The organism is Comamonas sp. BIGb0124 (assembly GCF_003752175.1).
Classification (GTDB): Bacteria; Pseudomonadota; Gammaproteobacteria; order Burkholderiales; family Burkholderiaceae_C; genus Comamonas_F.
Genome location: NZ_RJVF01000008.1, coordinates 624,748 through 680,338, shown reverse-complemented (window position 1 = coordinate 680,338; position 55,591 = coordinate 624,748). Strand labels below are relative to the sequence as shown.

Genomic DNA, 55,591 nt, shown 5'->3' with positions numbered 1-55,591 from the left:
CAATCAGCGGCGTCCCGGCTGTTGTCGAGCGCGGCTCTCTCCGAGCCGATCCTCAGGTTCATGCATCGTCCCAACCTCTACCTGCCAGAAGGAACAAACATGAGATTCAAGCTGAACACCCTGATTGGCGCCTCCGCGCTGGCGCTGCTGGTCAGCGGCTGCGCGGCGCCGACTGCCCAGAGCACGGCATCCGCGCCGGCGCCAGCCGTCGCCGTGGCGGCTGCACCCGCCGTGGCTCCGGCGTCTGTGCAACCGGCTGCCACCTTGCCGCATGTCGTCGTGTTGGCGACCGGCGGGACGATCGCTGGCGCGGGTGCATCGGCGGCCAACAGTGCCACCTATGCGGCAGCCAAGGTGCCGGTCGACAAGTTGCTCGCCGGTCTGCCCGAACTCGGCAGCGTGGCGCGAGTGAGCGGCGAGCAGGTGTTCCAGATCGCCTCGGAAAGCTTCACCAACGACAACCTGCTGACCCTGGCGCGCCGCGTCTCCGAGCTCGCCAAACAGCCCGGCGTCGACGGCATCGTCGTCACCCATGGCACCGATACGCTCGAGGAAACCGGCTTTTTCCTGAATCTCGTGGTCCACACCAACAAACCCATCGTGATGGTGGGCTCGATGCGGCCCGGCACCGCGCTGTCGGCCGACGGCGCGCTCAACCTGTTCGATGCCGTCAGCGTGGCTGCCAGCAAGGATGCGATGAGCAAGGGCGTACTCGTCACCATGAACGACGAGATCCAGACGGCACGGGACGTCAGCAAACTGGTCAACATCAAGACCGAGGCCTTCAAGAGCCAGTGGGGCCCCCTCGGCATGGTGGTCGAAGGCAAGAACTACTGGTTCCGTGCCCCCGTCAAACGCCACACGGCCTGGTCCGAGTTCAACATCGACAACATCAGCACCCTGCCTCCTGTCGAGATCGTCTACAGCTATGGCAACGTGCCGCCCACCGCCATCCAGGCACTGGGCCAGAGCGGCGTGAAAGCCATCGTCCACGCAGGCACAGGCAACGGTTCGGTGCCCAACCGCATCGTGCCCGAGCTGCAGAAGCTGCGCGCCCAAGGGGTGCAGATCATCCGTTCCTCGCGTGTACCGGCCGGCTTCGTGCTGCGCAATGCCGAGCAGCCCGATGACAAGTACGACTGGGTCGTGGCACACGATCTGAACCCGCAGAAGGCACGCCTGCTGGCAGCCGTGGCTCTGGCCACGACCAACGACAGCCGCGAACTGCAGCGTATCTTCTGGGACTATTGAGCCCAGTCGAGCGGCCGCCCGCGAGAGGGCGGCCAGCGAGCGCTCTCAGGGGGCCGCTCCCTCACACGGGGTGGGCCACCGGCGGCACTGCTTTCCGCGCCGGCCGGCGCTGCATGCCGAGCCATCCGCGCAGCGCAGCGACGCCCATCGGGCCCGCTTTCCTACAGGCTGCGGCGTGCCGCCGTGAGAGCATCACTGGACACGCATAACAACGTCCAGGAGATCACGATGGCACCCACCTCACCGACAGGCCAGAAGACCACGGCGCACAGCGCGCGCGACCGTGGCATGACCCGTTCTGCGCCGAACGATCAAGCCGAAAAACCGGACGGGGAACGCGACATGTCGCGGCACCGCTCGGCCAGCGGCACGGACGAGGAACTTCGCCTGCCGCACGAAAAAGACCAGTCCGCGGATCAGCTCTCCAGCGAGAACGAGCAGGCCACCCGCAAGGTCAAGCAAGCCCATACCGATCTGTCGCGAGGCTTGGTCGATACCGACGAGGGTTATGTGGCCGAATCGGCCAAGCGCGAGCGCGATGCCTCGCAAGCCCGCCAGCCGGCCCCGCCCAAGCCGGGATCGGCCCACAAGACGCCGCCGCGCTGAGCGCGTTTCAGGGTCACGAATGAAAACGGGACGTCGAACGTCCCGTTTTCAATGCACGGCCAGAGCCCCTTGCTCAGGAGCCGTACTTCTTCTCCAGCCCGTCCCAGAACGGCTTGTTGACCAGCCGCTGGCGTTCCTTGAAAGGCGTCACCAGTTGGGGGTCTTCCTGCACTTCCTTCTCGTCGCGCAGCACCGTGAGCGTTTTCTGCATGCCGGCCACAGCGCCTTGCAACGCAGCGTTGGCGTACAGCACAAAACCGAAACCCAGCGCACCCAATTCCTGCGCATTGAAGATCGGTGTCTTGCCGCCGATCACCAGGTTCATCAGCTGCGGCTTGTCGACCAATTGCGGCAGGCGACGCACTTCTTCCTGAGACTCCAGCGCTTCGACGAACAGGATGTCGGCACCGGCTTCGCTGTAGCGCTGTGCCCGCTCGATGGTCGCCTCGAAGCTTTGCGTGCTGCGGGCGTCCGTGCGCGCCATCACCAGGAAATCGGCATCGCGCCGGGCATCGACTGCGGCCTTGATCTTGTCGACCATCTCCGCTGCATCGATCACTTCCTTGCCCGAGAAATGGCCGCATCGCTTGGGACTGACCTGATCCTCGATCTGGATGCAGTCGGCGCCGGCCCGTTCGAGCGTGCGCACCGTCTGGTAGGTGTTGAGCGCGTTGCCGAAACCCGTGTCGGCATCGACGAGCAGCGGAACTTCGACCGCATCGCGGATGCGCGACGTGTGTTCGGCGATATCGGACAAACCCATGAACGCCTGGTCGGGCAGGCCGAACGACATGTTCGTCACACCCGCGCCCGTCACATAGATGGCCTCGAAACCCAGGTCGGCGATGACACGGGCCGACAGCGCATTGAATGCACCCGGCAGCAGCACGCCGCGGCGCGCCGCCGCCAGCGCGCGCAGTTTTTGTTTGGGAGAGAGTTCTGCAGTCATCGGCAGCTTCCTCAGATCACGTAGAGGTCGACGTAAGTGTGGACGGGCATGCTTTCCAGCGCCTTCTGGTCCAGACTGACGGCGAGGATGGCTTCCTGCTGCTTGGGCGGGAACTGGCGCGCCAGATTGGTCCGGAACTTGGCTTCGAGCAGCGGAATGCCGTCCTTGCGGCGGCGCTTGTGGCCGATGGGGTACTCCACCACCACTTCCTTGAGCTTCTTGCCATCCTTGAACTGCACGGTCAGCGCGTTGGCGATGCTGCGCTTGTCCGGGTCGTGGTAATCGGCCGTGAACTGGGTGTCCTCGACGCAGACGATCCGGGCGCGCAGCTTGTCGATGCGCGGATCGGCCGCGAACGAATCCTCGTAATTGGCCGCCGTCAGGTTGCCGAAGATCAGCGGCACGGCCACCATGTACTGGATGCAATGGTCGCGATCGGCCTCGTTGTTGAGCGGGCCTTGCTTGTCGATGATGCGGATGCAGGCCTCGTGGGTGCGGATGGTGATCTTCTCGATGTCGTCGACCGTCTTGCCCGCCTTCTTGAGCTGGGCATGCAGCGTCACGGCGGCTTCCACCGCCGTCTGGCTGTGGAACTCGGCCGGGAAGCTGATCTTGAAGAGCACGTTCTCCATCACGTACGAACCGTAGGGCCGCTGGAACTTGAAGGGCTGGCCCTTGAACAGCACGTCGTAGAAGCCCCAGGTCTTGGCCGTCAGCACGCTGGGATAACCCATCTCGCCGGTCTTGGCGATCAGGGCCAGCCGCACCGCACGGCTGGTCGCGTCGCCGGCTGCCCAGCTCTTGCGGCTGCCCGCATTGGGCGCGTGGCGGTAGGTGCGCAGGCTCTGGCCATCGACCCACGCCAGCGAGACCGCATTGACGATCTCGTCGCGGGAGAGACCCAGCATTTCTGCGACCACGGCGGTCGAGGCCACCTTGACCAGCACCACATGGTCGAGCCCGACCTTGTTGAACGAGTTCTCGAGCGCGATCACGCCCTGGATCTCGTGGGCCTTGATCATGGCGGTCAGCACGTCCTTCATGAGCAGGGGCTTGGCGCCCTTGGCCACGTTGTTGCGGCTGAGCCAGTCGGCCGTCGCCAGAATGCCGCCCAGGTTGTCGCTGGGGTGGCCCCACTCGGCGGCCAGCCACGTGTCGTTGAAGTCCAGCCAGCGGATCATCGTGCCGATGTTGAAGGCGGCCTGGATCGGATCGAGCTGGTGCTGCGTGCCCGGCACCTTGGCGCCGTTCGGCACCACCGTGCCCGGCACCACCGGGCCCAGCAGCTTCTTGCACGCCGGGTACTCCAGCGCCTCGAGCCCGCAGCCCAGCGTGTCGATCAGGCAGTTGCGAGCCGTGTCATAGGCCAGCGACGACTTGATCTTGTACTTGGTCACGTAGTCGACGATGTCGACCAGGACTTGATCGGGTTTGGGACGGACGTTGGAGATGGATGCGGACATGCGGGTCTCTGGCGGAGGTTGAAGAACGGCTACGACGCCTTTTTCTTGGCAGTCGTCGCCGCGGGTTTGGCCGGCGCCTTGCGGGTCGCGGCGGCTTTGCGGGCGGCCGGCTGGTCGGCCACGGGGCCGGCAGTCGGACGGTTGTCGATGTTGCACTCGTCGGCCAGGCGCTGGCCTTCCTTGGCGTTGAGCAGAATCGTCTTGGTCGGGATCTGGATGAGCGTCATGCCCGAGCTCTTGTCCTCGTAGCGGTAGGCGCCGGTGGTGGTTGCCACCTTCTGCAGCACGTAACGCTTCTTGAGCCACTGGATCTCGACTTCCCGTTCCATGTCGAGCCGGTCGACGGCAATATTGGCGCCCAGGTCGCAGTACAGCGTGCCCACGCGCAGGCGTTCCCACCAGCGGTTCTGGGCGTCCACCACCACGGCGGTGACGGGGGCCACCGTTCCGGGCGTCACCGGCGGCGTGACGGCCGGTGCGGGTGCCGAGGCCACGGGCGCGGTCGGCGTCGCTGTCGCGGCTGCCGTCGGCGTGGCCGTCGAATCCTTGGGCTTGAGGAAGTCCGGCAGATGCTGACAGGCCGAGAGAACCACGGCGCTGGTGGCGACCAGCGTCATACGGAAGGGGAAAGTCGTCATGGATAAGCCACGCAGGGTTGGAAAACAGGCATTATCTGACGTACTTCCCTGCACGAAGGTTCCGAGGGGCTCGCAAGTGTTTCAGCGTGTAGGCGGCAGGGCAGGGTCTCGCACCCTCATCCGCGCTGGGCCAGAGGCACAAACACCTGGTCCTCGGGACCGGTGTAGTTGGCACTGGGGCGGATGATCTTGCCGTCCTGGCGTTGCTCGATGATGTGGGCGCTCCAGCCCGCCGTGCGCGCGATCACGAACAGCGGCGTGAAATGGGCCGTCGGCACCCCCATCAGGTGATAACTCACGGCACTGAACCAGTCGAGGTTGGGGAACATCTTCTTGGCATCCCACATCACCGTTTCCAGACGCTCGGCGATGTCGTAGAGCTGCGTGCTGCCGGCTTGCTGCGACAGCTCGCGCGCGACTTCCTTGATGACCTTGTTGCGCGGGTCGCTGACCGTGTACACCGGATGGCCGAAGCCGATCACGACTTCCTTGCGATCCACGCGGGCGCGGATGTCGGCCTCGGCTTCGTCGGCATCGGCATAACGGCTCTGCACCTCGAAGGCGACTTCATTGGCGCCGCCGTGCTTGGGCCCGCGCAAGGCGCCGATGCCGCCCGCAATGGCCGAATACACATCCGAACCGGTGCCGGTGATCACGCGGCTGGCGAAGGTCGACGCATTGAACTCGTGTTCCGCGTACAGGATCAAGCTGACATGCATGGCACGCACCCATTCCGCAGAGGGTGCGCTGCCGTGCAGCAAATGCAGGTAGTGGCCGCCGATGGATTCGTCGTCGGTCTCGACCTCGATGCGCCTGCCGTTGTTGGCATAGTGATACCAGTAGAGCAGGGCGGAGCCCAGCGAGGCCATCAGCTTGTCGGCGATGCCGCGGGCACCGGGCGTGTTGTGGTCGTCCTTCTCGGGCTGGATGGTGCCCAGTGCCGATACGTACGTGCGCATCACGTCCATGGGGTGCGCGGCGGCGGGCAAGGCTTCCAGCACGGCCCTGGCCTGGGCCGGCAAGCCACGCAGGGCCTTGAGTTGGGTCTTGTAGGCGGCCAGTTCGGCTTGTTTGGGCAAGCTGCCGTGCACGAGCAGGTAGGCGATTTCCTCGAACTCGCTGGTCGTCGCCAGGTCCAGGATGTCGTAGCCGCGGTAATGCAGGTCGTTGCCCGTGCGGCCAACGGTGCACAGGGCGGTGTTGCCGGCCGTGACGCCCGAAAGGGCTACCGACTTCTTGGGCTTGAAGCCCGGGGTCGCGTTGTCGCTCATGCGCTTGTCTCCTGTGTTGTGACTCGGCTTCGATGCCCCGTACCGAGTGCTTCTTTGCAGTCTACGCAAGGCAATGCCCCATGTCAGCAATTAATCGGCGAATCCATGGCACGTTTTTGGGGTGAATTTGCGAAGTTTGCGAATATCATGGGGTCATCCCTTTCCACCCGTCTGCCTGGTCCAGGAGTCGCCGTCATGCGCAAGATCTTCATGGGGGTACGCCTGCGTCGTCTGCGCGAGGAGCACGGTCTGACGCAGGCCGCGCTGGCCCGCCAGTTGGGCCTGTCGGCCAGCTATTTCAATCAGATCGAGCAGAACCAGCGCCCCATGACCCTGGCCTTGCTGCTCCGCCTGGGGGCCGCTCTGGACATCGACGTCCAGTCCTTCTCCGAGGACGAGGAAACGCGCATGGTCTCCGCCCTGGGCGAGGTATTTGCCAACCTGCCGGCCAGCGCCGTCGGGCGGGGTACCGACGATGCCCATGTCTCGCAGGCCGAGATCCGCGAGATCGCGGCCAGCATGCCGGCCGTGGGCCGTGCCTTCATCCAGCTGCATCGCCGCCATCGGGAGGCGGTCGAGCGGCTCGAAGCCCTGTCCGAAACCCTGGGCGCACAGGGCCAGGACGGCACCGGCCAGGCCGGCATGCAGCCGCTGCCCTACGAAGAGGTGCGGGACTTCTTCTTCACGCACCACAACCATTTCGCCGAGCTCGACATGGACGCCGAGCGCTGTTTTTCCGACTGGGGTCTGCACGGTCTGCCGCCCTTGCGCCTGGCCGATCGGCTGGCCGAACGCCTGCAGACGCGTCATGGCATCGCGGTGCGCTACACCGAAGGCATCGACCAGGGCCTGGGCATCGCCGGCCTGCATCCCGAGGACGGCCTGCACGAGTCCGCCCAGGCGTGGCCCGGGTCCGAGCCCCTCCCGCCGACAGGGCAACTCGCCCTGGCCCAGCATCTCGACCCGGGCCAGCATGCTTTCCAGATGGCCCAGCGCCTGGCGCTGCTCGAGCGCGGCGGGGTACTCGAACGCATGGCCGACGACCCCCGGTTCTCGGGCGAGCAGGGGCGCCGTCTGGTGCGGTCGGGCCTGGCCAGCTACTTTGCCGCGGCGCTGCTGCTGCCCTACGGCCGTTTCCTGGAGGCCGCCGAAGCCCTGCACTACGACATCGATCTGCTGGGCCAGCGCTTCGGCGTGAGCTTCGAGACCGTCTGCCATCGGCTGAGCACCATGCAGCGGCCGCATGCCACCGGCGTACCGTTCTTTTTCATTCGCGTCGACCGGGCGGGCAATATCTCCAAGCGGCAGTCCGCCACCCATTTCCATTTTTCACGCGTGGGGGGGACCTGTCCGCTCTGGAATGTCTACGAAGCGTTTTCCCATCCGGGACGCATCCTGAGGCAGCTCGCTCGCATGCCCGATGGTCGCACCTACCTCCTGATCGCACGCACCGTCATCCGCCGGACACCGGGCTTCGGTGAACCGGACAAGGTCTTCGCTGTCGCGCTGGGCTGCGATGTCGCCCACGCGCATCGGCTGGTGTACGCCAAGGGACTGGACTTGCTCGACCCCGCCGCCGCCACGCCGATCGGCATGGGGTGCAAGGTGTGCGAGCGGCCGGCCTGCCCGCAGCGCGCCTTTCCCTACATCGGCCGCATGCGCCAGGATGCGGTGCCGCCGTGATTCAGACGTAGTGCGCCAGAATCAGCGCGGATTGCCTGAAGAACTCGAATTCCTTGTCGGCGATGTGGCGTTCGACCACATCGTAGTGGCACAGTGTTCCGTACAGACCGCCGCCCGGGATGGCGACCGGCACGCCGACATAGCTGTGCACGACGCCCTGATAGGGGCTGCCCTCGAGCCGCGCGTCGGCGGCCGAGTCCGTCGTGATGAGCTTGCCGTCGCGCAGCACCACCTGGCAGAAACTCTCGTTCAACTGCACGGTCTGCAGATCCAGCGCACGGATCTCGTTGCGCTCGTCGAAGACCTCCATGTTCCGCAGCAGATCGCCCTCGAGGGCGTAGATCGCGGTGAAACGATGGGGGACCCATTTGTTGAGGTAGCCCAAGGCGGCTTGCAGGCCGAAGCGCCGCAGGCCTGCCTCGAAATCGTCCAGCGAGGGATCCCCCACCGTTTCGTCATGGGGAGTGCCGTGTCCGCCTTGGGGCTCTGATGATTGGAGAGGATGTTCCATATACGGGCGGAAGGTCGTCAAAGCAGATAGGTGAAGCGCTCGGCGGCCGCGCGCAGAAAGGCCGTCTGGCTATCGTCGACAGGACGGGTGTCGAAATCGAAATGGCACAGCGTGCCGTAGACGCCGAGAGCCTTGTCGAGGACAGGCATGCCCAGATAGCTTCTGACGAGCTGCTGGTACTTGTGGCCGTCGAGCAGCGGCTCGTGCAGGGCATCGCAAGTCACGTAGCGCCCATCGCGCAGCACGAACTGGCAATAACTGTCGGCCAGCGGCACTTCCTGCAGGTCGACGCCGCTGATCTCCTGGTTCGCATCGAAGGCCGAGGTGCAATACAGCGTGTTCTGGTGCAGGCGGTACAGCACGGTGAAACGGTGCGGCACCAGGGAGTTGAGATACATCAGGCCCGCACGCACGCCTTCGTTGCGCACCCAGCGCTCGAACTCGTCGAGCGAACCTTGGCGCGACGGGTCCTTGGCGCGTACGCGCTCAAGCAGTGGGTTGATGCTCAATTTATCTCCTCCGTGTGCCGGAAGTGTATCGCGTGACGCTCCGTCCTGCCCACGGACAAAAAAGCCCGCCCCGCAAGGAGCGGGCGGGCTTCGGTATTTGGACGGCGACTCTTACGCGGTCACCGTATTACGGCAGGTCGGCCCTGCAGCTGCCACCAATTATTTTTCTCGTCGTGGTGGCCGACGCGCCGACGTGAGATACGACTGTGTCTGCGCAGACAACGGCTGAATTATAACTGGATCTTATGAAATATGCAAGCCATCATGTGGGATTGTGTCTTTGGATGGTGTCCATCCTTCCTTGCCGAGTCGGGCCGCTTCGGCAGCCGCTCGAATTCAGCCAGAAAAAAGCCCGCACGAAGGCGGGCAAAGACTTGAGGCATCAGCTAACACCAAAGGAACATCTCTCTCTCAAGCGCTTTCATGATCGCCGGTCGGTGTGACACTGGCATGACGCCGTGGAATCTGCAGAGGGCCACGCCGGCCTGGCCGGCGCTCCGTTCCGTTGCATCAGGCCGTCTTGCTGCGCAGACCCAGCAAACCGATGCCCAGCGCCACGAACGTGCCGCCGAAGATGCGGTTGACGAGCCGGATGCGGCTGGCGTGGGTGAGCTGGGTGCGCAGTCCGCGTGCCAGCAGGGCATAGAACGCGTGCGACATCAAGGCGCAGGCGGCAAAGGTCGGGATGAGCACCAGCAACTGGGGCAGCACCGGCTGGCCGGTGTGCACGAATTGCGGGAAGAGGGCGCTGAAGAAAAGAATCGTCTTGGGGTTGGTCAGTGCCACCCACACCCCATGGGCGAAAAGACGCCAGGCCTGCATGGTGGCATGGCCACCCGGCGCTGGCGCGTGGCCCAGGCTGGGCGCCCGGCTGCGCCATTGCCTGATCCCCAGATGGATGAGGTAGGCCGCACCCAACAGCTTGACCGCCAGAAAGGCCGTGGCCGAGGCCGCCAACACCACGCCGAGGCCCGCCGTGGCGGCCGCCGCGACCGCGATCAGGCCCAAGGCATTGCCCAGCGAGCCGATCATGGCACGCCCCGGGCCGTGGCTGACGGCATTCGAGATGACCATCACCACCGCCGGGCCAGGTGAAAACGTCACCAGCAGGGCGACTGCGACAAACGCCAGCCAGCTCGAGAAGTCCATGGTCACCCCTTGTTTTCGACGACGAGGCGATGCCCCGGATGCGGAAGTGTAGCGGCCGAATCCCGATCAGTCCGCGTCGATCGGCCGGCCGGCGCCGGTTGGCTCGGCAACCTGCCGGGTCGCATGCGACTCGCGCAGCACGGCGTCGCCCTGCGGGCACGCGACGCAGGGCAGCACGTAACCCTCTTCTTTTTCGTCCAGGCTCAGGCCCGGCCACGCCAGCGTGTACCGGACCTGCGCGCCGGGTGCATGCACGATGCAGGCGCGGCAGGTGCCGTTGCGGCACGCGCTGCGCAGCTCGATCCCGGCGGCCAGCGCGCCCTGGAGCAAGGTCTGCTCGGGCGTGCATTCATAGGTCCATCCGGATGGTTCAAGGGTGATTCGGTAAGGCATCATGCGTTCTGGCTTGCACGGCCTTGTATTCTCCACGCATCATTGTTGTCCTTTTCGCGAGTTCCCAGTCATGAGCACCATGCCCCGTCTGCCCATCGAGATCGAAACCGGCCCCGAGCCCACTGCGGCCATCATCATCATGCACGGCCTGGGTGCCGACGGTTCCGATTTCGTGCCCGTCGCCCAGGAGCTCGATCTCGGGGCCGTGGGCAATGTGCGTTATGTATTTCCCTACGCGCCCGTGATCCCGGTGACCATCAACGGGGGCTACCAGATGCCCGCGTGGTACGACATCCTGGGCGCCGACCTGGTGCGCCGGGAAGACGAGGGCGGCCTGCGCAGCTCGCGCACCCTGATCGACGGGCTGGTCGACGAGCAGATCGCACGGGGCATTCCCGCCGAGCGCATCGTGGTGGCCGGTTTCTCTCAGGGCTGTGCCATGGCCTTGATGACCGGCCTGCGGTCGCCGCATCGCCTGGCCGGCATCGTCGGCCTTTCGGGTTACCTGCCGCTGGCCGATACCACCGCCGCCGAACGCCATGCCGCCAATCAAGACACGCCCATCTTCCTGGCCGCCGGCGAGTACGACGGCATCGTGCGAATGGAGCGTGCCAGCGCCAGCCGCGACGCGCTGACGGCGCTCGGCTACACCGTCGACTGGCACACCTATCCTATGGAACACTCGGTTTGCCGCGAGGAACTGGCCGATCTCCAGGCCTGGCTGCTGAAGATTCTGGGCTGAGCGCCACGAGGCCAATGTAGACCCCTCGCCTGCAACAGAACTCGATCCGTGATAACTTGCGCCCCCCGCCAGTGTTTTACACGATGTGAAGATCCAGAAAGCAGCCTCATGAGCCGTTTGCAACAACGCCTGTCCTCGCTCACCTCCGCGCGTCTGCAGGACATGCGCCGAGGCATTGAAAAGGAAAGCCTGCGCGCGCTGCCCGATGGAGCGCTTGCGCTGACCCCTCACCCCCAGGCCCTGGGTGCGGCCCTGACACACCCGGCCATCACCACCGATTTCAGCGAATCCCAGATCGAGATCGTGACGGGCGTGCATGGCGACGTCGCCGGCGCGCTGGGCGAGCTCGACGAACTGCATCGTCACGTCTACCGTGTGCTGGCCGAGAACGGCGAGGAAATGCTCTGGGCCTCCAGCATGCCGTGCAGGCTGCCCTCGGATGAGACCATCCCCATCGGCCGCTACGGAACCTCCAATGTGGGCCGCGCCAAGAGCGTCTACCGCATGGGCCTGAGCCATCGCTATGGCCGCCGCATGCAGACGATCTCGGGCATCCACTACAACTGGTCGCTGCCGGACGTCAGCAACGAGGAGTACTTCGGCCTCATCCGCAACTTCCGGCGCAACGCCCCGGTGCTGCTCTATCTGTTCGGCGCTTCGCCCGTGGTGTGTTCGTCTTTCCTCGAAGCCCGGGCCCATGCGCTGCAGCCTCTGGGCGAGTCCAGCCTGTACCTGCCCTATGCCACTTCGCTGCGCATGGGGCGGCTGGGTTACCAGAGCGATGCGCAGTCCACGCTGGCCGTGAGCTACAACGACCTGGACGGCTACGGCGCCTCGCTGCAAGAGGCCCTGACCCAACCCTATCCGGCCTACGAGACCGTCGGCGTGCGCAATCCGGGCGGCGACTACAACCAGTTGTCGACCACGCTGCTGCAGATCGAAAACGAGTTCTACGGCACCATCCGCCCCAAGCGCACGGTGTTTTCCGGCGAACGTCCGCTGCATGCGCTGCGCGAGCGCGGCGTTCAGTATGTCGAGGTCCGCTGCATGGATCTCGATCCCTTCGAGCCTCTGGGCATCAGTGCGGCCACGGCGCGTTTTCTCGATGTCTTCCTGCTTCATTGCCTGCTCACCGACAGCCCGCCCGACAGCCCGGAGGAAATCGAGGTGCTCAAGCGCAACCAGAACCTGGCTGCCGAACGCGGGCGCGAACCGGGCCTGCTCCTGCGCCGCGGCGAGCGCGAAACCACGCTGGCGCAATGGAGCGCCGAGCTGATCGCCGAGTGCGCCGTGATCGCACAGCGCCTCGATGCCGAGACCGGCACCCCGTTGCACACCGAGTCGCTCGAGAACGCGGCCGCCCTGGCCCAGGATCCGTCACGCCTGCCGTCGACACGTGTGCTCGCTGCCATCCGCAACGAGCACGATGGCAGTTTCATGGACTTCGTGCGTGCGCAGTCGCTGTCCCTCCGCGAGGCCGCACTGGCTCACCCGCCCACGGCCGAGCAGGTCGCGCGCTTCGCCGAAGCCAGCACCCTGTCGTTCGAGGTTCAGCGCGAGGTCGAGGCTCGCGACACCATGCCTTTCGAGATCTACCGCCAGCAGTATCTGCTGCCCAGCCGGCTCGGCCTGCGTCCCCGGTCGGCCGAGCCCGAGTTCACGCAGGTGGCCGGCGCAGCCGCGCTGTAACCGGCGAGGCCCGCCGGCGCCTTTCGTGCCCGGCCCTGGCGGGCTGCTTGCATTGGTTGCAACGTTCTGATTTTTCCGACCTTGGACGGTCGTTGCTTGCCGCCTATCCTGCTGAAACCCTTTTCAGCAACACCAGGTGGACTCATGAGCAACAGCGACACGCAATCCGGTTGGAAGTTCGAGACCCTGTCCGTACACGCCGGCTATTCACCCGATCCCACGACCCGAGCCGTGGCCGTGCCGATCTACCAGACCGCGGCCTATGCCTTCGACAGTGCGCAGCATGGCGCAGACCTGTTCGATCTGAAGGTCGAGGGCAACATCTACACCCGCATCGGCAACCCCACGCAGACGGTGCTGGAGCAGCGCCTTGCCGCTCTCGAGGGCGGGGTCGGTGCATTGGCGCTGGCCTCGGGGCAGGCTGCGGTGACCTATTCGATCCTGACCATCGCCGAGGCCGGCGACAACATCGTGTCGTCGACGGCACTGTACGGCGGAACCTACAACCTCTTTGCCCACACCTTGCCGCAATTCGGCATCACCACCCGCTTTGCCGACCATCGCGATCCGGCCAGCTTCGAGCCGCTCATCGACGACCAGACCAAGGCCATCTTCGTCGAGTCCCTGGGCAACCCGTCCGGCACCGTCACCGATATCGCGCGCATTGCCGAGATCGCCCATCGTCACGGCGTGCCGTTGATCGTCGACAACACGGTGCCTTCGCCTTACCTCAGCCGTCCCATCGAGCACGGCGCCGACATCGTGGTGCACTCGCTCACCAAGTACCTGGGGGGCCATGGCACCAGCATCGGCGGCGCCATCGTCGACTCCGGAAAATTCCCCTGGGCCGTGCACAAGACACGGTTCAAGCGCCTCAACGAGCCCGACGTCAGTTATCACGGCGTGGTCTACACCGAGGCACTGGGGCCGGCGGCCTATATCGGTCGGGCCCGGGTCGTGCCCCTGCGCAACACCGGCGCGGCCATCTCGCCCTTCAATGCATTCCTGATCCTGCAGGGGATCGAGACGCTGGCCCTGCGTGTCGACCGCATCAGCGACAACGCGTTGGCAGTGGCGCAGCATCTGCGCCGCCATGCCGCAGTCAAGTGGGTGAACTATGCCGCGCTCGAAGACCACGCCGAGTATCCCCTGGTCCAGCGTTATCTGTCCGGCAAGGCGTCGGGCATCCTCACCTTCGGCGTGCCTGGCGGGCGCGAGGGCGGTGCGCGTTTCCTCGATGCCCTGAAACTCTTCACGCGTCTGGTCAACATCGGCGATGTGCGTTCGCTGGCCACCCATCCGGCGTCCACCACCCATCGCCAGTTGTCCCCGGAGGAGTTGGCTCGCACCGGCGTGGCAGAAGACACGGTGCGCCTGTCGGTCGGCATCGAGCACATCGACGATCTGCTGGCCGATCTCGACCAGGCCCTGGCGCAGGTCACGCGCTGAGGGCGTTTTCGGCCCGAGCCGTCGAGGCCTCGGGCAGCTTCGCGATCACCTTGATCTCGAACTGGAAGCCATACAGCCAGGTGACACCGATGCCGGTCAGCGTGGGATGGGGGGCTTCGCCCCAGTAGTCTGCGGCGACCCTCCAGATCGACTCGAATCTGGATTCGGGATCGACCATGAACACCGTGACGTCGATCACGTCGTCGAATGTGCAGCCGGCCGTTTTCAGGATGGCGTTCAGGTTGTCGAATGCCAGCCTGACCTGCGCTTCCAGGTCGGGCTCGGGTGAACCGTCCTCGCGGCTGCCGACCTGGCCGGAGACGAACAGGAATCCGTTGGAGCGGATGGCCGGAGAGTAGCGGTTGCGCTCGTAGAGGGCCTGGCGCCCCGGTGGGAAGACGACGTCTCGAGTGGCCATGAATGATCTCCTTGAACCGGGGCAACAAACCCCTGTGTGTTGTCGATGGAACGACTTTAGGCCGTCGCGGCTGAGCGAAAAAGCGGCAGTTCCACCCATCACTGTTTGTAGAATCCAAACAATCGTCGGCAACTCCGGAGCAAACATGGACCGTTTCGATGCCATGCTGGCATTCGCGCGCGTGGTGGAAACCGGCAGCTTCACCAAAGCCGCAGAGACCCTGCACATGAGCCGGACCAGCGTGACGCAGCTCGTGCAACAGTTGGAGGCGCGGCTGCGTGTCAGGCTGCTCAATCGCACGACACGCCGAGTCAATGTCACCGCGGACGGCACCGCTTATTACGAGCGGGTGGTCCGCCTGCTGGCCGACATGGACGACGCCGAAACCAGTTTGTCCAGCGCCTCGGCCTCGCCCAGGGGCAGGCTGCGGGTGGACGTGCCCAGTCCGCTGGCCCGCATGATTCTGGTGCCGGCCCTGCCGGACTTCCATGCCAGATATCCCGACATCCAGCTCGACATGGGGGTGAGCGACCGCACGGTGGACCTGATCGGCGAGAACGTCGACTGTGTCGTGCGGGGCGGCGAGCTCACCGACCAGTCCCTCATGGCTCGACGATTACCCGATCTGCAACTGGGTGTGTACGCCGCGCCGGGCTACCTCGATCGCCTGGGCACGCCTGTGCATCCCCGGGAGCTCGAGGACACGAACCACCGTATCGTCGGTTTTCTGTGGGCACGGACCGGCAAGGCGTTTCCGTACGCCATGCATGGCGACGGCGAGAGTGCGACCGTGCATGGCCGGTACGTCCTGGCGGTGGACGACGGCAACGCCTATCTCGCGGCCGGACTGGCGGGCCTGGGCATCCTCTGGTTGCCGGACTACATGGCCGAGGCTCACCGCGCCCGGGGCGAACTGGTCCCGCTGTTCGAGTCGTGGCGTCTCGATCCGATGCCGATGTATGTGGCCTTCCCGCCGAACCGCCATGTCAGTGCCAAGCTGCGGGTCTTCATCGATTGGGTCGTGGCGTTGATGGCGCAGCACGCCACGAAGCCTGCGAGGCGCGCCGGGTGAGTCGGTTGCACCCTCGGAGGGCATGATTCGACGCGCCGATATCGCTCGGAATCCGGCAGACAGGCTCGGCGAGTGCGATCAGAGACCGGGGCCGCTGTCCGATGCAACCAGGCGGAGACCCAGCGCCGCAATGGCACCTGCCGCCAGGCGATCGATCCATTTTTTTGCACGCAGATACAGGCGGCGCGGCAGCGGGCTTGAAAAGCACAGCGCGACCACCGAGTACCAGCCGGCCTCGACCAGGAAAATCAGCGCCGGCAGCACGACGTAGCACCAGACCGGTGGATGCTGCGGCAGCAGCGCGGCAAAGATGCTGCCGTAGACGATCGCTGTCTTGGGATTGCTCAGTTGCGTCGAGAGGCCCGTCCAGAACGACTGTTTCAGGCTTTGCGCGGGCAGCTCTCCATCCGTCGAGGCTTGCACGCTGTGGGGGGCGTCACGCCAGATCTTGAAGGCGAGGTAGATCAGATAGGCACCGCCGGCGATCTTCAGCGCCAGATACAGCCACTCGACGCTGGCCAGCAGCGTGTAGAGACCTGCGAGCGCCACGACGCTGAAGAACAGCCCGCCGACGCCCATGCCCGCTGCGGTCGCCAGGCCCGCCCTGCGAGACAGCCCGATCGAACTGCGCAGAACGACCGCCAGGCTTGGACCGGGACTCATCGCGCCGAGCAGGATCGCAAGAAGAATGCCGATGAGGGTTGCAGAAATGCTCATGCTGAAATCCCGATGAGTGAGAGCGGGAACATACCAGATGATAGGACTCCCGTGGGCGACAGTCGGCTCTTTAGTGGCGGCCAAGGCGTCGATGCTGAGTTCTGCCTGACGTCGGAATGGCAATCGCCAACGAAATGGGCCAGCATCAGCCGGCCCATCGATCGACGGGATATCGACAGGGTGTATTACTTGCTGCAGGTTCCGGGTGTTGCCAAGTCCAGTTTAGATACAGCCAACTTGCCTTGGTCTTCAGGTATCACTTCAAGACCGGCGCCCCCGACAAATGCGCCAATCTTGATGTACTGGCGGATGAAATAGTTCTTGCCTGCCTCCATCAGCAGCGACAGGGTGTTCGGAGAAAACTCCGATTCCGTTGCAATGGCGTGAGTCTGGTTGCCCTTGACCTCGGTGTAGAAGAAAACATCCGGTGCGGTTTCCCCGAGGCACTTGTTGTCGACCCAGACATCCTTTTTCAGCGCCTTGCCCACAAAGCTGTCCCTGTAGACATAGAGGCCCGCGTTTCCAGTGGCTGGCTGGCTGAACTCCTTTGCCTTTTGCGATGCTTCCTTGCTCTCCATTTTGACGGATGCACATCCTGTGAAAAGAATGGATGCCATCGCAATAATTGCTATTTTCTTGAACATATCCCTCCAGATTTTTTAAGAATGAAAGCTATTTTCGAATCTCCCGCAGGCATCGACGTGGTGTAGGAATCCAACGTGGCATCGGCGTTCGCCTGCCGCCCTTGGGCCATGCCCCGAGCGAGTTCGGTATATCGGCCCAGTGGTCTGGGTCGACCCCGAAATTATATTTCTCCTCACCAAGCGAAATCGTATTTCAACTCTCCAGAAAGCGAGCCCGGTCTTGATGAATCCTCTTCTTTCTTGTAATTATTTGACAAATTTATTCCTATAGGACGACAAGGTGTGAAGGCCTGTGGGAACCTGTTTTGTCTCGGGAATCAGGACATGGACAGCCGCCTGCCGGCCTCACCGATCCGTGGCAGCCTTGCCGCACGGCTTGCCGGTTACGCCATCGGCCTCGCCGGCCAGCAGCGCCTGCTTGCGCGCCACGCCCCAGCGGTAGCCCGAGACATCGCCGTTCTGCCGCACCACCCGATGGCAGGGAATGGCGACGGCCAGCGTGTTGGCGGCGCAGGCCAGGGCCACTGCACGCGCGCCGCGCGGCGTGCCGACACGCGCGGCCACTTCGCTGTAGCTCAGCGTCTGTCCGGGCGGAATGTCGCGCAGCGCGCGCCACACGCGTTCCTGGAAAGCCGTGCCGCGGATGTCCAGCGGCAGGTTCAGGCCCAGGGCCGGCTGTTCCACGAAGCCCACGACCTCGGCCACCAGGCGCTCGAAGCCGGGCTCGCCGCCCCGCAATTCCGCGCGCGGGAACGTGTCCTGAAGTTCGCGCACCAGCGCGTCGGCGTCGTCGCCCAGCCAGATGGCGCACAGGCCGCGTGCGCTCTGGGCCACCAGGATGGCACCGAGGCGGCATTGACCGACGGCAAAACGGATGCTCGCCTGGGCGCCGCCTTCGCGGAACTGCTTGGGCGGCATGCCCAGCAGGCCGGGCGCAGCGTCGTAGAAGCGGCTGCTGGTGCCGAAGCCGGCGTCGTAGATCGCGTCGGTCACCCGATCGGCCTGCGGCAGATCCCGGCGCAGGCGGCTTGCACGGCAGGCCTGGGCATAGGCCTTGGGCGTGAGGCCGGTCTGGCTCTTGAACAGACGGTGGAAGTGGAAGGTGCTCATGCCGGCTCCGGCCGCCAGTTCGGCCAGCGGTATGGCGCGATCGGCCTGTTCCAGCGTCATGCAGGCGTTCCGCACCGCCTCGAGATGCCGTTGCGCCAGCGCTTCGCGACCGGCCAGCGCGTGGGCACTGGCACGGTAGCCGGCCGCTTCGGCCTGTTCTGCGGTGGCAAAGAACTCGACGTTCGCCCGGCGCGGCAGACGCGCGGCCCGGCTCGGGCGTGCATAGGTGCCCGTCGTTCTGACGGCAAAAACGAAGTGCTCGTCGGCCCGTGCGTCGCGCGTGCGCAAGGCTTCCCAGCGGGCATCGTCGGTCGGGTAAGGCGGCTCTGCGGCGAGCAGGCCGGAGTCCGGGAGAGGAACAGGAGTGTTGGCGTGCATGGTGGCGGTGTGTCGTCTCTAGGCGCCACTCTACGCCGACCATTCGATGGATTCGCCCCGTTTCTTGCGCATGAATTCCGGGTATGACCCCTGCAGCACGACACGGGCTCGCCGGTCGCCGGCGATTCACCTCGGCGAGGTCGGAGCCCGCCGGCTCAGTGCTCCACGGTCCGCAGCACGAGCCACATCACCACCGGCCGTATCAGCAGCACGCTGCAGAACGCCACTGGCATGGCCAGAAGGTAGACCGCCAGGACGTGGGGCACGTAGCCCGGTCCGATGCCCTCGTTGACGGCCGTGATGACGGCGCTCATCACCATGGCCATGATGGCGGACATGTAGAAAGCGAAGGCGACGGCGGCAAAACGCCGTGGCAGCCGGGGTGCCGAGGCACGGCGGGGCGGGGGAGGAGAGATCATCGGCAGACGGATTCGGAAGGAGGGAGGAGGGCATGCAGTCCCGGATGGCCGGATGGCGGCCGGATGCTGCGGCAATGGACGAACTTTAAGAAAACCCGGTTTGCTGCGGAAGACCAGCCAGCCTTCATTTATTCATTAGTTTTTGTATCGAATGACGTCGATGGGTCGTAAGTCATAATGATGCAAGCCGCCTGTTCTTCCCTTCACACGACATGCCCAATCTTCGCGCCATCGAAACGTTCATCCGGGCACAGCAGGGGGGCAGCATCGCCTCTGCCGCGCGGCAGATGGGCATCACGCCGGCCGCCGCCAGCCAGAACATCGCCCGGCTGGAACAGGAGATCGGAACCCGGCTGCTCATCCGTTCGACCCGTTCGCTGGCGCTCACCGATGCCGGCATGCTTTACCTGGAGCGTGTGGCGCCTGTGCTCGACCAGCTCGAGCAGGCCAAGGCCGAAGTCATGCATCGCCAGGCCGAGCCTCAGGGCCGCCTGCTGCTGGCCTGTACGGCGGCGTTCGGGCGGCATCTGGTCGCACCGCTGCTGGCCGGATTCATCGACCGCTATCCGCAAGTGCAGCTCGAGGTGCTCATGGTCGATCGCCATGTCGACCTGGTGCGCGAAAACGTCGACGTCGTCATCCGCTATCGCGGGCCGATGGAGCCCTCGATGGTGACCCGCAGACTGGCCATGGCCCCCCGCATGTTCTGCGCGTCCAGGGAATACCTCGATCACCACGGCAGGCCGCGACTCGTGCGCGATCTGCTCGCGCACCGATGCCTGCTCTACCGGCGTGAATCGGATGGCCGTTTCATGAACTGGCCGTTTCTTCGCCACGGCCAGCGCACCACGCCGCCCTTGCGTGTAGCGGCCATCGCCAACGACATCGAAACCCTGCACTGCATGGCGCAGCGGGGTGCCGGCATCGCATGGGTCGGGCGTTTCATCGCGCAGCCGCTGGTGCAGGCGGGTCTGCTCGAAGAGGTCTGCCTGTTGCCCGACGACGAATGGTCCTTTCTCGACGAGCCCCTCGAATTCATCGCCTGCTTTCGCGACGGACAGCAGATGGCGGCCAAGGTCAGGGCGCTGGTCGACTACCTGGCCGCTGCGCTCGCCGGCCACGAGGCGCTGGGCCGCTAGCGAGCTGGCGCAGTGCCGAGCGGCCGGTCTCAGCCCCGTGGCGCCGGCGGAGTCTCGCTGGCCGGTACGCCTCGCACGGCATCGCTGGGCAGATCGGCCCGCACGGTCGGCAGGCCCGAGATCTGGCCCTCCACGCGCTGCCGCGAGAGATGGTGCGGAAACTCACGCTGCATGAAATCGATCATCCCCTCTCGCACCTTGCAGCGCAGATCGAACGCCAGGCTCGAGGATTGCGCGGTGACCAGGACCCGCAACTGCATGGTGTTCTCGGAGGTATCGGTCACCTGCATCAGGATCAGCCGCCCGTCCCACTCGGGAAACGTCGGCACGATGCGTTCGAGCTCCGCGCGCAAGGGGGCCAGCGGCATCGTAAAGTCGACATAGAAAAACACCGTGCCCAGCAGGTCGGCGCTGTTGCGGGTCCAGTTCTGAAACGGGTTTTCGATGAACCACTGCAAGGGAATGATGAGACGGCGATCGTCCCAGATGCGCAGCACCACGTAAGTGCTCGTGATTTCTTCGACACGTCCCCATTCGCCTTGCACGATCAGCACGTCGTCGATGCGGATGGGCTGCGCCAGAGCGATCTGCAAGCCGGCAATGATGTTGCTGAACACCGACTTGGCCGCAATACCGGCCACCAGACCGATCACGCCTGCCGAAGCCAGCAGGCTGGTGCCGACCTGGCGCGCGCCGGGGAAGGTCATCAGCATCAGGGAGACCCCCACGAGCCCGGCGCCGAACATGCCCACACGGGCGAGTACCAGGGTCTGCGTCTGGATGCGGCGGGCGGCCAGGTTGTCCTGGGTGTTGACCGGATGCCGTGCCATCACGCCTTTGGCCAACCCGTCGATGGCCGCGATCAGCAGCCAGGTGATGACGGCCAGCAGGATCAGGCCGTTGTAGTGGCGAACACCGTCGATGTAGGCCAGATTGTCCGGCGCACCGTGCCAGACGAACTGCAGGGCCAGCAACGGCAGTCCCCAGGCCAGCGGCTTGCGGCTGGCCTGCACGATGGCGTGGGGCAGGGCGTTGCGGCGGGTTGCGCGGCGTGCCAGAGAACTCGCGATCACGTGCAGCCCGAAGGCCAGCACGGCCGTCAGCAATGCCACACCCAGCAGGGCGACCCACGGATGGAGGTTTTGGATGGCGGACAAGATGGACAAAAACGACTCCCTGTCGAACAAGCCGGAACGACGACACCCGGTGCCCCTTGCATCGGCCGCGTTTCACGTTGGCACACACGCAAGACCCGGACCGGACCGCGCCCGGTTCTTCCAATGCGTGTGCATCGGGATGGATGCGAGATGAGGACAGGGGTTCCCGCGCCGGACCGGCGGCGGGTTCGGGCGCTGGGCAGAGTCTCGCAGACGCGGCGTGCGAAATCTGTCAGCAGGCGTGCCGCATGCCGCCGGGCGTCTGCATCGGCAGGGGAAGCGAGGAGGGGTGTGGTGCCGCTTTGGGTCCGGCCGGGGGCAGGGGCCCTGGCGCGGCGCATCGGTCAGGCGAGATGCGCGGACCAGAAGGAACGTCGCCGGAACGCGGTCCGGTCCGGCGATCCTGGCCGAGGCCGCGCAAGCAGCCCGGCCAACGGTCGTTCAGCGGCGTTCGGTATCGCCGCCGGCAACGTCGGACTTGCGCACGCGCAGCAGCTTTTTCTTGGGTGCCTCGGCGGCTGCAGGGGCGTCCGTGTTGCCGTCGGCAGACTCCGCCGCGCCGGCCTCGAGGGCGTCCTCGTTGCCTTCTTCTGCCACTTCGCTGCCGTCGGCGGCGCCGTCTTCGAGCGGCGCGCGGCGCTTGCTGCGTTCGGCCAGGTCGGCAAACTTGGAGTGCTTGGTCAGCAGCGACACCAGTTGGCCATAGACACGCGGCGTGGCCGCAAGGCATTCACCCTGGTCGAGGAAGTCGGCTTCGCCGGTGAAGTTGCCGACCAGGCCACCGGCCTCGGTCACCAGCAGCGAGCTGGCAGCGATGTCCCAGCTCTTCACGCCGGTGGCGATGAACCCGTCCGAGAACCCGGCGGCCACATAAGCCAGTTCGAGCGCGGCCGAGCCGGCGCTGCGCACACCCGTCACATGGGGATAGAGCTCGCCGGTGATCTGCTGCAGGCGCGCCACGCTGTTGCCCGGGCGCAGCGGGTAGACGTTGGAGACCAGGCTCTCCTGCAGACGCGTGCGGCGGCTGACGCGGATACGGCGCTCGTTGAGGTAGGCGCCGCGGCCCTTGGTCGCGGTGTACAGATCGTTGCGGGTCGGATCGTAGACCACGGCCTGCTCGATCACGCCGTGGACCGACAGGGCGATGCTCACGCAGTAGACCGGGAAACCATGGATGAAGTTGTTGGTGCCGTCCAGCGGATCGATGATCCAGACGAACTGGCTGTCCTTGGCGCCATGCTCGCGTCCCGACTCCTCGGCCAGGATGCCGTGGCCGGGGTAGGCCGTGAGCAGGGTTTCGATGATGGCTTGTTCGCTGGCCTGGTCGACTTCGGTGACGAAGTCGTTGACCTGCTTTTGAGAGATACGGACGGATTCGATGTCGAGCGCGGCTCGGTTGATGATGGCGCCGGCGGCGCGGGTGGCCTTGATGGCCACATTGAGCATGGGATGCAGATTGGTCGACATACGAATTGTGAGAAGAACGGGTGGACGCGCCCTCGGCGATGCGAGCGGCGACAATGGGAGGATGTGTTGTGGCCCGTCATGCGGACCCACACCGGCTTGGCGCCATTTTACCCGTCTGCGCCGCCGCCCTCCTAGCCGAACTCCTGTCCCATGCCTGCCGCTGCCGATTTCTCTACCCGTTTCATCCTCATCCAGACCAGCCATGCCGGCAATGTGGGCGCCGTCGCGCGGGCCATGCGCGTCATGGGTTTCGACGATCTCGTGCTCGTGGCCCCGCGCTGGCCCGACGTGCTCCAGCGCCCCGAAGCGGTGGACCGTGCCAGCGGGGCGATCGATGTCCTGGCTCGTGCGCGTGTGGTCGATACGCTCGACGAGGCCCTCGACGGCGTGACCCATCTCTGCGCCACCGCGATGACGCCACGCGACTTCGGCCCGCCCACGCGCGCGCCGCGCGAACATTTCGCTCAACTGGCCGCCCAGCCTGCGACCGGCGGCCAGCGCCTGGGCATCCTGTTCGGCTCCGAGCGCTACGGCATGCGCAACGAGGACGTCTACCGCTGTCATGCCTGCCTGAGCATCCCCACCGCAGCGGATTACGGCTCGCTCAACATCGCCGCGGCCGTGCAGTTGATCGCCTACGAGTGGCGGCTGGCCCTGGGCGGTTTTGCGGTGGCGGGCGCCAATGCCGCGGCTCCTCCCGCACGAGCGGGCGATCCGCAGGCCGATGCGCAGCAGCTCACCGGCCTGCTGGCGCACTGGGAGCAATCGCTGGCCGCCATCGGTTTCCTCGATCCGGCCGCACCCAAGAAGCTCATGCCGCGTCTCAACCAGCTCTTCAACCGGGCCGGCCTCAGCCAGTCCGAAATCCACATCCTGCGCGGCATCGCCAAAGCCATGGCCGATGCGGCCTCTCGATCGAACGACTAGACTTGTATTTCCCTGCGGACTCGGTCCGCACGTGCTTCAACACCGCCATGTTCAACAGTCTCAAAGCCGACATCCGGATCATCCTCGAACGCGACCCCGCCGCGCGCAACACCTGGGAGGTGCTGACCTGCTACCCGGGCCTGCATGCGCTGGCCGTCCATCGGCGTGCCCACTGGTGCTGGTCGCATGGACTGCCCTGGCTGGGCCGCTTCACGTCTCACCTGGGCCGTTGGCTGACCGGCATCGAGATCCATCCGGGCGCGCGCATCGCGCCGGGTGTCTTCATCGACCACGGCATGGGCGTGGTCATCGGCGAGACCGCCGAAGTCGGCGAAGGCTGCACCATCTACCAGGGCGTCACCCTGGGCGGCACCCGCCTCACCAAGGGGGCAAAGCGCCACCCGACGCTGGGCCGCAATGTCGTCGTCGGTGCCAATGCCCAGGTGCTGGGCGGTTTTGTGGTCGGCGACGACGCCCGGATCGGCAGCAACGCCGTCGTGACCAAGCCGGTGCCCCAGGGCGCCACGGTCGTCGGCAATCCGGGGCGCATCGTGGGCGATGTGCCGCCGGCGCCCGCGGTGGCGGTCCTGGACGCCGCATTGCGCACCGCCCAGGGCATGGCAGAGCGCCAGGCACAGGCGGCGCCCCGCCCGGCATCGACCCAGGCCGCCGAACCGGCTTTCCTGGCCTATGGCGTCACGGCCGGCGACGATCCCTTGAACGTCGCCCTGCGCGATCTCATCGACAGCGCAGACAACCAGGAGCACCAGATCGCCTTGCTGTGGCAGGCCATCGGCAAATTGTCGCAAGGGCAGGCACGGCAGGATTGCGTGCCGGGCGATGCCGCGCGCGAGGAGCATTTTCAGGCCGATCACCTCAAGGATCTGATCGGGCGATAGATGAATGTCGCATGAATTGGCTACATCCGAAGTTTGGCGGGGTGCGCCGAAAATCGCCTAAACTCTTTGCAATGGGCGCCGACAGGGGGTCGGTCGCCGTGCGCGCAGACGACGCACAAGAGGCAGCCATGAGTTCTTTGCATCGACTTTTTTACATCAGCCGGGCCGATGAGCAACTGGGCCATCGCGGCCTGGCCGAAATCCTGCCGGGCGCGCGGCGCTACAACGAGGCCCACGGCATCACCGGCATCCTCAACTACGACGGTGCCCACTACGCGCAGATCCTCGAAGGCCCTGCCGACGAATTGCTCAAGCTGATGGTCCGCATCTATGCCGACCCGCGCCATCAAGAGACCAACCTGCTGTTCTTCGAGCCTCTGGCGCAGCGGCAGTACCGCGCATGGGCGCTGGGTTATGTCTACGAGCCTCAGTTGATCGAAGATGTCGCTCGCTGCATTTCGCAAAAGGTGGTCGGTCATGCAGAGGCCAAGGCACTGGCCAGCGCACTGCTTGCCGTTTCCGACCAGATGGCTTGATTCGGCTCCGAGCATGGTATTGCACCGGACTTTCTACCTCAGCGTCGCCCACGAGACGGATGCTCCCGTGCACCTGCGCAGCATCGTGCCTCGAGCCCGCGAGTTCAATGCCCGTTGCGGCATCAGCGGCCTGCTGGTGTACGACGGCGTGCACTTTGCGCAGATTCTCGAAGGGTCGTTGGCGGCCTTGCTGCCTTTGCTGAGTCGCATTGCCGCCGATAGGCGCCATACCCGATTCACCTCGTTGTTCACCGAGCCGATCGCATCGCGGGGCTTCGAAGGCTGGGCACTCGGCTACACCCATCGTCCACAAGCCCGGCAAGACATCGTGCGGGTGCTCGACTCCCCCTTGACGAACTACGGCGAAGCCGTGAAGCTCGCCCGCCATCTTGCCGACGGCATCCAGATCCGCACGCTGCATGGACGAGGGGGCGTTGCAGGTGAGCAACAACCCTGAAGAACGGCATCTCCGCTGACTTTTGGCTGTCTTGATCGGCGGCGGATACTCACGTGCATCACGACTCCACGACGTTCGAGGTGCCCATGCAAACGGTCATGCCTGCTGTCATCTATCCCCAGCCCATCGTCGTCAATGGCTATCGTTTTCGGGTCCACGCCCACTATGCGTTGACCGAGCGCGAAGCCCAGACCATCGCCCTGCGGGCCTATCGCTGCCGCAAATGGACCAAGAAGGACCTCGAGAAGGTTCATGTCCAGTATTGGATTGGTCAACGCCAGGATCTGGCCCGCCTGGAGTCGCTCGCGCGCCATTGAGCGGTGCGGCCGGCAGGACTCCGGCCCATGGCTGGCTCGCCGGGTCTGTCTCGGCCTTGCTTCAGAGGCGCCCGGTCGCCCTCCGGGCAGCCGGTGGCCGGAAGGCATCGCAGACCTCCGCCCGTGTTTCGAGGTAGGGGCCGCCAATGAGGTCGATGCAATAGGGAACCGCCGCAAAGATGCCCGGCACGCCAGGCCGGCCGTCTTGTGCAGGCAGGCCCTGCAGCGTTTGCCGGATCGATTTGGGTTGCCCCGGCAGATTGACGATCAGGCTGCGCCCCCGGATCACCGCAACCTGCCGCGACAGGATGGCGGTCGGCACGAAGTTCAGGCTGATCTGCCGCATCTGTTCGCCGAAACCCGGCATCACCTTGTCGGCCACCGCCAGCGTCGCCTCGGGTGTCACGTCGCGTGGCGAGGGCCCGGTTCCACCCGTCGTCAGGATCAGCGAACAGCCCGCTTCGGCGAGCGCCGTCAGCGTCTCGCTGATGAGGGGCGCCTCGTCGGCGATCAGGCGCGACTCGAAGGTGATCGGGTTGTGCAAGGCCGATCCCAGCCATTGCTCGAGTGCAGGCAGACCCTCGTCCACATAGACGCCGGCCGAAGCCCGGTCGCTGATCGATACCAGCCCGATGCGGACGGCTTCCGGCGCGGTATCGCCGGATACCGCCTGGGGCAGGGTGTTGGAAGTGGCAGACATCAGGGTGTTCGTTCGGTTTCGAAGTGGTCGAGGGCGCGGGTCATCGCGCCTGATCGTCCGGCACGTCGTCGTGCGAGTCGTCTGCTTCGTCCTCATCGCCGTCGGCGCCGCGCAGAGCGGTCTGGACGACCTGGAAGATCTCGCGATAGGCCCGGCCGTGGCGCACCGTTTCGCCTTTGTCGAGCTGCCGTTCGGCCGTGGCGTTCGCAGCGGCATCCTTGCGGGCTTGCCGGATCAACGCACGCAGGGACTGGATATCGGTATCGGGCTGTTCGCCCAGCCAGCGCTCGAGCGCAGCGTCCTCGGCGATGAGCTGGTCGCGCCATTGCTCGGCCAGGTGAAGGCGCAGATTGTCCTTGGCGGAACCGGTGCGCTGTTCCTCGAGGGCGGTGCGGATGGCGGCCACCTGATCGTCCTCCAGCTTGCGCATGAGCTTGCCGACGAACTGCATCTGGCGGCGCTTGCCCTCGAAATTGGTGATGCGCTTGGCTTCGGCCAACGCGTCCACCAGCTTGTCCGGCAGGGGCAGCTTGTTGAACAGGGAGGCCCGCAGCGTCAGCAGGTCGGCGCCCAGCTTCTGCAGCTCGTCGCTCTCGCGCTTGAGGTCGGTACGGCTGACATCGGTGTCGCCTTTGAGTTGGCGTTTGAGCTCGAGATCCAGCTCGCTGCCTTCGGCAACGAATTGACCTCGAACGAAGTAGCCTTTTTTGGGTTTACGTGACATGGGTTCAGGCGGTTCTTGAAAAACCGCGGGGGATGCTCTGAAAGTAAGGCCTGTGGCGGACGCAGCCGTTGGCGCAGGCAAGTATCATAGTGGCCGATATGAAGAAACCATCTCGCAAGACGGCTGCCCACGCTGTGGCGGCATCCTCCTCGTCGTCCACTCAGGCGGCTGCAGGTTTTGCCTACAGCCGTGATTTTTTTGCCGATCTCGTCGATCAGGCCTTGCGCCACGCCCACAAGCTGGGCGCGACACAGGCCGGCGCCGAAGTCTCCGAGGGCGCAGGCCTGAGTGTATCGGTGCGCAAGGGCGATCTTGAAACCGTGGAGCGCAATCGCGACAAATCGTTGGGTGTGACCGTCTACATCGGCAAGCGCCGCGGTAACGCCAGCACCTCCGATTTCTCGCGCAGCGCGATCGAGCAAGTCGTGCAGGCCGCCTACGACATCGCCCGCTTCACCGCCGAGGACGAGGCCGCAGGCCTGCCCGATCCGGAAGACGTCAGCACCGACCACCCCGAAGTGCCTCTGTTTTTCCCGTGGGACGTCGATGCCGAACGCGCCGCCGCGCTGGCGCTCGAGTGCGAAGCCGCCGCCCTGAGCGTCGACAAACGCATCACCAACAGCGAAGGTGCCGGCGTTTCGGCGCAGCAGAGCCATTTCTACGCCGGCCACTGGCGTGATGGCGCCACCGTGTTTGCCGGCGGTTATGCCAGTTCGCGCCACAGCCTGTCGGTGGCTCCCATTGCCGGCCGCGGTGCCAAGATGCAGCGCGATGCCTGGTACAGCTCCATGCGCGATCCGGCCGAACTCGCCAGCCCGCAGGCCGTGGGGCGTTATGCCGCCGAGCGTGCACTCAGCCGCCTCAACGCCCGCAAGATCGCCACCACGCAATGCCCCGTGCTGTTCGAATCGCCCCTGGCCGCCGGCTTGCTGGGCGCCTTCGTGCAGGGCGTCAGCGGTGGTTCGCTCTACCGCAAGAGCACCTTCCTGCTGGATTCGCTGGGCAAACAGGTCTTCGCCGATCACATCGACGTGTTCGAGGACCCCTTCGTGCCCAAGGGCAAGGGCAGTTCCCCGTTCGACGAGGAAGGTGTCATCACCCGGGCCCGCCAGGTGGTCGACGCCGGCGTCGTCCAGGGTTATTTCCTGTCGAGCTACTCGGCCCGCAAGCTGGGCATGCGCACCACCGGCAATGCCGGCGGCAGTCACAACCTGACGCTGACCAGCCGCCTGACCCGCCCCGGCGACGACCTCGCCGAGATGCTGCGCAAACTCGGCACCGGCCTCTTCGTGACCGAGCTGATGGGACAGGGCGTGAACTACGTCACCGGCGATTACTCGCGGGGTGCCAGCGGCTTCTGGGTCGTCAACGGCGTGATCCAGCACCCCGTCGAGGAAATCACCATCGCGGGCAACATGAAAGACATGCTGCGCGAGATCGTGGCCGTGGGGGCCGATGCCTACAACTACGGCGCCAAGACCGTGGGTTCGATTCTCGTCGAACGCTTGAAGGTCGCCGGCAGCTGATGCGGGCGATCGGTTTCGGCGATGTGTCCGAAACAGTGACAATGGGGTCTCCATAATGCCGGGCGACGAATAACGGCCGATCACGGCACAAGGGGGACCCATGCGTTTGTTCGATTCTTCCGCACTCAATCCGGGTGTGGCACGCCGCGAGGTGCTGGGGTGGGCGATGTACGACTTCGCCAACTCGGGTTACACCACCGTGGTGTTGACGGCCGTGTTCTCTGCCTATTTCGTGGGTGGCTTGGCCGATGGAGCCCCATGGGCCACGTTGGCCTGGACGGCCGCGCTGAGCCTGTCCTACCTGATCGTGATGCTGACCATTCCCGTGATCGGTGCGCATGCCGATGCCAAGGGAGCCAAGAAGCGGGCGCTGGCGTGGAGCACGCTCGCCTGCGTGGTAGCGACCGCGGCATTGGCGGCCACGCCCGCCCTCACGGGCTCTTCGGCCATCTGGGCGGCACTGGGCCTGGTCGTGCTTTCCAACGTGTTTTATTCTTACGGCGAATCGCTGTGCGCCGCCTTCCTCCCTGAACTGGCCCGGCCCCAGGCGATGGGACGGGTCAGCGGCTGGGGGTGGGCCTGGGGCTACATCGGCGGCATGCTCACGCTGGGTCTGTGCCTGGCTTATGTGCTGTGGGCCCAAGGGCAGAAGTTGCCTGCCAGCCATTTCGTACCGGTGACCATGCTGGTCACGGCCTGCGTCTACGGCCTGGCGGCCTGTGCCACGTTTGCGCTGCTCAAGGAGCGTGCGCATGCCCGCTCTGCCGGCGAGCAGAACGGTGTCGCCGGCGGTTGGCGCGCATCGTGGTCGCGTCTCCAGGCCACCTGGTCCCATGCCCGTCAATACACCGATTTCTGCTGGCTGCTGGCCTGTACCGTCGCCTACCAGGGCGGAGTCGCCGTGGCCATCACGCTGGCGGCGATCTACGCCGAGCAGGTCATCGGTTTCCAGCAGCAGGAAACCATGGTGCTGATCTTTGCACTGAACCTCGCGGCTGCGGCAGGCGCCTTCGGTTTTGGCTACGGGCAGGACAGGCTCGGGCACAAGCTGGCCCTCGGCCTGACGCTCGTGGGCTGGATCGCCACCTGCCTGATCGCGGCCTGGGCCACCACCAAAGGCCAGTTCTGGTGGGCAGCGACGCTTGCCGGTCTGTGCATGGGCAGCAGTCAGTCGGCCGGGCGCGCCATGGTCGGGCTGCTGTCGCCACCGGCGCGGCTGGGCGAGTTCTTTGGCCTATGGACTTTGGCAACCCGGCTGGCCAGCATCATCGGCCCGCTGAGTTATGGCCTCATCACTTGGCTGGCCGATGGCAACCAGCGTGTCGCCATCGTGTCGACCAGCCTGCTGTTCGTGATCGGCATCGTGCTGCTGCTGCGCATCGACATGCAGCGAGGACAGGCCGCCATCGCGTCGCCGGCACCGGCACCGGCAGGCTGAGGAAACCCGGCGCTCGCGGCCCGATGGGCTGCGGGGCGTGCCCGTGCCCTCAGGCCGTCGCGAGATCGAGCGATGTCGCCGGCACCGAAGACGGAATCTGGAGCCACCGCATCGCGGCCAACTGCAGAGCCGTGGCGCTGCCCGTGGTGAAGAGCGTCAAATGACCTGCCTGGGCCCGCGCCAGATGCAAGGCCGTCCGGGCCTGCAGCAGGCGGCGTGTCTGGCGGGCCACGGGCACACCGGTCTCGAGCAATTGCACGCCTGAACCCGCCTGCGCCTGGAACTCGCGCATCGCAAAGGGGTAATGCGTGCAGCCCAGCACCAGGGTGTCGATCTGGCCAGGCGCCGAACCGAATGCCCCCATCGCCGACAGATGGCGTTCGATGAGGGCACTGATTTCAAGCCGGTTCTTGGCCAGTTGGCCGGTGTTGCCCGCATCGATCGCAACGGCGTTTTCGAGTGCCAGAGCGAGACCGGGGCAGGGCTGGACCACGAACTCGGCCAGCGTCTGCTGCGACAGCAGCAGGCGCTGAAACTTTGCGCTGCCCAGGGTGCCGCGGGTGGCCACGACACCGATGCGGCGCGTGCGGCTGACTGCCACGGCCGGCTTGAGGGCCGGTTCGACGCCGATGATCGGCAGGTGGGGCAAGGCCAGGCGCAAGGACTGGATCGCCGCGGCCGTTGCGGTGTTGCAGGCCACGACCAGCGCCTTGATGGCATGGGTGGCCAGCAGGTAGTGCGCGATGGCCAGGCTGCGCGCGACGACAAAGCTGTCCTCGCGTTCGCCGTAGGGCGCATGGCCGCTGTCCGCGAAATAGACGAAATCCTCGTGCGGCAGCTCTGTACGCAGGGCCTGCAGAATGCTGAGTCCGCCCACGCCGCTGTCGAAGACCCCGATGGGGCCTTGCTGTACAGCGGTCAGGTCGTGAGCGAGAACGTCCGAAGAGGGGTCGGGGAACGCGGTGGGCGATAAGGGCATGATGGCGGCGTGAAACGACTGCGCGCGGGACGCCTGTCTGAGCGCCGCAGCGGTATTGTGCCCCTTTTATCGCCGGGCGTTCAATCGCTGCCGCACCAGCCGCCGCCGAGCTTGCGGGCGATGGCCAGTTCCAGCTGGTCCCGGCCGCAGCGGGTCATCTCCTGTGGCGGTCTCAACTCCACGCCGTGCGCCAGCAAACCGGTGAAACAGCGCCGCGCCAGCTCGTCGCAATGGGCCCCCAGTATCAGCGGTGCAGGCGTCAGCATCGCCAGCAGCGTTTCTTCGCGCCAGGTCAGCAGGGGCATGCCCAGCAGCGGTTGTTCCATGGCGGGATCGCGGCCGTAGGCCTTGAACAGGCGCAGCAGGTCGTCGAGCAGTACATGCAGACGATCGTGACGCAGCATGCCCGAGAGCCGATGCTCGGTGATGTAGGGCGTCGGTTCGTTGTGCTGCCAGCAGCGGTACAGCCAGACCACGAATGCCTCGTCGTCGCGCAGGTCCTGAAAGCCGAGATCGCTCCAGCGCGAACGGGGACGGCCGCAGGCGGTGTACTGTTCGTCCACGTCCAGGCGCATGCCATGAGCCGTCTGGGCGGCGCGTGGGCGGCAGGACGGCTCTCGGTCCTCGTTGTTCGGATGCACGGTGCAGGGTCCTTGTCGAAGGGAAACCTGGGCATCATGCCATCAATTGAGAATGAGGTGCAATACGGCAACGATGACGGTGGGGTTACCGCATGGCGGACGAAAAAAAACCGGCGCGGCTGCCGGTTCTTTTTCGGTTTGGCGTGTCCGGCCCCGTCGTGCGGGGCCGGGCCGGCTTCAGGCCGGGGTCAGGTCCAGCACCTTGTATTGGCCCGACGCGATCTTCTGTTGCCACAGGGCCGGGCCCGCGATGTGGGCACTGGTCCCGCCCGCGTCCACGGCCACCGTCACCGGCATGTCGACGACGTCGAACTCGTAGATGGCTTCCATGCCCAGGTCGGCGAATCCCACGACCTTCGCGGTCTTGATGGCCTTGCTGACCAGGTAGGCCGCGCCACCGACCGCCATGAGATAGGCGCTGCGGTGCTTCTTGATCGATTCGATGGCCACCGGGCCGCGCTCGGCCTTGCCGATCATGGCGATCAGGCCGGTCTGTTCGAGCATCATGTCGGTGAACTTGTCCATGCGCGTGGCCGTGGTCGGGCCGGCCGGACCGACGGCTTCGTCCCTGACCGGGTCCACCGGGCCCACGTAGTAGATGACGCGGTTGGTGAAATCGACCGGCAGGGACTCGCCCTTGGCCAGCATGTCCTGGATGCGCTTGTGTGCGGCGTCGCGGCCCGTGAGCATCTTGCCGTTGAGCAGCAGCGTGTCGCCCGGCTTCCAGCTCGCGACTTCCTGCTGCGTGAGCCGGTCGAGATCGACACGCTTGCTCTTGTTGGCGTCGGGTGCCCAGTTGACGTTGGGCCACAGGTCGAGGCTGGGGGCCTCGAGGTAGACCGGACCCGAACCGTCCATCACGAAGTGCGCATGGCGCGTGGCTGCACAGTTGGGAATCATGGCCACCGGCTTGCTCGCGGCATGCGTGGGGTACATCTTGATCTTGATGTCGAGCACGGTGGTCAGGCCGCCCAGGCCCTGTGCGCCGATCCCGAGCGCGTTGACTTTCTCGTAGAGCTCCAGACGCAGTTCCTCGACTTGCGTCAGGGCTTCGCGCTTGCTTGCCTTTTCGAGCAACTGGTACATGTCCAGGTCGTCCATCAGCGACTCCTTGGCCATCAGCACGGCTTTTTCGGCCGTGCCGCCGATGCCGATGCCCAGCATGCCCGGCGGACACCAGCCGGCGCCCATGGTCGGAACGGTCTTGAGCACCCAGTCCACCAGCGAGTCGCTGGGATTGAGCATGACCATCTTGCTCTTGTTCTCGCTGCCGCCGCCCTTGGCCGCCACGGTGATGTCCAGCGTGTCGCCCGGGACCAGCTCGGTGAAGATCACGGCGGGCGTGTTGTCCTTGGTGTTCTTGCGTGCGAAATGCGGATCGGCGACCACCGAGGCGCGCAGCGTGTTGTCCGGATGGTTGTAGCCCCGGCGCACGCCTTCGTTGATGGCTTCGTCCAGGCCCGCCGGGAAACCCTCGAAACGCACGTTCATGCCGACCTTCAGGAAGACATTCACGATCCCGGTGTCCTGGCAGATGGGGCGCTGGCCGGTCGCGCTCATGCGCGAGTTGGTCAGGATCTGGGCCATGGCGTCCTTGGCCGCCGGGCTCTGCTCGCGCTCGTAGGCCCGCGCCAGATGCGCGATGTAGTCTGCAGGGTGGTAATAGCTGATGTATTGCAGTGCGGCGGCAACGCTCTCGATGAGGTCGTCGCGCTTGATCGTGGTCGTCATCGTTGTGTCCGTGGAGTCGTGGAGCCCTTCGAGGCAGCTCTTATTGATGGAAAAAGCGCGTCGCGGAGTTTAGTGAAATCGTCGTCCCGGCGCAGCAATACCTTTTGTTGCGTTCGAAGGTGCGTATGATTCGCGTTTGTTCGGATGCGACCCTGCTGGTCGCGCGTTTATGCGCGCGCGGGCATCATGGAGCCCACGTCAGGTCCCCGCGCCGGCGTGTCCGGTGCAGGCAGGCGCAAACCGGGCTTCATCCACACAGGAATCAAGAGAGAAGGCAAGCCACCCATGTCGACACGGATCGAAAAAGACACCTTTGGCCCGATCGAGGTCCCCGCAGACAAGCTCTGGGGCGCCCAGACCCAGCGTTCGCTGCACAACTTCGACATCTCGGGCGAAAAGCAGCCCAAGGAAATCATCCGCGCCCTGGCGCTGGTCAAGCGTGCGTCGGCCAAGGTCAACGCGGCCCTGGGTCTGCAGGACGAGAAAAAGACCAACGCCATCATCGCTGCCGCCGACGAAGTGCTGGCCGACAAGCATCCGGACGAGTTTCCGCTGGTGGTCTGGCAGACCGGCTCGGGCACCCAGACCAACATGAACGTCAACGAGGTGCTGGCCAACCGCGCCAGCGAACTGCTGGGCGGCCAGCGCGGGGAAGGGCGTCTTGTCCACCCCAACGACGACGTCAACCGCAGCCAGTCCAGCAACGACGTGTTTCCCACGGCCATGCACGTCGCGGCGGTCGAAGCCCTGACGCACAAGCTGCTGCCGGCCATCGCCAAGCTGCGCACCACGCTGCAGCAGAAGGCGCAGGATTTCGACGGCATCGTCAAGATCGGTCGCACCCATCTGCAGGACGCTACGCCGCTCACGCTGGGCCAGGAGTTCTCGGGCTACGTCGCCCAACTGGTGCATGGCGAGAAGCATGTGCGGGATGCGCTGCCTCACCTGTACGAACTGGCCCTCGGCGGCACCGCCGTCGGCACCGGCCTGAACGCGCCCAAGGGCTATGCCGAAGGCGTGGCCCAGGAGTTGGCGGCCCTGACCGGCCTGCCCTTCGTGACGTCGCCCAACAAGTTCGAGTCGCTGGCTTCGGTCGATGCGCTGGTGCATGCCCACGGCGCCCTCAAGACCCTGGCCGCGAGCTTCACCAAGATCGCCAACGACGTGCGCTGGCTGGCCAGCGGCCCGCGCAGCGGCATCGGCGAACTGAGCATTCCGGAAAACGAGCCGGGTTCTTCCATCATGCCGGGCAAGGTCAATCCCACGCAGAGCGAAGCGGCCACCATGCTGTCGGCTCAGGTGTTCGGCAACGATGTGGCGATCAACTTCGGCGGTGCGTCGGGCAACTTCGAGCTGAACGTCTTCCGTCCGATGGTGGCGCACAACTTCCTGCAAAGCGTGCGTCTACTGGCCGACGGTTTCGTCAGCTTCAACGACCATTGCGCCGTGGGCATCGAACCCAACCGCGACCGCATCACCGCGTTGGTGCAAGGCTCGCTCATGCTGGTGACGGCGCTCAACACGCACATCGGCTACGACAAGGCAGCCTACATCGCCAAGAAGGCCCACAAGGAGGGCAGCAGCCTGCGCGAGGCCGCCATCGCCTCCGGCCATGTCACCGCCGAACAGTTCGACCAGTGGGTCGTCCCCGGCGACATGGTCGGCCGCTGAGTCCTGCGCACGCCGGCCGGTCCGAGCCGGCCTCCCTGTCGGGTTGGAGCCAGGCCTTCCTGGTTCAGCCGCCGGGAGGTCCGGCCCGCCGGATTCTTTTGCCCGGCCCTTGGCCGGCCTCTCTGGCCTTTCGGCCTCCCATGTCGTCTTCGCGGGGCAAACGGGGCCTGGATCGAGCTGCCTGCACGCGCAGCGCGCAATCCAGTGCCAGCCTGGCCCAGGCGGCCATGGCTGCAGAGGACTCCATCGCCTCGGGCGGCGCACTGTGGTAGTTGAGCTTGACCTGCCGTCCGCGGGACGCGTAGGTGAAAGGGCTGCAGCCGGCCTCACGCCAGGCAGCCTCGCTCTGCGCATCGGTCTTGAGATAGAGCAGCTCGTCGATCACCAGGGCAAACGTCAGTCCGCCCGTGCTGATGCCGTAGCCGCCGAACATGCGGCGCCAGCGGCACGCGCCCACGGTCGGGGCCAGCAATTCGCAGCAATAGTCGGCAAAGTTGTGATCCTGTCGGGTCATGCCGCGCACGATAACAAAAATCGCCGAATTGCGGGAACTTGCGATCCTGCGCATAACAGCCAGTGCGAGTCGCTATGCGAGACGTTCTCCCGCTGTGCTCTAATTTCTGCAGGGGCCGCAGCCGTGCCGATGTGCATGGGGACACGCAGGCCGTCCGCGCAACAACATACCGAGACAATTCCATGGGTCAACCTATTCGGGTCATCTCTTCGATGGCCACACGCCAGCTGCTGTCCAGCCTGGCCTCGCAGTTTCAGCAAGCCAGCGGTCATGCCGTCGAGATCGAGTCTGTCGGGGGCGTCGATGCCGCCAAGCGCGTGCAGGCCGGCGAGGTGTTCGATGTCGTCATCCTGGCCGCCGATGCCATCGACCGGCTCACGGCAGCCGGCCGGGTGCGCGAGGGCAGCCGCGTCGACCTCGTGAAGTCGGGTGTGGCGGTCGCCGTGCGCGCCGGCGCCGCGCAGCCGGCCGTTGCAACCGAAGAAGACGTCAAGCAAGCCGTGCTGGCGGCCACGACCCTCAGCTACTCGACCGGACCGAGCGGCGTGCAACTGGCCCGGTTGTTCGAACGCTGGGGCATCGATGCGGCGATCCAGGACCGAATCGTGCAAGCCCCTCCCGGCGTGCCGGTCGGTTCTTTGGTGGCCAAAGGCGAGGTCGAACTGGGTTTTCAGCAACTGAGCGAACTGCTCAACGTCCAGGGTATCGCCATCGTGGGGCCGCTGCCGCCCGAGATCCAGATCGTCACGCGGTTTTCCGCAGGCATCACCCCGGAGGCCTCGCAGCCCGAAGCCGTCCGTGCCTGGCTGGACTTTCTCGTGTCCCCGCAGGCCGTCCAGACCAAGCTCGACAACGGCATGGAGCCGGCCTGAAGCGGCGAGGGCTCTGCGACTCTGGCATGATGGCGGGTTGCGTTCGACTTTAACTTTCTTGCCATGACAGATTCCCCGACCACGCCGGATGCGCAGACCGTATCGCAAGCGCCTGGCCAGAAAAACAACAACCCGAACGGCGCGGAACGCGGTGGCCGGCCGGCCCGTCGTGGCCGCCGAGGCCAGGGCAGATCCTCGGCCGCAGGTGCTCCGGAAACCCGCCAGCCCGGCGGGCAGGGGGCCCAGCCCAAGGCCGGGCAGCCGGCCCGACAGCCCCGCAGCCATCCGCTGCAAGTCAAGCTGGCGGATCTGTATCCCGTGCTGTTCGGCGAGAACCCGCTGCCGCTCAAGCGGGGCATCTTCCAGGATCTGGTCGACGCACACCCCGAGGCCCTGCCTGCCGACGAACTGAAAGTCGCGCTGGGATTGCATACCCGCTCCAGCCGGTATCTGACCGCTGTGGCGGCCGGACTGGCACGGCATGATCTCGCTGGCGCCGCCGTCGAGGCGATGGCGCCCGAGCATGTGCACCATGCCCTGCTCGAAGTCTTCCGTCGTCGTCAGTCGCGCACGCCCGAAGACCTGGCGCCCAAGCTGCGCCGCCGCATCGTGGCCGCCTACGAGGCCTCGGGCCTCTCTCGTGAAGACTATGCCATGAGGGTGCGCCAACGCGACGACAAGCTCAATGTGCTGGTCGACGAGGCGCTGGCCGAGGCCGGCGAGGCTGCGGCCCGCGACGAAGCACTGCTGCGAGCGTACGAGGCCAGCGGCCAGACCATCGACGGCTTTGCCGACATGTATGGCCGTGATCCCAGGACGGTGCGCCGCGCGGTCGAGCAGGCCCAACGCCGCCGCACGGCCTGAAGCCGCAGCGGCCGAGCCGCCGCTGAAGCCCAAAAAGAGAACCCGGGTCGACATGTCGTCGAGCCGGGTTTTTTCATGGGCGCGCGATGGAAGTTGCGCCAGTATTGTTAACTAATGTCATTTAGTGCAAGGCCGTCGGAAACCTGTGTCATGCGGTAACCACAATAAGCCAATCGTATCGCCGAAGCCTGTTTGGCACAAAGTGCAAAGTCGGCCCGGCTGCTGCGGTTTCCCCTTGCGATCCGGGGTCAACTCGGTCGTTTTCACGGGGCTTAGCTGCCCCGCTTTTTTTCAGTGAGCCATCGCGTCACCGCGATGCGCGCTGCAAGGAATGGCTTGTAGCCACTTTCAACTGGGAGTTCAACGTGACGGGTATGACAGCACAATCAATCGGAAACAACACAGAAGAGGCCGTGCGCCAGGCCATGTGCCAGGCTGTGGAGCGCATGTCCACGGTCCGCAGTTGGCATCGCCAGGGGCATGAGGACCCCCTGTATGCATCGGGCGGTCGACTGGCGGTGGATCTGGGGGTCGAGTCCTTGCCTGAAGCTTCGGCCAAGCTCACGCTGGCCGCCAAGCTCAATCAGGTCATCGACCAACGGCGCCTCAATCAGCTGCAGGTCGCCGCGCTTACCGGCATGGGACGCTCCAAGGTCTGCCAGTTGCGCCAGTACAAACTGCAGGAGATCTCGCTCGAGCGCATCATGCAGGCCTTGATGGCGATGGACCAGAAAGTGACCTTGGTGGTGCGCGACAAATGAAGGGCTGAGGGTGCGGCACCTGAGCTGCAGGCACAAAAAAGCCGGGCGAGATGCCCGGCTTTTTTTGTTGCAGACCGATGCTTGGTTTATTTGGCAGCGGCAGTGGCTTGCTGGATCCAGCCATCGAAGGTCTTCTGGTGACCCTTGATCCAACCGTCGACGTGGCGGGCAATGTCGGTCTGCGACGCTTCGCCGTCACGCATGCGCAGATTCTGTGCATTGATGTCGCCCACTGGCAGCTTCATCAGCTCGAACAGCTTGGCGGCAGCCGGATTCGCGTCGGCAAAAGCCTTGTTCGCCACGATGTGCTGCGTGTTCGGCACAAAACCGTAATCCTTGCCGTTGGCGAGTTTTGTGCTGGTGCCCGACTGCTCGCCGGGCAGGGAAGAGAACGGAACCTCCAGCCACGTCACGTCGGTGCCGGGCTTGAGCACGCCGCTCACCCAGTAGGGGGTCCAGGTGTAGTAGAGCACCGGCTTGCCATCGCGGTAGCGCGAAATGGTGTCGGCCATCAGGGCGGCGTAGCTGCCCTGCACGTGCCTGACCGAATCGTTCAGCTTGTAAGCCTGGATCTGGTGGTTGATCACCGCTTCGCAGCCCCAGCCCGGGTTGCAGCCGGTCAGGTCGGCCTTGCCGTCGCCGTCGGTGTCGAAGAGCTTGGCGATCTTGGGATCCTTCAGTTGCGCGATGCTGGTGATCTTGTACTGATCGGCCGTTTTCTTGTCGATCAGGTAGCCCTGCAGCGCGTTGGTCGAATAGGTCCCTTTGCGCCAGAGTTTGGCGTCGCCGCCGGCGTTCTTGTAGAAGTCGTCGTGCAGGGGAACCCAGTTGGCCGCGATCAGCGTGCCGTCGCCATTCGCGATCGCCACATAGGCGGTGGCGTACTCGATTTCCTTGATCGGCTGGACGTCGTAGCCCAGCTTTTCAAGCGCGCGGCTCACCAGCAGGGTCTGGAAGGTTTCTTCGGCCACCGAACTTTGCAGGGGCTGGACTTTCACGCCCTTGCCGGGCAGGTCCTGAGCCATGGCGGCGGCACCCAGCGCCAGCAGGCTGGTCATGATGGCACTTTTGGCGAAAGCGTTGAGCGAGGAGGTGATCATGGTGTTTCCTTTTCGATCTCGTCGATGGGTTCGCGTGGAGAAATCCGGCTGGCGGCAGGCACCAGCCTGTGTGATTCACCCGGGCCGCAGCGTGGCGGCCGGGTGAGAGGGCGAGGCCGCACACGCTGCGCGGCCGTCACATTCAGGCCTTGGACGGCGCCGAGGTCAGACGCATTTTTTCGTCGGGCTGGGCGCTGTCGCCGTTCTTGCGTGTGGTGGGCGAGGGCGCTGCTGCCGGCGTGGCGGGGGCGTCCGCCTGCACGGTGCCCTTGGGGCGATCGCCGCCCGTCAGGCGCCAGATCCAGCCTGCAGGGCCGGTCTGATACCAGTGGCGCACACCGCGCTTGGGCTGACCCATGGCTTGCGTCAGGCGATCGAGCGTGATGGCCAGGAGCACGATGCCCAGCCCGCCCACGGTAGCCAGACCCATGTCCAGCCGGCCGATACCGCGCAACACCATCTGGCCCAGGCCGCCGACCGCGATCATCGATGCGATCACGACCATGGACAGCGACAGCATCAGCGCCTGGTTGATACCAGCCATGATGGACGGCATGGCCAGCGGAATCTGCACCTTGACCAGCAATTGCCACGGCGAAGCGCCGTAGGCACGGGAGGCTTCGATCAGGTCCGGACGCACCTGGCGAATGCCCAGTGCAGTGAGCCGCACCAGCGGTGCCAGCGCAAAGACGATGGTGACGATGACACCGGGCACGTTGCCGATACCGAACAGCATGACCACGGGCACCAGGTAGACGAAGGCCGGTGTGGTCTGCATGGCGTCGAGCACGGGACGGACGATGCGCTGCGCGCGGTCGCTGCTGGCCAGGTAGATGCCCAGCGGCAGCCCGATGATCAGGCAGAACACCAGCGATGTCAGAACCAGGGCCAAGGTGACCATGGCTTCGGGCCAGATGCCCAGCATCGCGACCACCAGCAGCGACAGCGCCGTGCCGACGGCCAGTGCCCGGCCGGCGAACTGCCAGGCCAGCAGGGTCATCAGCAGGATCATGCCCAGAGTGGGCACGCTGAGCAGGAGAGATTGGACACCGTCGAGCGTGCCGTCGATCGGGCCGCGCACGGTCTGGAAGAAGGGACGGAAGTGGGTGACGACCCAGCTCAGGCCGTGGTTGATCCAGTCCTGTATGGGCAACGAGCCGTCCCACAGGCTGCTGAGATGCAGGCCGCCACCGTCCGGCGAGGTGGATGCCGCTGCAGGCGAGCCCAGCCAGTCGGCACCGCCGGCGTCGGGAGCAGCCGGTACGTCGGCGGTCGGGGTGTCGCCTGCGCCGGCGTTTTCGGCGCCCCAGGGGTCGACGGTTGCGTCGCTGCCGGCGGCTGCCGGCTCTGCGCCATCGGCCGGGCCCGAGGCTGCGGCATCGGCAGGCGCTTCGGGCGCGGCGTTCATGCTGCCCCAGGGATCATCCGCAGCGCTGTCGTTCTGCGCGAGCTGGATGGGCAGGAAATCGGTGGTCTTTTCTGTTGTCATAGGCTAGGCCCTCCGCGTGTTTTTTTGGTTGAGAGGTCTGCGCAGCACCCATCTGCGGGCGTGCGTGGCGAGCGGCGTGCGCCGCCCTCAATCGCTGTTGCGGTCCAGGAACTTGAGCAGCGTGGTCTTGCTGATCGCACCGCGGTAGCGGCCGTTCGCATCGATCACCGGCACCGGCCAGGGGTGCTGGGCGACGTGGGTGAACAGGTCGGCCACCGGATGGTCGGCGTTGATGGTCTCGATCTCGGGCAGGTAGGCGTGCTGCAGGCCGAGCGGGCCCTCGTGGTCCTTGAGCGCTTCGCGCAGGGAGTCGATCGAGACAATGCCCAGGAATTTTTCCGAGGGGCTGACCACGAACGCATAGGTGCGATCGCTGTCTTCCAGCATCTTGAGCGCGGCGCGGCAGCCCTTGGTCCGGCTCTCGGCCACGACCACCTGCGAGCGGCGTGCGATATCGCCGGCCTTGAACACGGCTGCCGTGTCGACGCCACGGATGAAGTTGCGCACGTAGTCGTCTGCAGGATTGCGAAGGATTTCCTCGGGCGTCCCCACCTGCACCACATGACCGTCCTTCATGATCGCGATGCGGTCGCCGATGCGCATGGCTTCGTCGAGGTCGTGCGAAATGAACACGATCGTGCGGCGCTGGATTTCCTGAAGCCGCAGCAGTTCGCTCTGCATGTCGGTGCGGATGATGGGGTCGAGCGCGGAAAAGGCCTCGTCCATCAGCAGGATCGAGGGATCCGAGGCCAGGGCGCGGGCCAGCCCGACCCGCTGCTGCATGCCGCCCGACAGTTCGTCGGGGTAGCTGGCGCCCCAGGCGCCCAGGCCGACCTGCTCGAGCGCCTTGTGCGCTTGTTCCTGGCGGCTGGCCTTGTCGACGCCGGCCAGTTCGAGGCCGAATGCGGTGTTGTCGAGCACGGTCATGTGCGGCATCAGCGCAAACGACTGGAACACCATGCTGATGTCCTTGCGGCGCAGTGCGCGCAGGGCCTTGTCGCCGTAGTCGTTGATGTTGTCGCCGTTGACCAGAATGCGTCCCGCGGTGGGTTCGATCAGGCGATTGAGCAGGCGAACCAAGGTCGATTTGCCCGAGCCGGAGAGGCCCATGATGACGAAGATCTCACCTTCGTTGATGGTGAAGTTGGCGTCGAAGACACCGATTGAATTCCCGGTCTTGACCAGGATGTCTTGTTTGGAGAAGCCTTGTTTGACCAGGTCCAGAGCGGTTTCCGGATGATCTCCGAAGACCTTGAAGACGTGATCGATCACGATTTCTTTTGCCATGCGCTTGGGTTCCCTCTTGTTGGAATGAATCAGCGCCGCCTGAAAGAGACGACAACATGACGTCCGACCTGCCGCGAAGATGCCGCAGCGAGTGCCCATCGCGAAAATTGCGGCTGGCAGACCCAGGCTGTCGAAATCGACGGCAGGCGAACGTTGTTTTTGATGGGTGACGGACAGCCCGGCCAAAGCCATGACTGCACCCGGCCGGCAGAACCGGTGTGGCGGGCACGAGGCCCATTTGACGCATTCGATACCGCGACGGGACCGCTGTCTGGATCCGCGAGTAGCACCAAACGACCAACTGTGTTGGTTGTTAAACGGACCGCCATTATGACTTTGTTACATGAGGGCTGTCAACCCTGGCAGCCGAAGCCAGCACGCTGAATCACATTGACTGCAAATCCAGGCAAGCTGACGACAGATGCCGAAAACAGGTCATTTTGTGACGCGAAGCCGCCCGGCTGCTGTCAGTCAAATGCTGACATGGCCGTCGGCTGTTTCAGGATTCGCGCGGGCGGGCTTGCCGCGCACACCGGCCTCACATCCGGCTGTCAGCGCTTGAAGGGGGAGCGTTGCCGCAGCGACTCGAGATACTGGTCCATGCCCTGCGTCTCGCGCTCGAGGAAGTGGCCCACCGCGTCCGCGAAAGCCGGGTGGGCCAGCCAATGCGCACTCGCCGTGGGCTGGGGCATGAGGGCGCGCGCCATCTTGTGTTCGCCCTGCGCGCCGCCCTCGAAGCGCTGCACGCCGTTCGCGATGCACCAGGCGATCGGTTGGTAGTAGCACGCTTCGAAGTGCAGGCACGCGATGGTCTCGGTCGATCCCCAGTATCGGCCGTAGGCGTACTGCGGCCGGCCTTCGGCATCGGGATGGAGGGCCAGCAGGCTGCAGGCCACGGGCCGTCCGTCGATGTGAGCGGTGAACAGCACCCAGCGGTCCGCCAGCGCGTGCGCCATGCGGCCGAAGAATTCGCGATTCAGGTAGGGCGCATTGCCGTGCTCGAGATAGGTCTGCTCGTAGCAGCGGTAGAAGTAGTCCCAATCCTGCGGTCGAATCTGCGTGCCGTGCCGGACGTCGAATGCGACGCCGGCGTCGGCGACCTTGCGGCGTTCCTGCCGGATCTTCTTGCGTTTGTCGTGGCTGAGGCCGGCGAGGAAGTCGTCGAAGTCGCCGTAACGCTCCGGCTCCCGGTTGCGCCAGTGGAACTGGACGCCCTGGCGCACCATCAGGCCTGCGGCATCGGCGGCCTCGAGATCGGCCGCATCGCCGAAAAGAAGATGCAGGGACGAGAGTCCGGCGTCACGGGCCCATTGCGTGAGTGTCTGCAGCAGGGCTGCACGCCACTCGGGCGTTCTGGCCAGGATACGGCTGCCGGGTACCGGGGTGAAGGGGACGGCGATGAGCGCCTTGGGGTAGTAGTCGAGCCCGTTGCGGGCGTAGGCATCGGCCCAGGCCCAGTCGAACACGTATTCTCCGTAGCTGTGCGACTTCACGTAGACGGCCACGGCAGCCAGCAAGGGCTGCGACGCCGCCTGGGGACCGTCTGCGCGCAGCGTGAAGAGTTGCAAGGCCCAGCCGGTGTCGGGGCCGGCACAGCCGGTCTCGTGCAGCGCGCTCAGGTACTCATGGCGCATGAAGGGCGTGGGAGTGGCCTGTTCGGCCAGCAGCGCATTCCATTCGGCCGCGTCGACGGCAGCCCATTCGTCCGAGCACACGATGACATAATTGTCCTCCGGCTCTTTTCCTTGTTGGTCCAGATCATTCATGTCGCTCACATTCTGCATTGCCCAGCTTAATTTTGTCGTGGGCGACCTCGCGGGCAACGCGCAAAAAATCATCGCATCCGCACGGCAAGCCCACGCACAGGGCGCGCATCTGCTGCTGACGCCCGAACTTTCCCTGTGCGGATACGCTGCCGAGGATCTTTTTCTGCGGCCGGCTTTCATGGCCGGTTGCGAATCGGCTTTGGACGACATCGCGCGCGAGCTCGCCGATCTGCCGGACATGACGGTGGTGGTCGGCCATCCCAGCGGACAGGACGTGCGCACCCGCAGCGTGGCGGTCCACCAGCGCGGCAACCGTGCGACGGTGCTGCGGGGCGGACGGCGTGTGCTGTCGTATGCCAAGCGCGAGCTGCCCAATTACCAGGTGTTCGACGAACGGCGCTATTTCTCGCCGGGCGATACGCCAGCGGTCCTGGAGATCGGCGGCGTGCGGGTCGGCCTGCTGATCTGCGAGGACGCCTGGTTCGAAGGTCCGGCCCAGGCCGCCCTGCAGGCGGGCGCTCAGGTGCTGGCCGTGATCAATGCGTCGCCCTTCCATGTCGGCAAGGGCGTCGAGCGTGTGGCCAGCATGGGTCTGCGCGCGCGCCAGACCGGCCTGCCGCTGATCTACGCGCACATGGTGGGTGGACAGGACGAACTGGTTTTCGACGGCGCATCGTTTGTGCTCGACGGCAAGGGCCAGCTTCGCGGCCAGGCCGAGAGTTTCCGCGAGCAGCTGTTTTTTGGCCGTATCGACCTGCCCGACGGGCAGCCGGCGGTCGTGCACGCCGAGCTCGCACCGGCGCGCAGCGACGAGGCCGACCTGTGGGACGCCCTGGTCCTGTCGGTGCGCGACTACGTCACCAAGAACCGATTCCCGGGCGTGCTGCTGGGCTTGTCCGGCGGCATCGACTCGGCCCTGGTGATGGCGATTGCCGTCGATGCACTGGGCGCCGAGCGCGTGCGCGCGGTGATGATGCCTTCGCCCTACACCGCAGACATCAGCTGGCTGGATGCACGCGACATGGCTGCCCGAATGGGCGTGCGTTACGACGAGATCTCGATCGTGCCGCAGTTCGAGGCGTTCCGCGCCGCTCTGGCGCACGAGTTCGAAGGCCTGCCCGAGGACACGACCGAAGAGAACATCCAGGCCCGTATCCGGGGCGTGCTGCTCATGGCGCTGTCCAACAAGTTCGGTTCGATGGTGCTGACCACGGGCAACAAGAGCGAACTGGCGACCGGCTATTGCACGCTCTACGGCGACATGGCCGGCGGATTCGCCGTGATCAAGGACGTGTTCAAGACCCGGGTGTTCGATCTGGCGCGCTGGCGCAATGCGAACGATCCCTATGGCACGGGCAGCAGCCCGATTCCCGAGCGCATCATCACCCGTCCGCCCAGTGCCGAACTGCGCGCCGACCAGACCGACCAGGACAGCCTGCCGCCCTACGAGCAACTGGACGACATGCTGGCCCGGTTTGTCGAGGAAGACCAGACCATCGACCAGATCGTCGCGGCGGGCCACGAGCGGGCCGAAGTCGAGCGCGTCGCGCGGCTGGTCCGCATCAACGAGTACAAGCGCCGCCAGTCCGCGGTCGGTCCGCGCGTGACCCACCGCAATTTCGGCAAGGATTGGCGTTATCCGATCACCAACCAGTACCGCGAGTGAGCCGTGCCGGCCCGTGGCCCGTGCGCGAGCGCTGCAGCCATGCAAAAATAGCGGCACGACGTGTCGTGCGTCATCGCCATTGCATATCCATCGAGTAGTACCCTAGGAGCCACGCCCATGAAACTCATCACAGCCATCATCAAACCGTTCAAGCTCGACGAAGTTCGCGAGGCCTTGGCCGACTATGGTGTCTCGGGCCTGACGGTGACCGAGGTCAAGGGCTTCGGCCGTCAAAAGGGTCATACCGAGCTCTACCGGGGTGCGGAATACGTGGTCGACTTCCTGCCCAAGGTGAAGGTCGAGCTGGTCGTGAACGACGGCGACGTCGACCGCTGCGTGGAGGCCGTGCTCAACGCCGCACGCACCGGCAAGATCGGCGACGGCAAGATCTTTGTGTCGCCCGTCGAACGCATCGTCCGCATCCGCACCGGCGAAGAAAACGAAGCCGCGGTCTGATCCGCCGCCCGGGCTGCCTTTGCAGGGCTGCAGGTGCGCCCTGCAGCACCCGTCTCAGGCGACCTGACCGACGGCAGAGAACCGGCTGAGGCCCGCCGACTCGACCAGTGTCGGCAGCAGCGTGCGTGCGCTGTCGCCCACCTGCACCAGATCCATCTGCCATTCGTTCATCAGGCCCTGGCTCACGCTGTGGCGCAGGAACTGCAGCATGGCGTCGTAGTAGCCGCCCACATTGAGGATGCCCACGGGCTTGTCGTGGTAGCCGAGCTGCCGCCAAGTCCAGACTTCGAACAGCTCTTCGAGCGTGCCGATCCCGCCGGGAATCGCCAGGAAAGCCTGGGCGCGGTCGGCCATCAGCGCCTTGCGTTCGTGCATGGTGTCGACGACGTACAGCTCGTCGCACAGCAGATTGGCGTGTTCCTTGTCGACCAGCGCATGGGGAATCACACCGACCACGCGTCCGCCGGCCTCTTGAGTGGCCTGCGCGACGACACCCATCATGCCGCTCTTGCCGCCGCCATACACCAACTGGCCGCCGTGCTCGCCGATCCAGTGGCCGATTTCACGGGCGGTGTCGAGGTACAACTCGCCGATGCCGGGGCGCGAACCGCAATAGACACCGAGCGAAAAGCTGGGGGGAGTGGCGGGATCGGGTTGTTTGCGTAGGGTCTGGAGAGTCATGGCGGATGCGAAATACGAAGACTAGTTGCCGAAAAAACGATGGACGATGGCGGTCAGCCAGATGCCGCCGGCCAGCAGCATGGCCAGCAAGGTCGCTGCGCTGCCGAGGTCTTTGGCGCGTTTGGAGAGCTGGTGCCACTCGGGGCTGACACGGTCGACCACGGTTTCGATGGCGCTGTTGACGAGCTCGACGACCAGCACGAACACCAGGCAGCCCAGCAGCACCGCGGTTTCGAGCCAAGTCCGTCCCAGCCACACGGCGCAGGGCATGAGGATCAGCGCGATGGAGGCCTCGAGCCGGAAAGCGGCCTCGTCCCAGCCTGCACGCAGCCCGTGCAGTGAATAGCCGGCGGCGTGCCACAAGCGCGACCAGCCTTTGCGCTGCTTTTGCTTGTTGACGAAGGGCACACGGGACGGCGGAGGCATGACGAGGAGGGGCTGCGGAACAAAGTGCCAGTATGCCCGAGCTTGGCCCTGTTCCCGGGCTGGCCGGCATCGCAGCAGGCCTCGTTTCAGCAGCATCCCGACCGGGGAAGTGCTGGCCCGTCACCGGTCGGTCGTGCGGTCCGGTGTGTCAATTTGCACACAGGCTTCGCGGTCTGGCCAACAGTGGTGACATAATGCAGGGCAAATCAAATTCGCAAACGGGTCTCGATCCGGCGCGGCATCCCCGGCGCCCATGGTCCTGGCCTTAAGTCCCGACAGAGTTCCACAAGAGCTTTTGAAGGGGCACCGAAGGTTTTTCGTCAGAGAAATTCGCAAAGGTTGATCATGGATATCTCCAAGGCCGAACTGGCCTCCGCTGCAGCTGCAACAGCTGGCAAGAATTTTCCCGAACCCGAAGAGTTGAAGGGCGCCGACATTCTGGTGCGCGCCCTGCAGGCCGAAGGCGTCGATTACCTCTGGGGTTATCCGGGCGGCGCGGCTCTCCACATCTACGACGCCCTCTACCGTCAGGAAACCATCCGCCACGTGCTGGTGCGCCATGAGCAGGCTGCCGTGCATGCCGCCGACGGCTTTGCACGTGCCACCGGCGAAGTCGGTGTCTGCCTGGTGACCTCGGGTCCCGGTGCGACCAACGCGGTCACGGGTCTGGCCACGGCCTTCATGGATTCCATTCCGCTGGTGCTCATCACCGCGCAGGTGCCGTCGACCGTGATCGGGACCGACGCCTTCCAGGAATGCGACACCATCGGCATCACGCGGCCTATCGTCAAACACAACTTCCTGGTCAAGGATCCGCGCGACGTCGCCATCACGATCAAGAAGGCTTTCCACATCGCTCGCAGCGGCCGGCCTGGCCCCGTGGTGGTCGACATTCCCAAGGACGTGTCTTTCCGCAAGGCCGTCTACGATGCCGCCGAGTACCAGAAGCCGATCGAGATGCGCAGCTACAACCCGGTGCGCAAAGGGCACTCGGGCCAGATCCGCAAGGCGCTGCAGTTGCTGCTCGCGGCCAAGCGTCCGTACATCTACACCGGCGGCGGCGTGGTGCTGGGCAATGCCGCGCAAGAGCTGCGTGCCCTGGCCGACCAACTCGGCTTTCCGGTGACCAACACGCTGATGGGCCTCGGTGCCTATCCGGCTTCGGACCGCAAGTTCCTCGGCATGCTGGGCATGCACGGCACCGTCGAAGCCAACAACGCGATGCAGAACTGCGACGTGCTGCTGGCCGTGGGCGCCCGGTTCGACGACCGCGTGATCGGCAACGTCAAGCATTTCGGGTCGGTCGAACGCAAGATCATTCACATCGACATCGATCCCTCGGTGATCTCCAAGCGCGTCAAGGTCGATGTGCCCATCGTGGGCGACGTCAAGGATGTGCTGGTCGAGTTGCTGAATGCGCTGAACGAGTCGGGTGGCAAACCCAACGAACCGGCGCTTGCCGAGTGGTGGAAGACCATCGAAGGCTGGCGTGGACGTGACTGCCTGACCTACGATCGCGGCAACGCCGACGTCATCAAGCCGCAGGCCGTGGTCGAGACGCTGTGGAACATGACCCGCAACGACGATGTCTACGTGACCTCGGACGTGGGTCAGCATCAGATGTGGGCCGCACAGTTCTACCGTTTCGATGAGCCTCGCCGCTGGATCAATTCGGGCGGCCTGGGCACCATGGGCGTGGGCATTCCCTACGCCATGGGCATCAAGCTGGCCAAGCCGCAGAGCGAGGTGTTCTGCATCACCGGCGAAGGCTCGGTGCAGATGAACATCCAGGAACTCTCGACCTGCCTGCAGCACAACACGCCGATCAAGATCTGCTCGCTGAACAACCGCTACCTGGGCATGGTCCGGCAGTGGCAGGAAATCGAGTACTCGGGCCGCTACAGCCACAGCTACATGGACGCGTTGCCCGATTTCGTGAAGCTGGCCGAGGCCTATGGCCACGTCGGCCTGCTGATCGAGCGTCCGCAGGACGTCGAACCGGCCCTGCGCGAGGCGCGCAAGCTCAAGGATCGCACGGTGTTCCTGGACTTCCGCACCGACCCCACGGAGAACGTGTTCCCCATGGTGCAGGCCGGCAAGGGCATCACCGAAATGCTGCTGGGCGCAGACGACCTCTGAGTCCATCGGGCGCGGCGGGCCGGGCAGGTCCGCGTGCCCCCGCTTTCTTCACTTCCCTTTCACGACGAATCTATTGCCCGCCGAGCCTGTGCATTACCGTGCACGGGGGAGGGCGGCGAAAAGAGGAATCCGCATGAAACACATCATTGCAGTCTTGCTCGAGAACGAACCCGGCGCCCTGTCGCGTGTGGTCGGTCTCTTTTCGGCCCGCGGCTACAACATCGAGTCGCTGACCGTGGCCCCTACCGAGGACGCCAGCCTGTCGCGCATGACCATCGTCACGGTGGGCAGCGACGAGGTCATCGAGCAGATCACCAAACATCTCAACCGGCTGATCGAAGTCGTGAAGGTGGTGGATCTGACCGAGGGCGCCTACACCGAGCGTGAGCTCATGCTGGTGAAGGTTCGCGCCGTCGGCAAGGAGCGCGAGGAAATGAAACGCATGGTCGACATTTTCCGCGGCCACATCATCGACGTCACCGACAAGAGCTACACGATCGAGATCACGGGCGACCAGAGCAAGAACGATGCGTTCCTGCAAGCCATCGATCGCAGTGCCATCCTGGAAACGGTTCGCACCGGCTCCAGCGGCATCGGCCGTGGCGAGCGCATCCTGCGCGTCTGATCCCCTGTCTCGGTTGAGCGCTCCGCATAGCATCTGGCGTTGAGCGTGGCAGTCACGACACGTCCGCGCTCAACTCATTCGACACTCGACGCCAGTCCCATCCCGCAATCATTCTCCGATTCAAGGCGCCGCCGGCGCTCCGTTCCATTCGAAAGGAAGACAAATGAAGGTTTTTTACGACAAAGACGCTGACCTCAGCCTCATCAAGGGCAAGACCGTTGCCATCATCGGTTATGGCAGCCAGGGCCATGCCCATGCCCAGAACCTGAACGACAGCGGTGTGAAGGTCGTTGTCGGCCTGCGCAAGGGCGGCGCCTCGTGGCCCAAGGTCGAGAAGGCCGGCCTGCAGGTCGCCGAAGTCGCCGAAGCCGTGAAGGCCGCCGACGTCGTCATGATCCTGCTGCCCGACGAGCAGATCGCTTCCGTCTACAAGAAGGATGTCGAGCCCAACATCAAGGAAGGCGCTTCGCTGGTCTTCGCTCACGGCTTCAACGTGCACTACGGCTTCGTGCAGCCGCGCGCCGACCTCGACGTGTGGATGGTGGCTCCCAAGGCGCCCGGCCACACCGTGCGCGGCACCTACACGCAAGGCGGCGGCGTGCCCCACCTGATCGCCGTCCACCAGGACGTGACGGGCAAGGCGCGTGATCTGGCCCTGTCGTACGCGACGGCCAACGGTGGCGGCAAGGCCGGCATCATCGAAACCAACTTCCGCGAAGAAACCGAAACCGATCTGTTCGGCGAGCAAGCCGTGCTGTGCGGCGGCACTGTCGAGCTGATCAAGGCCGGTTTCGAAACGCTGGTGGAAGCCGGCTACGCGCCCGAAATGGCTTACTTCGAGTGCCTGCACGAACTCAAGCTCATCGTCGATCTGATCTATGAAGGCGGCATCGCCAACATGAACTACTCGATCTCCAACAACGCCGAATACGGCGAGTACGTCACGGGTCCCCGCGTCGTCACGGAAGAGACCAAGAAGGCCATGAAGCAGTGCCTGAAGGACATCCAGACCGGTGAATACGCCAAGAACTTCGTGCTGGAAAACGCCGCCGGCGCGCCCACGCTGATCAGCCGCCGCCGCCTCAACGCCGAGCACCAGATCGAACAGGTCGGTGCCAAGCTGCGCGCGATGATGCCCTGGATCGCGAAGAACAAGCTGGTCGACCAGACCCGCAACTGATCGATGTGCAGGGCTGGGCGCCTCAAGCGTCCGGCGATCCATCGCTTGCAGAAAAGCCACCGCATGCGGTGGCTTTTTTTGTTGGGCTGCGGTTCCGTACCGCCCGTACCGCACGTGCGGTACGGGCCGGCATCATGGCCTGGTCGATGCAGTCTCCGGCCGGGAAGCCGAAGCGCGTTTGCCGTTGGACGCGCTGTCCAATGCCTTCAGGATCTGGTGGGCCGCAGCCACACGCGGCACGTTCGGATGGTTTTTGTTGCTCAGGATCACGATCGCGATGTCGCGCGCCGGCACGAAGGCGACATAGGCCGAAAAGCCGTTGGTCGAGCCGGTCTTGTTGACCAGGACCTGATCGTTGGCAGCCAGCGGGGGGGAGATGGCTTCGGCCCGCACCGGCTTGAGCACCATGTCGCTGCCGTTGCCTTCGGCCAGCGCTTCGTCGGTCACCGGATCGGGGTACTGCTCCCAGATCAGATCCTGGGTCATGGGGCCGAAGCGGTAATGTGCCGTGCGGGTCTGCGCCAGCGCGCGGCCCAGCGGCGTGGCCGACTTGCCGCTGCGCATGACGGCCTCTGCCCAGCGCAGCATGTCCACCGCATCCGACTTGACGCCGTAGGCCTGGGCATCGATGACGCCGGGATTCACGCGTGCCGGGCTTTCTGCCGAGGTGTAGCCGGTGGCATAACGTGCCATCTCGGAGGCCGGCACGTGGTAGTAGGTGTGCGTCAGGCCCAGCGGGGCCATGACCAGCCGGGTGGTGAGTTCCTCGAAGTCGCCGCCCAGGCTTTTGGCGGCGGCCATGCCGAGCAGGCCGATGCTGGGATTGGAGTAGGCGCGGCGCGTGCCTGGCTTGTGCAAGGGTTGCCAGTCGTTGAAGTAGGCCAGCAGGGCCTGTTCGTCCGCGATGCCGTCGGGGGCCTGCAGAGGCAGTCCACCGGAGGTGTGGGTGCCGAGGTTGAGCAGCGTCACGTCGTCGAAATGGCTGCCCTTGAGTTCAGGGAAAAAATCGCTCGGACTTTGCGACAAGGCCAGTTTGCCGGTGACCTCTGCATAGGTCGCCAGCGTGGCCGTGAAGGTCTTGCTGATGGAGCCGATCTCGAAGAGCGTGTTGCGTGTGACGGCCTGCCGGGTTTCGCGCGACGCGATGCCATACGTGTAGTAGTGGCGTTGCCCGCCCACGCTGACCGCCACGGCCATGCCGGGAATGGCAAAGCGTTGCATGAGCGGCGCAATGGCACGGTCGACCTCGTTGCGCAACGAGGTCGACTCGGGGGCGGGCGACGCGCCTGCTGCCAGGCCGGTCTGGCCGGCCAGCCCCGCCAATGCAAGAAGCAGCAACAGGGATCGGCGCGATGGAGTGGTCATGACGGGGCGGAGCAAGGACAGGGATGCATGCGCGCAATCGGCGGCACGGTGTGTTGAACCGGCATCGTACGCCGGTACAAACGCTCCTTTGGTCTGCCCGCTCCATCCGGGGCGCCTGGGCGGTGTTTTTTTATCGCCAGGCCGCGTCAGTGCCCGAATTCAGGTGTGTTTGTTGGGATTGCGTGCGCTGCCCTGGCGAGCCTTGAAGCGCGGATTGGATTTGCAGATCACATACACGCGGCCGCGGCGGTGCACGATCTGGCAGTCGCGGTGGCGTTTCTTGGCTTCTTTGAGGGAGGAGAGGACTTGCATGGGACGGACACCAATCAATGAAAACGATATTTTATTATCAATAACAATTCACCGGTGATGTTTTGCCGGGTCGGCGGCAGGGCTATTTCCTGGATTCGGCGGATTCGGCGGACGCAGACATGGGCGCGCTCGTGGGGGCGGTCGCCGTCGAGGCCGCGTTCGGTGCGGGGGCCTTGCCCGGTTCGCGCAACACCGGGCGCTTGAGGGCACGACGCCAAGCCAGGCTCAGTTCCTGGTCGATCCAGTTGAACACTTCCTTGGAAATGACCTGTTCCGCGACCATGGCTTCGAGGGACTTGCGGCCCTTGCGAAGCGCGAAGAGCATGAGCAGACGGCGCTCCATGGCTTGCGTGAACGGGCCGAACTGCAGCCGGTCCGCTGCCAGCGCCTCGTCGAGGTACTCGATGCGCGAGACCAGCACGCCGTCGAGGATTTCGGCGATGCGTTCGCCCAGCAAAGGCTCGAGGCGCGCGAAGTTGTAGCTGCGCAGCCGCTCGAGCACCGCGCGGCGGCAGATCAGCAGCTCGTAGCGATCGGCCAGGGCGGATGCCAGCGGGCGGCTCCAGTGCAGATGGCGATGCAGCCACAGGCCGACCGCATAACGAGGTCCTGGACGCAGGATGCGTTTGGCGGCCCGGTTGTAGCCGATGCGGCCTTCCCGTCGCGACGCATCGATCATGAGTCCGGCGTTGTGCTTCATGAGGTCGAGATTGCGCACGCTGACGATGCCGCTGCCGTAGTCGGGGATCAGCTCTTCCTCGCGCATCGACAGGGCCAGCAGGCCGACCAGAAAACGCTCGCGCTCGGGGAGTGCGGTGTCGATGTCCAGCGTCGCCGTGCCCAGGGCCATCTCCAGCCGGTAGGCGGCGCTGACCTCGTCCGTCACGGCCGCCGGGATCCGGAAGGTGGTGGCCATGGCGCGCAGGGTCTGCTCGACTTCCTGCGTGGACAGCTCGATGGCCTGTTGCTGCAGCGTCTGCTCCTGCGGCGTCAGCTTGTCGAGGTCGAGCGCACGCACGACCCATCTCAGGGTCGATCCGTTGACCAGCAGGCTGAAAAGCACGAAACCGGTCGCCACGATGGCGATGAAGTGGCGTGTCTCCAGGGGCAGGCTGGGGTTTTCGGCGATGCCCATCGCCAGCACCAGGGTCACGGCACCGCGCAGGCCGCCCCAGCCGATGGCCAGCCGGTAGTCGGCCGAAATCGGCTCGGCCAACTGCAGCCGGCTGAGCATGGGCAGCATCAGGAACAGCACGGCCAGTCGCGCAGCCAGGGCGGCCGCGACCGCGGCCAGGATGAACAGGCCGTCGCCGAGATCCGCACCATGCAGCATGCGGGGCACGCGCACGGCGGCCAGCAGGAAGACGATGGCGCCGGCCACCATGGCGACCTGAGCCCACACTCGTTCCAGGTGGCGCCAGTTCTCGCGTGCCAGTCGGGTGGTGCCCAGGCCGTTGATCACCAAGGCGGCGCAGACCACCGCGACCACGCCCGACACATCGAAGATCTGGTTGCCCAGCATGAACAGCGGGTAGGGCACGGCCAGGGTGAGGGCCGTTTCGGCCATGGCGTGGTTGTCCATGAGCGTGAGCAGGAAGGCGACCAACCGGCCGATCGCCACACCCAGCAGCACCCCGCCGCCGAAGGCGTAGGCCAGGCTGCGCAGGCCGCCGCTCCAACTGGCTTCGGCGGTGTGCGCGCCGGTCAGCATGGCGGTCAGCACGCCGACCAGCGCAATGGCCGCGGCATCGTTGAGCAGACTTTCGCCTTCCACCAGGCGGATGAGGCGGCCGGGTGCACCGACCTCGCGGAACATGCCCACCACGGCAGATGGGTCGGTGGTTGCCACGACCGCGCCGATGAGCAGGCAGATCAGGATGCCGCGTCCGCTGAACCACGACAGCGTGAGGCCGATGAAACCGGTGGCAACGAACACGGCGACCACGGCCAGCAGCAGGATGGGGGCGGCATCCTGCAGCATGGCACGGATGTCGACGGTCAAGGCAACCTGGAACAGCAAGGGCGGCAGGAAGACCCAGATGTAGGCTTCGGCGGGCCAACTGGGGTCGACCAGCGGGGCGACGAAGTAATGGGCGAAATCCGGGGCGACCGAATCGAGTGCCACGTAGCTCGCACCGAGCGCAATGCCGACCAGCGACAGCAAGGTCGCCTCGGGCATGCCGGTGCGGCTGGCCAGCACCTGGATCCAGGCGACGATGGCGAGCAGGCAGCCCATCAGCACCAGCAGTTCGATCAGCGAAGTCATGGCTCAGGCTCGAAGGCAGGGGAAAAGGTCGTGATGCGGCAGCCCGTCGGGCACCCGGGCAGCCTGGTTTGCGCAGGGAACGACCCAACGGCCGGGTCGGCGGCCACACCGGGCCGGCGACGCAAAAAAGACCTCGCTGGGAGGTCTGATTCAGTCGGCGGGCCGGGAGGCCGCAGGCGCTGCGGGACGTGTCCGGTGCGCATTGTGCGCCTTTTCAGGGGAGACGCGTGCCGGGGCGCGAGAAGCAGTGCCGCTGCGATGCCGTTGAAACCGGGGTGCGTGCGCCGGCCGGCGGGAGGGGATCGGTCAGGCCGACGGGTCGGCCGGCGGTTCGGAGGCGGCCGGCTCATCCTTGGCCGGTGCAGGCTGATCGCTGGAGCGTATGTTCTGGGCGAGTCGGCCCTTGGGGCCTTCGACCAGATCGAATTCCACGCGACCGCCTTCCTTGAGGG

At 65.2% G+C, this 55,591-nt stretch carries 55 protein-coding genes (1 of these 55 cut by a window edge); 24 read left to right on the top strand and 31 right to left on the bottom strand.

The genetic code is table 11. The annotated features are described in order from the left end of the window. Positions 1-99 precede the first annotated feature (99 nt). Positions 100-1,251, top strand: coding sequence for a type II asparaginase (locus EC845_RS04310; RefSeq protein WP_123295949.1), 1,152 nt, complete (start codon positions 100-102; stop codon positions 1,249-1,251). A gap of 228 nt (positions 1,252-1,479) precedes the next feature. Continuing rightward, positions 1,480-1,857, top strand: a complete 378-nt coding sequence (locus tag EC845_RS04305) for a hypothetical protein (protein WP_123295948.1) — start codon at positions 1,480-1,482, stop codon at positions 1,855-1,857. 73 nt (positions 1,858-1,930) lie between these two features. Here EC845_RS04305 and EC845_RS04300 read toward each other — a convergent pair whose 3' ends face one another. The 4 genes from EC845_RS04300 to prpC all read right to left on the bottom strand — a co-directional run bounded on the left by EC845_RS04300 (position 1,931) and on the right by prpC (position 6,178). After that, entirely contained in the window at positions 1,931-2,806 is an 876-nt protein-coding gene (locus EC845_RS04300; RefSeq protein WP_123295947.1) for an oxaloacetate decarboxylase, read from the bottom strand. Between the two features lie 11 nt (positions 2,807-2,817). Continuing rightward, positions 2,818-4,269 carry a bifunctional 2-methylcitrate dehydratase/aconitate hydratase gene (locus EC845_RS04295; protein ID WP_123295946.1) on the bottom strand — a complete coding sequence of 484 codons (1,452 nt, stop codon included), beginning with the start codon at positions 4,267-4,269 and terminating at the stop codon, positions 2,818-2,820. Positions 4,270-4,298: 29 nt separating this feature from the next. Continuing rightward, positions 4,299-4,907, bottom strand: coding sequence for a hypothetical protein (locus EC845_RS04290; RefSeq protein WP_148077238.1), 609 nt, complete (start codon positions 4,905-4,907; stop codon positions 4,299-4,301). A 116-nt stretch (positions 4,908-5,023) separates the two neighbouring features. Continuing rightward, positions 5,024-6,178: a 2-methylcitrate synthase gene (gene prpC, locus EC845_RS04285; protein WP_123295944.1), complete on the bottom strand. Its 1,155-nt coding sequence runs from the start codon at positions 6,176-6,178 to the stop codon at positions 5,024-5,026. A 195-nt stretch (positions 6,179-6,373) separates the two neighbouring features. Here prpC and EC845_RS04280 point away from each other — a divergent pair, with 195 nt between their 5' ends. Continuing rightward, positions 6,374-7,861 carry a short-chain fatty acyl-CoA regulator family protein gene (locus tag EC845_RS04280; protein WP_123295943.1) on the top strand — a complete coding sequence of 496 codons (1,488 nt, stop codon included), beginning with the start codon at positions 6,374-6,376 and terminating at the stop codon, positions 7,859-7,861. Position 7,862: 1 nt separating this feature from the next. Here EC845_RS04280 and EC845_RS04275 read toward each other — a convergent pair whose 3' ends face one another. The 4 genes from EC845_RS04275 to EC845_RS04260 all read right to left on the bottom strand — a co-directional run bounded on the left by EC845_RS04275 (position 7,863) and on the right by EC845_RS04260 (position 10,426). Continuing rightward, on the bottom strand, positions 7,863-8,309 hold the full coding sequence (locus EC845_RS04275; protein ID WP_123295942.1) for a guanylate cyclase: 447 nt from the start codon (positions 8,307-8,309) through the stop codon (positions 7,863-7,865). 80 nt (positions 8,310-8,389) lie between these two features. Continuing rightward, entirely contained in the window at positions 8,390-8,881 is a 492-nt protein-coding gene (locus EC845_RS04270; protein ID WP_123295941.1) for a GAF domain-containing protein, read from the bottom strand. Between the two features lie 510 nt (positions 8,882-9,391). Beyond that, positions 9,392-10,030, bottom strand: a complete 639-nt coding sequence (locus EC845_RS04265) for a LysE family translocator (RefSeq protein WP_123295940.1) — start codon at positions 10,028-10,030, stop codon at positions 9,392-9,394. A 66-nt stretch (positions 10,031-10,096) separates the two neighbouring features. Next, on the bottom strand, positions 10,097-10,426 hold the full coding sequence (locus EC845_RS04260) for a 2Fe-2S iron-sulfur cluster-binding protein (protein WP_123295939.1): 330 nt from the start codon (positions 10,424-10,426) through the stop codon (positions 10,097-10,099). A gap of 76 nt (positions 10,427-10,502) precedes the next feature. Between EC845_RS04260 and EC845_RS04255 the strand changes: the two genes are divergently transcribed. The 3 genes from EC845_RS04255 (at position 10,503) to EC845_RS04245 (ending at position 14,303) form a co-directional block, all read left to right on the top strand. After that, complete coding sequence (locus EC845_RS04255) at positions 10,503-11,165, top strand: alpha/beta hydrolase (RefSeq protein WP_123296357.1); 663 nt, start codon at positions 10,503-10,505, stop codon at positions 11,163-11,165. A gap of 108 nt (positions 11,166-11,273) precedes the next feature. Further along, positions 11,274-12,854: a glutamate--cysteine ligase gene (gene gshA, locus EC845_RS04250; protein ID WP_123295938.1), complete on the top strand. Its 1,581-nt coding sequence runs from the start codon at positions 11,274-11,276 to the stop codon at positions 12,852-12,854. Between the two features lie 144 nt (positions 12,855-12,998). Then, the gene (locus EC845_RS04245) at positions 12,999-14,303 is read left to right on the top strand and encodes an O-acetylhomoserine aminocarboxypropyltransferase/cysteine synthase family protein (RefSeq protein WP_123295937.1); all 1,305 of its coding nucleotides are present in this window, start codon (positions 12,999-13,001) and stop codon (positions 14,301-14,303) included. On the opposite strand, the gene EC845_RS04240 is transcribed toward EC845_RS04245, so the two are convergent. Next, the gene (locus EC845_RS04240) at positions 14,293-14,721 is read right to left on the bottom strand and encodes a RidA family protein (RefSeq protein WP_123295936.1); all 429 of its coding nucleotides are present in this window, start codon (positions 14,719-14,721) and stop codon (positions 14,293-14,295) included. The genes EC845_RS04245 and EC845_RS04240 overlap by 11 nt on opposite strands. 145 nt (positions 14,722-14,866) lie before the next feature. On the opposite strand from EC845_RS04240, the gene EC845_RS04235 reads away from it, so the two are divergent. Further along, positions 14,867-15,793 (top strand): LysR family transcriptional regulator, encoded by a 927-nt coding sequence (locus EC845_RS04235; protein ID WP_123295935.1) that lies wholly within the window; start codon positions 14,867-14,869, stop codon positions 15,791-15,793. Positions 15,794-15,871: 78 nt separating this feature from the next. On the opposite strand, the gene EC845_RS04230 is transcribed toward EC845_RS04235, so the two are convergent. The 4 genes from EC845_RS04230 to EC845_RS04215 all read right to left on the bottom strand — a co-directional run bounded on the left by EC845_RS04230 (position 15,872) and on the right by EC845_RS04215 (position 19,061). After that, on the bottom strand, positions 15,872-16,510 hold the full coding sequence (locus EC845_RS04230) for a LysE family translocator (RefSeq protein WP_123295934.1): 639 nt from the start codon (positions 16,508-16,510) through the stop codon (positions 15,872-15,874). 185 nt (positions 16,511-16,695) lie between these two features. Beyond that, positions 16,696-17,154 (bottom strand): DUF2846 domain-containing protein, encoded by a 459-nt coding sequence (locus EC845_RS04225; protein ID WP_123295933.1) that lies wholly within the window; start codon positions 17,152-17,154, stop codon positions 16,696-16,698. 345 nt (positions 17,155-17,499) lie between these two features. Continuing rightward, positions 17,500-18,642 (bottom strand): bifunctional DNA-binding transcriptional regulator/O6-methylguanine-DNA methyltransferase Ada, encoded by a 1,143-nt coding sequence (gene ada, locus EC845_RS04220; RefSeq protein ID WP_123295932.1) that lies wholly within the window; start codon positions 18,640-18,642, stop codon positions 17,500-17,502. Positions 18,643-18,797: 155 nt separating this feature from the next. After that, complete coding sequence (locus tag EC845_RS04215; protein WP_123295931.1) at positions 18,798-19,061, bottom strand: DUF2798 domain-containing protein; 264 nt, start codon at positions 19,059-19,061, stop codon at positions 18,798-18,800. Positions 19,062-19,273: 212 nt separating this feature from the next. On the opposite strand from EC845_RS04215, the gene EC845_RS04210 reads away from it, so the two are divergent. Next, a complete protein-coding gene (locus tag EC845_RS04210) occupies positions 19,274-20,200 on the top strand; it encodes a LysR family transcriptional regulator (RefSeq protein ID WP_123295930.1) in 927 nt (308 codons plus the stop codon). 29 nt (positions 20,201-20,229) lie between these two features. On the opposite strand, the gene EC845_RS04205 is transcribed toward EC845_RS04210, so the two are convergent. Both EC845_RS04205 and EC845_RS04200 read right to left on the bottom strand, forming a co-directional pair. Beyond that, the gene (locus EC845_RS04205) at positions 20,230-21,357 is read right to left on the bottom strand and encodes a mechanosensitive ion channel family protein (protein WP_370451236.1); all 1,128 of its coding nucleotides are present in this window, start codon (positions 21,355-21,357) and stop codon (positions 20,230-20,232) included. A gap of 441 nt (positions 21,358-21,798) precedes the next feature. Continuing rightward, on the bottom strand, positions 21,799-22,824 hold the full coding sequence (locus EC845_RS04200; RefSeq protein ID WP_123295929.1) for an inositol monophosphatase family protein: 1,026 nt from the start codon (positions 22,822-22,824) through the stop codon (positions 21,799-21,801). Positions 22,825-22,974: 150 nt separating this feature from the next. Between EC845_RS04200 and EC845_RS04195 the strand changes: the two genes are divergently transcribed. From EC845_RS04195 to EC845_RS04175, 5 genes are all read left to right on the top strand, one after another. Continuing rightward, a complete protein-coding gene (locus EC845_RS04195; protein ID WP_123295928.1) occupies positions 22,975-23,751 on the top strand; it encodes an RNA methyltransferase in 777 nt (258 codons plus the stop codon). 47 nt (positions 23,752-23,798) lie between these two features. Continuing rightward, on the top strand, positions 23,799-24,650 hold the full coding sequence (cysE, locus tag EC845_RS04190; RefSeq protein ID WP_123296355.1) for a serine O-acetyltransferase: 852 nt from the start codon (positions 23,799-23,801) through the stop codon (positions 24,648-24,650). Positions 24,651-24,778: 128 nt separating this feature from the next. Then, positions 24,779-25,186 (top strand): BLUF domain-containing protein, encoded by a 408-nt coding sequence (locus EC845_RS04185; protein WP_158615609.1) that lies wholly within the window; start codon positions 24,779-24,781, stop codon positions 25,184-25,186. Positions 25,187-25,199: 13 nt separating this feature from the next. Beyond that, positions 25,200-25,643: a BLUF domain-containing protein gene (locus tag EC845_RS04180; protein ID WP_123295926.1), complete on the top strand. Its 444-nt coding sequence runs from the start codon at positions 25,200-25,202 to the stop codon at positions 25,641-25,643. Positions 25,644-25,741: 98 nt separating this feature from the next. Beyond that, on the top strand, positions 25,742-25,960 hold the full coding sequence (locus EC845_RS04175; RefSeq protein ID WP_148077237.1) for a hypothetical protein: 219 nt from the start codon (positions 25,742-25,744) through the stop codon (positions 25,958-25,960). A 61-nt stretch (positions 25,961-26,021) separates the two neighbouring features. On the opposite strand, the gene mog is transcribed toward EC845_RS04175, so the two are convergent. Further along, entirely contained in the window at positions 26,022-26,660 is a 639-nt protein-coding gene (mog, locus tag EC845_RS04170) for a molybdopterin adenylyltransferase (RefSeq protein ID WP_123295924.1), read from the bottom strand. A gap of 40 nt (positions 26,661-26,700) precedes the next feature. Then, positions 26,701-27,384, bottom strand: a complete 684-nt coding sequence (gene yjgA, locus EC845_RS04165; protein WP_123295923.1) for a ribosome biogenesis factor YjgA — start codon at positions 27,382-27,384, stop codon at positions 26,701-26,703. Positions 27,385-27,482: 98 nt separating this feature from the next. Here yjgA and pmbA point away from each other — a divergent pair, with 98 nt between their 5' ends. Then, positions 27,483-28,910, top strand: coding sequence for a metalloprotease PmbA (gene pmbA / locus EC845_RS04160; protein WP_123295922.1), 1,428 nt, complete (start codon positions 27,483-27,485; stop codon positions 28,908-28,910). A gap of 100 nt (positions 28,911-29,010) precedes the next feature. Then, the gene (locus EC845_RS04155) at positions 29,011-30,348 is read left to right on the top strand and encodes an MFS transporter (protein WP_123295921.1); all 1,338 of its coding nucleotides are present in this window, start codon (positions 29,011-29,013) and stop codon (positions 30,346-30,348) included. 49 nt (positions 30,349-30,397) lie between these two features. On the opposite strand, the gene murI is transcribed toward EC845_RS04155, so the two are convergent. The 3 genes from murI to EC845_RS04140 all read right to left on the bottom strand — a co-directional run bounded on the left by murI (position 30,398) and on the right by EC845_RS04140 (position 33,699). Then, complete coding sequence (gene murI, locus EC845_RS04150) at positions 30,398-31,270, bottom strand: glutamate racemase (RefSeq protein WP_233597956.1); 873 nt, start codon at positions 31,268-31,270, stop codon at positions 30,398-30,400. 137 nt (positions 31,271-31,407) lie between these two features. Beyond that, positions 31,408-31,968, bottom strand: a complete 561-nt coding sequence (locus tag EC845_RS04145) for a hypothetical protein (protein WP_148077236.1) — start codon at positions 31,966-31,968, stop codon at positions 31,408-31,410. A 177-nt stretch (positions 31,969-32,145) separates the two neighbouring features. After that, positions 32,146-33,699, bottom strand: coding sequence for a fumarate hydratase (locus tag EC845_RS04140; RefSeq protein WP_123295918.1), 1,554 nt, complete (start codon positions 33,697-33,699; stop codon positions 32,146-32,148). Between the two features lie 285 nt (positions 33,700-33,984). Here EC845_RS04140 and fumC point away from each other — a divergent pair, with 285 nt between their 5' ends. Next, positions 33,985-35,370, top strand: a complete 1,386-nt coding sequence (gene fumC / locus EC845_RS04135) for a class II fumarate hydratase (protein WP_123295917.1) — start codon at positions 33,985-33,987, stop codon at positions 35,368-35,370. Between the two features lie 64 nt (positions 35,371-35,434). Here fumC and EC845_RS04130 read toward each other — a convergent pair whose 3' ends face one another. Then, positions 35,435-35,884, bottom strand: coding sequence for a TfoX/Sxy family protein (locus tag EC845_RS04130; RefSeq protein WP_123295916.1), 450 nt, complete (start codon positions 35,882-35,884; stop codon positions 35,435-35,437). 182 nt (positions 35,885-36,066) lie between these two features. Between EC845_RS04130 and EC845_RS04125 the strand changes: the two genes are divergently transcribed. From EC845_RS04125 to EC845_RS04115, 3 genes are all read left to right on the top strand, one after another. Further along, a complete protein-coding gene (locus EC845_RS04125; protein ID WP_123295915.1) occupies positions 36,067-36,756 on the top strand; it encodes a substrate-binding domain-containing protein in 690 nt (229 codons plus the stop codon). Positions 36,757-36,819: 63 nt separating this feature from the next. Beyond that, positions 36,820-37,620 (top strand): ProQ/FINO family protein, encoded by an 801-nt coding sequence (locus EC845_RS04120; protein WP_123295914.1) that lies wholly within the window; start codon positions 36,820-36,822, stop codon positions 37,618-37,620. Positions 37,621-37,994: 374 nt separating this feature from the next. Continuing rightward, positions 37,995-38,381 carry an XRE family transcriptional regulator gene (locus tag EC845_RS04115; RefSeq protein WP_370451235.1) on the top strand — a complete coding sequence of 129 codons (387 nt, stop codon included), beginning with the start codon at positions 37,995-37,997 and terminating at the stop codon, positions 38,379-38,381. Positions 38,382-38,467: 86 nt separating this feature from the next. On the opposite strand, the gene proX is transcribed toward EC845_RS04115, so the two are convergent. The 4 genes from proX to EC845_RS04095 form a co-directional block, all read right to left on the bottom strand. Then, positions 38,468-39,439: a glycine betaine/L-proline ABC transporter substrate-binding protein ProX gene (proX, locus tag EC845_RS04110; RefSeq protein WP_370451252.1), complete on the bottom strand. Its 972-nt coding sequence runs from the start codon at positions 39,437-39,439 to the stop codon at positions 38,468-38,470. Between the two features lie 184 nt (positions 39,440-39,623). Beyond that, positions 39,624-40,970, bottom strand: a complete 1,347-nt coding sequence (proW, locus tag EC845_RS04105) for a glycine betaine/L-proline ABC transporter permease ProW (RefSeq protein WP_370451234.1) — start codon at positions 40,968-40,970, stop codon at positions 39,624-39,626. An 87-nt stretch (positions 40,971-41,057) separates the two neighbouring features. Next, positions 41,058-42,257, bottom strand: a complete 1,200-nt coding sequence (gene proV / locus EC845_RS04100) for a glycine betaine/L-proline ABC transporter ATP-binding protein ProV (RefSeq protein ID WP_123295912.1) — start codon at positions 42,255-42,257, stop codon at positions 41,058-41,060. Between the two features lie 551 nt (positions 42,258-42,808). Beyond that, positions 42,809-44,023 (bottom strand): GNAT family N-acetyltransferase, encoded by a 1,215-nt coding sequence (locus EC845_RS04095; RefSeq protein WP_123295911.1) that lies wholly within the window; start codon positions 44,021-44,023, stop codon positions 42,809-42,811. On the opposite strand from EC845_RS04095, the gene EC845_RS04090 reads away from it, so the two are divergent. Beyond that, entirely contained in the window at positions 44,022-45,689 is a 1,668-nt protein-coding gene (locus EC845_RS04090; protein ID WP_123295910.1) for an NAD+ synthase, read from the top strand. The two genes, EC845_RS04095 and EC845_RS04090, sit on opposite strands and share 2 nt — an antisense overlap. Positions 45,690-45,806: 117 nt before the next feature. Further along, positions 45,807-46,145, top strand: a complete 339-nt coding sequence (locus tag EC845_RS04085; protein ID WP_123295909.1) for a P-II family nitrogen regulator — start codon at positions 45,807-45,809, stop codon at positions 46,143-46,145. 54 nt (positions 46,146-46,199) lie between these two features. Here the strand turns inward: EC845_RS04085 and EC845_RS04080 are convergent, their stop codons facing one another. Both EC845_RS04080 and EC845_RS04075 read right to left on the bottom strand, forming a co-directional pair. Next, a complete protein-coding gene (locus EC845_RS04080; RefSeq protein ID WP_123295908.1) occupies positions 46,200-46,826 on the bottom strand; it encodes a TIGR00730 family Rossman fold protein in 627 nt (208 codons plus the stop codon). Between the two features lie 21 nt (positions 46,827-46,847). Then, positions 46,848-47,252, bottom strand: coding sequence for a diacylglycerol kinase (locus EC845_RS04075; protein WP_123295907.1), 405 nt, complete (start codon positions 47,250-47,252; stop codon positions 46,848-46,850). 345 nt (positions 47,253-47,597) lie between these two features. Here EC845_RS04075 and EC845_RS04070 point away from each other — a divergent pair, with 345 nt between their 5' ends. The 3 genes from EC845_RS04070 to ilvC all read left to right on the top strand — a co-directional run bounded on the left by EC845_RS04070 (position 47,598) and on the right by ilvC (position 51,196). Next, positions 47,598-49,391: an acetolactate synthase 3 catalytic subunit gene (locus EC845_RS04070; protein ID WP_123295906.1), complete on the top strand. Its 1,794-nt coding sequence runs from the start codon at positions 47,598-47,600 to the stop codon at positions 49,389-49,391. Positions 49,392-49,524: 133 nt separating this feature from the next. Then, positions 49,525-50,016: an acetolactate synthase small subunit gene (ilvN, locus tag EC845_RS04065; protein WP_123295905.1), complete on the top strand. Its 492-nt coding sequence runs from the start codon at positions 49,525-49,527 to the stop codon at positions 50,014-50,016. 163 nt (positions 50,017-50,179) lie between these two features. Next, positions 50,180-51,196, top strand: a complete 1,017-nt coding sequence (gene ilvC, locus EC845_RS04060) for a ketol-acid reductoisomerase (RefSeq protein WP_123295904.1) — start codon at positions 50,180-50,182, stop codon at positions 51,194-51,196. Between the two features lie 132 nt (positions 51,197-51,328). On the opposite strand, the gene ampC is transcribed toward ilvC, so the two are convergent. The 4 genes from ampC to EC845_RS04040 form a co-directional block, all read right to left on the bottom strand. Beyond that, complete coding sequence (gene ampC / locus EC845_RS04055; RefSeq protein ID WP_123295903.1) at positions 51,329-52,561, bottom strand: class C beta-lactamase; 1,233 nt, start codon at positions 52,559-52,561, stop codon at positions 51,329-51,331. A gap of 159 nt (positions 52,562-52,720) precedes the next feature. Further along, positions 52,721-52,873 (bottom strand): type B 50S ribosomal protein L36, encoded by a 153-nt coding sequence (gene ykgO / locus EC845_RS04050; RefSeq protein ID WP_123295902.1) that lies wholly within the window; start codon positions 52,871-52,873, stop codon positions 52,721-52,723. 82 nt (positions 52,874-52,955) lie between these two features. Next, entirely contained in the window at positions 52,956-55,139 is a 2,184-nt protein-coding gene (locus EC845_RS04045; RefSeq protein ID WP_123295901.1) for a sodium:proton antiporter, read from the bottom strand. A gap of 306 nt (positions 55,140-55,445) precedes the next feature. Beyond that, positions 55,446-55,591, bottom strand: the 3' portion of a protein-coding gene (locus EC845_RS04040) for a cold-shock protein (protein ID WP_123295900.1). The gene runs 121 nt beyond the window's last position; the window shows 146 of its 267 coding nt (coding positions 122-267); its start codon lies off the right edge, out of view — the gene reads right to left on this strand; its stop codon occupies positions 55,446-55,448.

Bases quoted from the DNA above. Each gene is read 5' to 3' on its own strand.
- EC845_RS04310 (WP_123295949.1), top strand. From the start codon at position 100: ATGAGATTCAAGCTGAACACCCTGATTGGCGCCTCCGCGCTGGCGCTG.
- EC845_RS04305 (WP_123295948.1), top strand. From the start codon at position 1,480: ATGGCACCCACCTCACCGACAGGCCAGAAGACCACGGCGCACAGCGCG.
- EC845_RS04300 (WP_123295947.1), bottom strand. From the start codon at position 2,806: ATGACTGCAGAACTCTCTCCCAAACAAAAACTGCGCGCGCTGGCGGCG.
- EC845_RS04295 (WP_123295946.1), bottom strand. From the start codon at position 4,269: ATGTCCGCATCCATCTCCAACGTCCGTCCCAAACCCGATCAAGTCCTG.
- EC845_RS04290 (WP_148077238.1), bottom strand. From the start codon at position 4,907: ATGACGACTTTCCCCTTCCGTATGACGCTGGTCGCCACCAGCGCCGTG.
- prpC (WP_123295944.1), bottom strand. From the start codon at position 6,178: ATGAGCGACAACGCGACCCCGGGCTTCAAGCCCAAGAAGTCGGTAGCC.
- EC845_RS04280 (WP_123295943.1), top strand. From the start codon at position 6,374: ATGCGCAAGATCTTCATGGGGGTACGCCTGCGTCGTCTGCGCGAGGAG.
- EC845_RS04265 (WP_123295940.1), bottom strand. From the start codon at position 10,030: ATGGACTTCTCGAGCTGGCTGGCGTTTGTCGCAGTCGCCCTGCTGGTG.
- EC845_RS04260 (WP_123295939.1), bottom strand. From the start codon at position 10,426: ATGATGCCTTACCGAATCACCCTTGAACCATCCGGATGGACCTATGAA.
- EC845_RS04255 (WP_123296357.1), top strand. From the start codon at position 10,503: ATGCCCCGTCTGCCCATCGAGATCGAAACCGGCCCCGAGCCCACTGCG.
- gshA (WP_123295938.1), top strand. From the start codon at position 11,274: ATGAGCCGTTTGCAACAACGCCTGTCCTCGCTCACCTCCGCGCGTCTG.
- EC845_RS04245 (WP_123295937.1), top strand. From the start codon at position 12,999: ATGAGCAACAGCGACACGCAATCCGGTTGGAAGTTCGAGACCCTGTCC.
- EC845_RS04240 (WP_123295936.1), bottom strand. From the start codon at position 14,721: ATGGCCACTCGAGACGTCGTCTTCCCACCGGGGCGCCAGGCCCTCTAC.
- EC845_RS04235 (WP_123295935.1), top strand. From the start codon at position 14,867: ATGGACCGTTTCGATGCCATGCTGGCATTCGCGCGCGTGGTGGAAACC.
- EC845_RS04230 (WP_123295934.1), bottom strand. From the start codon at position 16,510: ATGAGCATTTCTGCAACCCTCATCGGCATTCTTCTTGCGATCCTGCTC.
- EC845_RS04225 (WP_123295933.1), bottom strand. From the start codon at position 17,154: ATGTTCAAGAAAATAGCAATTATTGCGATGGCATCCATTCTTTTCACA.
- ada (WP_123295932.1), bottom strand. From the start codon at position 18,642: ATGCACGCCAACACTCCTGTTCCTCTCCCGGACTCCGGCCTGCTCGCC.
- EC845_RS04215 (WP_123295931.1), bottom strand. From the start codon at position 19,061: ATGATCTCTCCTCCCCCGCCCCGCCGTGCCTCGGCACCCCGGCTGCCA.
- EC845_RS04210 (WP_123295930.1), top strand. From the start codon at position 19,274: ATGCCCAATCTTCGCGCCATCGAAACGTTCATCCGGGCACAGCAGGGG.
- EC845_RS04200 (WP_123295929.1), bottom strand. From the start codon at position 22,824: ATGTCGACCAATCTGCATCCCATGCTCAATGTGGCCATCAAGGCCACC.
- EC845_RS04195 (WP_123295928.1), top strand. From the start codon at position 22,975: ATGCCTGCCGCTGCCGATTTCTCTACCCGTTTCATCCTCATCCAGACC.
- cysE (WP_123296355.1), top strand. From the start codon at position 23,799: ATGTTCAACAGTCTCAAAGCCGACATCCGGATCATCCTCGAACGCGAC.
- EC845_RS04185 (WP_158615609.1), top strand. From the start codon at position 24,779: ATGAGTTCTTTGCATCGACTTTTTTACATCAGCCGGGCCGATGAGCAA.
- EC845_RS04180 (WP_123295926.1), top strand. From the start codon at position 25,200: ATGGTATTGCACCGGACTTTCTACCTCAGCGTCGCCCACGAGACGGAT.
- EC845_RS04175 (WP_148077237.1), top strand. From the start codon at position 25,742: ATGCCTGCTGTCATCTATCCCCAGCCCATCGTCGTCAATGGCTATCGT.
- mog (WP_123295924.1), bottom strand. From the start codon at position 26,660: ATGTCTGCCACTTCCAACACCCTGCCCCAGGCGGTATCCGGCGATACC.
- yjgA (WP_123295923.1), bottom strand. From the start codon at position 27,384: ATGTCACGTAAACCCAAAAAAGGCTACTTCGTTCGAGGTCAATTCGTT.
- pmbA (WP_123295922.1), top strand. From the start codon at position 27,483: ATGAAGAAACCATCTCGCAAGACGGCTGCCCACGCTGTGGCGGCATCC.
- EC845_RS04155 (WP_123295921.1), top strand. From the start codon at position 29,011: ATGCGTTTGTTCGATTCTTCCGCACTCAATCCGGGTGTGGCACGCCGC.
- EC845_RS04140 (WP_123295918.1), bottom strand. From the start codon at position 33,699: ATGACGACCACGATCAAGCGCGACGACCTCATCGAGAGCGTTGCCGCC.
- fumC (WP_123295917.1), top strand. From the start codon at position 33,985: ATGTCGACACGGATCGAAAAAGACACCTTTGGCCCGATCGAGGTCCCC.
- EC845_RS04130 (WP_123295916.1), bottom strand. From the start codon at position 35,884: ATGACCCGACAGGATCACAACTTTGCCGACTATTGCTGCGAATTGCTG.
- EC845_RS04125 (WP_123295915.1), top strand. From the start codon at position 36,067: ATGGGTCAACCTATTCGGGTCATCTCTTCGATGGCCACACGCCAGCTG.
- EC845_RS04120 (WP_123295914.1), top strand. From the start codon at position 36,820: ATGACAGATTCCCCGACCACGCCGGATGCGCAGACCGTATCGCAAGCG.
- EC845_RS04115 (WP_370451235.1), top strand. From the start codon at position 37,995: ATGACAGCACAATCAATCGGAAACAACACAGAAGAGGCCGTGCGCCAG.
- proX (WP_370451252.1), bottom strand. From the start codon at position 39,439: ATGACCAGCCTGCTGGCGCTGGGTGCCGCCGCCATGGCTCAGGACCTG.
- proW (WP_370451234.1), bottom strand. From the start codon at position 40,970: ATGACAACAGAAAAGACCACCGATTTCCTGCCCATCCAGCTCGCGCAG.
- proV (WP_123295912.1), bottom strand. From the start codon at position 42,257: ATGGCAAAAGAAATCGTGATCGATCACGTCTTCAAGGTCTTCGGAGAT.
- EC845_RS04090 (WP_123295910.1), top strand. From the start codon at position 44,022: ATGTCGCTCACATTCTGCATTGCCCAGCTTAATTTTGTCGTGGGCGAC.
- EC845_RS04095 (WP_123295911.1), bottom strand. From the start codon at position 44,023: ATGAATGATCTGGACCAACAAGGAAAAGAGCCGGAGGACAATTATGTC.
- EC845_RS04085 (WP_123295909.1), top strand. From the start codon at position 45,807: ATGAAACTCATCACAGCCATCATCAAACCGTTCAAGCTCGACGAAGTT.
- EC845_RS04080 (WP_123295908.1), bottom strand. From the start codon at position 46,826: ATGACTCTCCAGACCCTACGCAAACAACCCGATCCCGCCACTCCCCCC.
- EC845_RS04075 (WP_123295907.1), bottom strand. From the start codon at position 47,252: ATGCCTCCGCCGTCCCGTGTGCCCTTCGTCAACAAGCAAAAGCAGCGC.
- EC845_RS04070 (WP_123295906.1), top strand. From the start codon at position 47,598: ATGGATATCTCCAAGGCCGAACTGGCCTCCGCTGCAGCTGCAACAGCT.
- ilvN (WP_123295905.1), top strand. From the start codon at position 49,525: ATGAAACACATCATTGCAGTCTTGCTCGAGAACGAACCCGGCGCCCTG.
- ilvC (WP_123295904.1), top strand. From the start codon at position 50,180: ATGAAGGTTTTTTACGACAAAGACGCTGACCTCAGCCTCATCAAGGGC.
- ampC (WP_123295903.1), bottom strand. From the start codon at position 52,561: ATGACCACTCCATCGCGCCGATCCCTGTTGCTGCTTCTTGCATTGGCG.
- ykgO (WP_123295902.1), bottom strand. From the start codon at position 52,873: ATGCAAGTCCTCTCCTCCCTCAAAGAAGCCAAGAAACGCCACCGCGAC.
- EC845_RS04045 (WP_123295901.1), bottom strand. From the start codon at position 55,139: ATGACTTCGCTGATCGAACTGCTGGTGCTGATGGGCTGCCTGCTCGCC.